This is a genomic window from Syntrophaceticus schinkii (assembly GCF_000946815.1).
GTDB lineage: Bacteria > Bacillota > DSM-12270 > Thermacetogeniales > Thermacetogeniaceae > Syntrophaceticus > Syntrophaceticus schinkii.
The window spans coordinates 1-44498 of sequence record NZ_CDRZ01000002.1 but is presented as its reverse complement, the minus strand read 5'-3'; the positions used below and the strand labels follow the sequence as shown (position 1 = coordinate 44498).

The 44498-nt window shown below is 45.6% G+C and carries 47 protein-coding genes and 5 pseudogenes; 50 read left to right on the top strand and 2 right to left on the bottom strand.

Annotated elements, in window-relative coordinates:
• The first annotated feature begins 223 nt into the window (after positions 1 to 223).
• The 43 genes and pseudogenes from SSCH_RS00425 (at position 224) to SSCH_RS00220 (ending at position 37508) form a co-directional block, all read left to right on the top strand.
• Positions 224 to 595, top strand: a complete 372-nt coding sequence (locus SSCH_RS00425; protein WP_052835143.1) for a transposase — start codon at positions 224 to 226, stop codon at positions 593 to 595.
• Between the two features lie 200 nt (positions 596 to 795).
• Positions 796 to 1713 carry a tyrosine recombinase XerC gene (gene xerC, locus SSCH_RS00420; RefSeq protein WP_044663741.1) on the top strand — a complete coding sequence of 306 codons (918 nt, stop codon included), beginning with the start codon at positions 796 to 798 and terminating at the stop codon, positions 1711 to 1713.
• A 10-nt stretch (positions 1714 to 1723) separates the two neighbouring features.
• A complete protein-coding gene (gene hslV, locus SSCH_RS00415) occupies positions 1724 to 2254 on the top strand; it encodes an ATP-dependent protease subunit HslV (RefSeq protein WP_044663740.1) in 531 nt (176 codons plus the stop codon).
• 14 nt (positions 2255 to 2268) lie between these two features.
• Positions 2269 to 3663 (top strand): ATP-dependent protease ATPase subunit HslU, encoded by a 1395-nt coding sequence (gene hslU, locus SSCH_RS00410; protein WP_044663739.1) that lies wholly within the window; start codon positions 2269 to 2271, stop codon positions 3661 to 3663.
• 24 nt (positions 3664 to 3687) lie between these two features.
• Positions 3688 to 4473, top strand: a complete 786-nt coding sequence (gene codY, locus SSCH_RS00405) for a GTP-sensing pleiotropic transcriptional regulator CodY (protein WP_044663738.1) — start codon at positions 3688 to 3690, stop codon at positions 4471 to 4473.
• A 524-nt stretch (positions 4474 to 4997) separates the two neighbouring features.
• Complete coding sequence (locus tag SSCH_RS00400; RefSeq protein WP_044663737.1) at positions 4998 to 5561, top strand: DUF6115 domain-containing protein; 564 nt, start codon at positions 4998 to 5000, stop codon at positions 5559 to 5561.
• A 200-nt stretch (positions 5562 to 5761) separates the two neighbouring features.
• Positions 5762 to 6475 carry a 30S ribosomal protein S2 gene (gene rpsB, locus SSCH_RS00395; protein WP_044663736.1) on the top strand — a complete coding sequence of 238 codons (714 nt, stop codon included), beginning with the start codon at positions 5762 to 5764 and terminating at the stop codon, positions 6473 to 6475.
• Positions 6476 to 6493: 18 nt separating this feature from the next.
• Positions 6494 to 7096, top strand: a pseudogene (gene tsf, locus SSCH_RS00390) (translation elongation factor Ts).
• A gap of 72 nt (positions 7097 to 7168) precedes the next feature.
• Positions 7169 to 7897, top strand: a complete 729-nt coding sequence (gene pyrH, locus SSCH_RS00385) for a UMP kinase (protein WP_156971994.1) — start codon at positions 7169 to 7171, stop codon at positions 7895 to 7897.
• Positions 7890 to 8444 (top strand): ribosome recycling factor, encoded by a 555-nt coding sequence (gene frr, locus SSCH_RS00380; protein WP_044663734.1) that lies wholly within the window; start codon positions 7890 to 7892, stop codon positions 8442 to 8444. Before pyrH ends, frr begins: the two co-directional genes overlap by 8 nt.
• Before the next feature lie 12 nt (positions 8445 to 8456).
• On the top strand, positions 8457 to 8696 hold the full coding sequence (locus SSCH_RS00375) for a hypothetical protein (RefSeq protein WP_044663733.1): 240 nt from the start codon (positions 8457 to 8459) through the stop codon (positions 8694 to 8696).
• On the top strand, positions 8686 to 8859 hold the full coding sequence (locus SSCH_RS00370; RefSeq protein WP_044663732.1) for a 4Fe-4S binding protein: 174 nt from the start codon (positions 8686 to 8688) through the stop codon (positions 8857 to 8859). Before SSCH_RS00375 ends, SSCH_RS00370 begins: the two co-directional genes overlap by 11 nt.
• Positions 8860 to 8928: 69 nt before the next feature.
• Positions 8929 to 9699 carry an isoprenyl transferase gene (locus SSCH_RS00365; RefSeq protein ID WP_156971993.1) on the top strand — a complete coding sequence of 257 codons (771 nt, stop codon included), beginning with the start codon at positions 8929 to 8931 and terminating at the stop codon, positions 9697 to 9699.
• A 1-nt stretch (position 9700) separates the two neighbouring features.
• Entirely contained in the window at positions 9701 to 10504 is an 804-nt protein-coding gene (locus tag SSCH_RS00360; RefSeq protein ID WP_044663731.1) for a phosphatidate cytidylyltransferase, read from the top strand.
• 13 nt (positions 10505 to 10517) lie between these two features.
• The gene (gene ytvI / locus SSCH_RS00355) at positions 10518 to 11618 is read left to right on the top strand and encodes a sporulation integral membrane protein YtvI (RefSeq protein WP_044663730.1); all 1101 of its coding nucleotides are present in this window, start codon (positions 10518 to 10520) and stop codon (positions 11616 to 11618) included.
• 13 nt (positions 11619 to 11631) lie between these two features.
• Positions 11632 to 12795 (top strand): 1-deoxy-D-xylulose-5-phosphate reductoisomerase, encoded by a 1164-nt coding sequence (locus SSCH_RS00350; protein ID WP_044663729.1) that lies wholly within the window; start codon positions 11632 to 11634, stop codon positions 12793 to 12795.
• Positions 12796 to 12850: 55 nt separating this feature from the next.
• Positions 12851 to 13549, top strand: a complete 699-nt coding sequence (locus SSCH_RS00345; RefSeq protein ID WP_052835142.1) for a M50 family metallopeptidase — start codon at positions 12851 to 12853, stop codon at positions 13547 to 13549.
• A complete protein-coding gene (locus SSCH_RS15900) occupies positions 13549 to 13887 on the top strand; it encodes a site-2 protease family protein (RefSeq protein ID WP_052835141.1) in 339 nt (112 codons plus the stop codon). Before SSCH_RS00345 ends, SSCH_RS15900 begins: the two co-directional genes overlap by 1 nt.
• A 5-nt stretch (positions 13888 to 13892) precedes the next feature.
• Entirely contained in the window at positions 13893 to 14969 is a 1077-nt protein-coding gene (ispG, locus tag SSCH_RS00340) for a flavodoxin-dependent (E)-4-hydroxy-3-methylbut-2-enyl-diphosphate synthase (RefSeq protein ID WP_044663728.1), read from the top strand.
• Positions 14966 to 16700 (top strand): annotated as a pseudogene (locus SSCH_RS00335) (proline--tRNA ligase). Before ispG ends, SSCH_RS00335 begins: the two are co-directional and overlap by 4 nt.
• A gap of 204 nt (positions 16701 to 16904) precedes the next feature.
• Positions 16905 to 17366: a ribosome maturation factor RimP gene (locus SSCH_RS00330; RefSeq protein WP_044663745.1), complete on the top strand. Its 462-nt coding sequence runs from the start codon at positions 16905 to 16907 to the stop codon at positions 17364 to 17366.
• 33 nt (positions 17367 to 17399) lie between these two features.
• Positions 17400 to 18501, top strand: a pseudogene (gene nusA / locus SSCH_RS00325) (transcription termination factor NusA).
• Positions 18494 to 18769: an RNase P modulator RnpM gene (rnpM, locus tag SSCH_RS00320; RefSeq protein ID WP_044663727.1), complete on the top strand. Its 276-nt coding sequence runs from the start codon at positions 18494 to 18496 to the stop codon at positions 18767 to 18769. The pseudogene nusA and the gene rnpM overlap by 8 nt, the downstream one beginning before the upstream one ends.
• Positions 18766 to 19092: a L7Ae/L30e/S12e/Gadd45 family ribosomal protein gene (locus tag SSCH_RS00315; RefSeq protein WP_052835140.1), complete on the top strand. Its 327-nt coding sequence runs from the start codon at positions 18766 to 18768 to the stop codon at positions 19090 to 19092. Before rnpM ends, SSCH_RS00315 begins: the two co-directional genes overlap by 4 nt.
• Positions 19093 to 21241 (top strand): annotated as a pseudogene (gene infB, locus SSCH_RS00310) (translation initiation factor IF-2).
• A gap of 13 nt (positions 21242 to 21254) precedes the next feature.
• Positions 21255 to 21620, top strand: coding sequence for a 30S ribosome-binding factor RbfA (gene rbfA / locus SSCH_RS00305; RefSeq protein ID WP_044663726.1), 366 nt, complete (start codon positions 21255 to 21257; stop codon positions 21618 to 21620).
• Positions 21613 to 22611 (top strand): DHH family phosphoesterase, encoded by a 999-nt coding sequence (locus tag SSCH_RS00300; RefSeq protein WP_044663725.1) that lies wholly within the window; start codon positions 21613 to 21615, stop codon positions 22609 to 22611. The genes rbfA and SSCH_RS00300 overlap by 8 nt, the downstream gene beginning before the upstream one ends.
• Positions 22608 to 23531: a tRNA pseudouridine(55) synthase TruB gene (truB, locus tag SSCH_RS00295; RefSeq protein ID WP_044663724.1), complete on the top strand. Its 924-nt coding sequence runs from the start codon at positions 22608 to 22610 to the stop codon at positions 23529 to 23531. Before SSCH_RS00300 ends, truB begins: the two co-directional genes overlap by 4 nt.
• A gap of 26 nt (positions 23532 to 23557) precedes the next feature.
• Positions 23558 to 24523, top strand: a complete 966-nt coding sequence (locus SSCH_RS00290; protein WP_044663723.1) for a bifunctional riboflavin kinase/FAD synthetase — start codon at positions 23558 to 23560, stop codon at positions 24521 to 24523.
• Between the two features lie 69 nt (positions 24524 to 24592).
• Positions 24593 to 24814, top strand: coding sequence for a hypothetical protein (locus SSCH_RS00285; protein ID WP_044663722.1), 222 nt, complete (start codon positions 24593 to 24595; stop codon positions 24812 to 24814).
• 63 nt (positions 24815 to 24877) lie between these two features.
• Positions 24878 to 25105, top strand: a complete 228-nt coding sequence (locus tag SSCH_RS00280) for a hypothetical protein (RefSeq protein WP_044663721.1) — start codon at positions 24878 to 24880, stop codon at positions 25103 to 25105.
• Between the two features lie 22 nt (positions 25106 to 25127).
• Entirely contained in the window at positions 25128 to 25397 is a 270-nt protein-coding gene (gene rpsO / locus SSCH_RS00275; protein ID WP_044663720.1) for a 30S ribosomal protein S15, read from the top strand.
• Between the two features lie 76 nt (positions 25398 to 25473).
• Positions 25474 to 27594 (top strand): polyribonucleotide nucleotidyltransferase, encoded by a 2121-nt coding sequence (locus tag SSCH_RS00270; protein WP_198142025.1) that lies wholly within the window; start codon positions 25474 to 25476, stop codon positions 27592 to 27594.
• Positions 27595 to 27661: 67 nt separating this feature from the next.
• Positions 27662 to 28360 (top strand): polysaccharide deacetylase family protein, encoded by a 699-nt coding sequence (locus SSCH_RS00265; protein ID WP_232294113.1) that lies wholly within the window; start codon positions 27662 to 27664, stop codon positions 28358 to 28360.
• Positions 28361 to 28394: 34 nt separating this feature from the next.
• Positions 28395 to 29510, top strand: coding sequence for a D-alanyl-D-alanine carboxypeptidase family protein (locus SSCH_RS00260; protein ID WP_044663718.1), 1116 nt, complete (start codon positions 28395 to 28397; stop codon positions 29508 to 29510).
• Between the two features lie 20 nt (positions 29511 to 29530).
• Complete coding sequence (locus tag SSCH_RS00255) at positions 29531 to 30799, top strand: M16 family metallopeptidase (RefSeq protein ID WP_044663717.1); 1269 nt, start codon at positions 29531 to 29533, stop codon at positions 30797 to 30799.
• Between the two features lie 89 nt (positions 30800 to 30888).
• Positions 30889 to 31155 carry a YlmC/YmxH family sporulation protein gene (locus tag SSCH_RS00250; protein ID WP_044663716.1) on the top strand — a complete coding sequence of 89 codons (267 nt, stop codon included), beginning with the start codon at positions 30889 to 30891 and terminating at the stop codon, positions 31153 to 31155.
• A 178-nt stretch (positions 31156 to 31333) separates the two neighbouring features.
• Positions 31334 to 32094 (top strand): annotated as a pseudogene (dapB, locus tag SSCH_RS00245) (4-hydroxy-tetrahydrodipicolinate reductase).
• A gap of 76 nt (positions 32095 to 32170) precedes the next feature.
• Positions 32171 to 33070 carry a dipicolinate synthase subunit DpsA gene (dpsA, locus tag SSCH_RS00240; protein ID WP_044663715.1) on the top strand — a complete coding sequence of 300 codons (900 nt, stop codon included), beginning with the start codon at positions 32171 to 32173 and terminating at the stop codon, positions 33068 to 33070.
• Between the two features lie 25 nt (positions 33071 to 33095).
• Positions 33096 to 33689 carry a dipicolinate synthase subunit B gene (locus tag SSCH_RS00235; protein WP_044663714.1) on the top strand — a complete coding sequence of 198 codons (594 nt, stop codon included), beginning with the start codon at positions 33096 to 33098 and terminating at the stop codon, positions 33687 to 33689.
• A gap of 77 nt (positions 33690 to 33766) precedes the next feature.
• Positions 33767 to 34783, top strand: coding sequence for an aspartate-semialdehyde dehydrogenase (locus SSCH_RS00230; protein ID WP_044663713.1), 1017 nt, complete (start codon positions 33767 to 33769; stop codon positions 34781 to 34783).
• Positions 34784 to 34803: 20 nt separating this feature from the next.
• A complete protein-coding gene (gene dapA, locus SSCH_RS00225) occupies positions 34804 to 35700 on the top strand; it encodes a 4-hydroxy-tetrahydrodipicolinate synthase (RefSeq protein WP_232294110.1) in 897 nt (298 codons plus the stop codon).
• 149 nt (positions 35701 to 35849) lie between these two features.
• Positions 35850 to 37508: a ribonuclease J gene (locus SSCH_RS00220; RefSeq protein WP_044663712.1), complete on the top strand. Its 1659-nt coding sequence runs from the start codon at positions 35850 to 35852 to the stop codon at positions 37506 to 37508.
• Between the two features lie 187 nt (positions 37509 to 37695).
• On the opposite strand, the gene SSCH_RS00215 is transcribed toward SSCH_RS00220, so the two are convergent.
• Positions 37696 to 37917: a YlzJ-like family protein gene (locus tag SSCH_RS00215; RefSeq protein ID WP_044663711.1), complete on the bottom strand. Its 222-nt coding sequence runs from the start codon at positions 37915 to 37917 to the stop codon at positions 37696 to 37698.
• Entirely contained in the window at positions 37914 to 38651 is a 738-nt protein-coding gene (locus SSCH_RS00210) for a ClpP family protease (protein WP_044663710.1), read from the bottom strand. The genes SSCH_RS00215 and SSCH_RS00210 overlap by 4 nt, the downstream gene beginning before the upstream one ends.
• Before the next feature lie 125 nt (positions 38652 to 38776).
• Between SSCH_RS00210 and SSCH_RS18560 the strand changes: the two genes are divergently transcribed.
• The 7 genes from SSCH_RS18560 (at position 38777) to SSCH_RS20595 (ending at position 44387) form a co-directional block, all read left to right on the top strand.
• Positions 38777 to 39415: a hypothetical protein gene (locus tag SSCH_RS18560; protein WP_044663709.1), complete on the top strand. Its 639-nt coding sequence runs from the start codon at positions 38777 to 38779 to the stop codon at positions 39413 to 39415.
• A 55-nt stretch (positions 39416 to 39470) separates the two neighbouring features.
• Positions 39471 to 39902, top strand: a complete 432-nt coding sequence (locus SSCH_RS22185) for a DNA translocase FtsK (RefSeq protein ID WP_232294109.1) — start codon at positions 39471 to 39473, stop codon at positions 39900 to 39902.
• Positions 39857 to 40990, top strand: a complete 1134-nt coding sequence (locus tag SSCH_RS15895) for a DNA translocase FtsK (RefSeq protein ID WP_232294108.1) — start codon at positions 39857 to 39859, stop codon at positions 40988 to 40990. The genes SSCH_RS22185 and SSCH_RS15895 overlap by 46 nt, the downstream gene beginning before the upstream one ends.
• Before the next feature lie 122 nt (positions 40991 to 41112).
• Positions 41113 to 42072 carry a PfkB family carbohydrate kinase gene (locus tag SSCH_RS00195; RefSeq protein WP_332306878.1) on the top strand — a complete coding sequence of 320 codons (960 nt, stop codon included), beginning with the start codon at positions 41113 to 41115 and terminating at the stop codon, positions 42070 to 42072.
• Between the two features lie 17 nt (positions 42073 to 42089).
• On the top strand, positions 42090 to 42785 hold the full coding sequence (locus SSCH_RS00190; RefSeq protein WP_044663707.1) for a helix-turn-helix domain-containing protein: 696 nt from the start codon (positions 42090 to 42092) through the stop codon (positions 42783 to 42785).
• Between the two features lie 72 nt (positions 42786 to 42857).
• Complete coding sequence (gene rimO / locus SSCH_RS00185; RefSeq protein WP_044663706.1) at positions 42858 to 44195, top strand: 30S ribosomal protein S12 methylthiotransferase RimO; 1338 nt, start codon at positions 42858 to 42860, stop codon at positions 44193 to 44195.
• Between the two features lie 57 nt (positions 44196 to 44252).
• Positions 44253 to 44387 (top strand): hypothetical protein, encoded by a 135-nt coding sequence (locus SSCH_RS20595; protein WP_269746075.1) that lies wholly within the window; start codon positions 44253 to 44255, stop codon positions 44385 to 44387.
• Positions 44388 to 44498 lie beyond the last annotated feature (111 nt).

Sequence of the window (44498 nt, the reverse complement as noted above, 5' to 3'; positions counted from 1 at the left end):
TTAAAACTGGTTTAAAAATGGGTCCAAAGGCAGCGTCTGGTTGAAATTCAACCCAAGTTCTACCTGATGGACTCTGCGTATGACTGTAATGACATTTAACGAAACCATAAAGAATAGACTTTCAACGCCCAGGTCAATCATAGCTCTTAATCTTAGAGGGACCAGGCAACCTAGAGCTGGCTTTGATTTTGATGGGACACCTATTTGTTCCGCAGGGTTTCGGATGGTTTACTGGGGCAGCGATAACGGAGTTAACAAGTTTCGTTGTCCCCACGTACTTGATAAAGCTGAATGCCCCTTTGGTACCGACTGGTGTTCAAGCTCCAACTATGGAATGGTGATAAAAACTAAAATTGAAGATGACTCAAGGCTGTTCTGCAGCCCCCACAGGGGGACCAAGAACTGGCAAAAGCTATATGATGAAAGAACAAGCGTTGAGCGCTATTTCGGCAGACAAAAGAAGCATCTAGGTTTAGAAAGCATTACAGTTCAGGGTACTAAAAAGGTAGAAACTCACGCCTACCTTTGTGCAATAGCGCTGATAGCTACAGTAACAGCCGTCAATACAGCTGAAAGAGAACAAAAAGCAGCTTAATTCTAATCAAGAAAGCACTTTAATTACCAAGGGGGTGGTGTCTGCCTTTTTGTAACTAGTAGCTATTATTTACCAGTAATGCTCCATGCGCTGCCGTTATTTGTTAATCAAAAGCGGTGGTCCAGTTGTTAATTTTTGTTTAAACTTTGATTTTTGAATTATGAAATTCTCTCATTATTGTGAAATGAGGTAATATTCTGATGGGAAGCTGGAAGGAGACTTGTGAAAATTTTATAAAATATCTAAAAACTCAGAAAAACCTCAGTGAGCATACTGCTCAAAGCTACAGATCTGATCTTAAGCATTTTCTTCAATACATCGAATCAGCTCAAATAAGTGAGCCAGCTGAGGTTAATTTAAAGATTATTCGGAATTATCTTTCACAATTATATGAAGCGGGTTATGCCCGCAGCACCATTTCACGCCGGTTGGCAACCCTGAGGTCACTATTCAGATATCTATGCCAGGTGGGAAAAATAGACAACAATCCCCTGGTGCTGGTACGAACCCCTAAACAGACCAAGTATTTGCCGCAGTTTCTTTATTCCACTGAGGTCAATGACCTTTTAGATAATCCGGCAGGCAAGGGGAAGCTGGAGATCAGGGATCATGCTTTATTAGAACTGCTTTATAGTTCAGGTATCAGGATCGGGGAAGCAGTGCAAATTGATGTCGGAGATGTAGATTTTGAACGTCGTTCCCTGCGAGTTAAGGGCAAGGGTCAAAAGGAGCGTATTGTTCCATTTGGCAATCATGCCAGTGCTGCATTGCAGTGGTATATGATGGAAGGCCGTCCACTGATCTGCGGAAAGAAAAATCCGTCAACAACAGAGCCGCTCTTTGTTAATTGGAGAGGGAAGCGGTTAACAACAAGAGGGGCTTACGGTATTATTAATAAATATCTTAAAAAGGTGGCTCCTGCCAGGAACCTTACACCGCACTCCCTGCGGCATACATTTGCCACACATCTCCTGGAGGGGGGAGCGGATCTTCGTTCTGTGCAGGAGCTATTGGGTCATTCCAGGATGTCAAGCACCCAGATTTACACACATGTAACCGGGGAAAGGATTAAGGCGGTCTACGAAAAGGCACACCCGCGAGCGAAAGAACGGAAATGAGGTGGTTTGGATGCTTACCGGGACCACAGTGATTTGTGTGAAGCGAGATGGACAGGTGGCTATAGGAGGAGATGGACAGGTCACATTCGGCAACAACACCATCATGAAGGCACATGCCTGTAAAATTCGGAAGCTGTATGAGGGGCGTATTTTAGCTGGTTTTGCGGGTTCTGTAGCCGATTCGTTGACCCTCTTTGACAAGTTTGAGCGCAAGCTTGAAGAATATCGGGGTAATTTAGAGCGGGCAGCAGTGGAACTTGCCCGGGACTGGCGTATGGACAGAGTTCTCCGACGCCTGGAGGCACTTCTGGTTGTAGCGGATCAAAAACACCTGCTCATTATTTCCGGAAGCGGTGAGGTTATTGAACCCGATGATGGCATTGCAGCGGTGGGTTCCGGTTCACCATATGCACTGGCTGCTGCCCGGGCACTGGTTAATCATACCTCATTGAAGGCTGAACAGGTGGTTCAATCCGCACTTGAGATAGCAGCCTCCATATGCATTTATACGAATGATCATATAACCATAGAAAAACTGTAAGAGGTGAAGACCAGGTGGAGGAATTAACCCCACGGCAGATTGTGGCTGAACTGGACCGGTATATTATCGGCCAGCAGGAGGCGAAAAAAGCAGTAGCTGTCGCCCTGCGCAATAGGTATCGCAGACACCGACTCCCGCCGGAACTCCAGGATGAGATTATACCGAAAAACATTATTATGATTGGTCCAACAGGTGTAGGAAAAACAGAGATCGCGCGGCGCCTGGCGAAACTCGTCAAAGCGCCTTTTGTGAAGGTAGAAGCAACAAAATTTACTGAAGTGGGTTATGTGGGCAAGGATGTCGAATCAATGGTGCGTGACCTGGTAGAGGTCGCCATCAGAATGGTCAAACAAGAAAAAATGGCTGAGGTCGGTGAGAAGGCAAACAAGCTTGCAGAAGAAAAAATCTTAGAGATACTGGTACCCTCACCAAAACGCCGCAAACCCATAAAAAATCCTATGGAACTATTGTTTGGGGAAATGAGTGAAGAGGATAGAGAGGAAGAAAGAGCAGAAGATCTGCAGAATAACCGGATGCTGCGGGATAGAGTTGCTGTAGAACTACAATCCGGTGCACTTGAAGACCGGCAGATAGAGATCGAAGTAGAAGAAAGCCACCAGAAAACCCTCGATGTATATACTCTCGGGGGCATGGAGGAAATGGGTATCAATCTCCAGGATATGTTAGGGAGCTTTCTTCCCAAAAAAAAGAAGAAGCGGCGGGTGACGATCCGGGAGGCAAGGCGCATTTTGGCTCAGGAAGAGGCTCAGAACTTAGTGGATATGGATGAAGTGAACTCTCTGGCAGTAGAGCGTGCAGAACAGTGTGGGATTATTTTCCTCGATGAAATCGACAAGATCGCCGGCAGGGAAAACACCTCAGGTCCCGATGTTTCACGTGGTGGAGTGCAGCGTGATATCTTACCGATTATTGAAGGCTCAACTGTGATGACGAAGTATGGGCCAGTAAAAACTGACTATGTTTTATTCATTGCTGCAGGTGCTTTTCATGTATCGAAACCCTCAGATCTGATTCCTGAACTGCAGGGGCGTTTCCCTATCCGGGTTGAATTGGAATCCCTGGAGAAGGACGATTTCTTGAAAATATTAACTGAGCCTGATAATTCTTTGATCCGCCAGTATACAGCACTTTTGCAGACCGAAGAGGTGGATGTGGAATTCACTGCGGATGCCTTGGAAGAGATCGCTGAAATGGCTGATCTGGTCAATGCACAGGCTGAAAATATCGGGGCAAGGCGTCTGCATACCATTTTAGAAAAAGTGTTGGAGGATCTCTCTTTTCAGGCCCCGGAATTTTATCAGCAGAGTGTGGTTATAGATAAAAATTATGTGGCTGAACGCATGGAGGGAATTGTTGCTGACGGCAATTTAAGCAGTTATATTCTTTAACCGGTTTTTTTGGGGGGGGTTGAAATGGAATCATTGATGGATAAGATGTATGCTCTTAAAAGCTATCACGAAGTTAACGAAGGCTCTCGAGATTTTGCTAAAATAGCGCAGATCATTGGCCAAAATATCAATGCCAATGCCAATGTTTACCTTGTAGGGCGTAGAGGGAAAATCCTTGGATACCATTTAACGGATGATAGTTCTTGCAGTAAAATGCATGAGGTTATTGATTTTAGCCAACGCTTTCCCGAAAGCTACAATCAGAAACTGCTTTTGGTTAAGGAAACAGAGAAGAATAGCATGGATGTAGGAAACTTCTGCTTTTTTTCACCGATCGAGTGTCCTCTCCAAGAACGCTGTGTCACTATCATTCCCATCTTCGCAGGGGGAGATCGTTTGGGGACTATGGTCTTTAGTAGTGCTATAAAGGGTTTGTCTGATCAGGACCTTGTTCTAGCGGAATTTGGGGCGATGGTGGCTGGAATAGAGATCATGTGTTTAATAACTGAGCGAGCAGAGTCAGATCACACAAGAAATAAGGCAACAGTCCAGATTGCATTGAGCACATTGTCATATTCAGAAATAAGTGCTGTGGGGCATATTTTCAGCGAATTGGGTGGCACAGAAGGCTTGGTTGTTGCCAGTCGAGTTGCCGACAGGGTAGGAATTACACGTTCAGTGATCGTCAACGCACTGCGGAAACTGGAAAGTGCTAATGTGATTCAGTCAAAATCCTTAGGTATGAAAGGCACCTATATACGTATCCTCAATGAAAACCTCCTGGATGAACTCAAAAAGTTGGGGCAGTAAATGCAACCAGGACTATAAAATTATCGATTTTATGGCAAAAGCGAATTTAAGCTGTTGCCATATTTTTTTGGGGGATGTTTTACGGCACCCAGAAAAATAAGATATATTGGCCTGTTCTCCTGGGACAGGCAGTGCTCATCCTTAAAGCTGAGGGATTAATTAGCAGCAAGGAAAAGTTAACAATCTAGATAAAAGAGCATAAAATCATACGCAGGGCAGGAAAAATGGGGTGAGAGGAGAAATCTAGATAAAGAGGGTACAGTGGTGAACAGCATAATTAAAGAGGTTTTATTAAATCAGGGGGTAATACCATAGTAAAGGAGGGGATTCTTGATCACCAAAGGGGTCAAATCATAACCCACCTCAGACCAGGGAGGACAGGGCCGGGGTTTTTAAAAGAATCAAGACAGGGGACTTCGAAAAAACAATGAACGAAGTCTGGAGCGTGACCAGGAGGTGTTAAATTATCTTTCAGGTCATCTCATTAATCTAAAAATTTAGCCCAGAGGTGTTATTGATAAGAGATGGAACCCATACTTATTATTTTATCGCTGCTGACAATAAGTATCATCACTCTGGTTTTCGTAGTTGTATGGCGAGACAGGCGTGATCTTAAACTGCGACAGATAACTGGGGAAATAGAGAAAGTAGAGGAACTCCTCAAGGAAATGGATCAGTATAAAAAGGAAATCAAAGAGATGTTGGCCACCGCTAAAAAGCAAACAGACCAGGCGGTATCGAGGGTTGATAATCAGGTCAAACAGGTGCGGGATTCTGTTGTTAAGCTGGAACAACACGTTCATTCCGGCAGTAAGGATTCCAGGGATTCTGGTCGAGATAAAGCAAGACAGCAGAAGTATTCCGGGAGAGGCAAGCCCCGTAATCCGAATAAGAAGGGGCAGACAACCCCGCCACCGCCAAGTAAGGGTGGTGAGCAGGACCAACGGATAAATGATGGAGAAAAATTTGCCAAAATGGTAAAAATGGCGGATGAGGGTTTAAACACTCAAGAGATCGCCAAAAGGCTTAATATAGGACGTAAAGAAGTAGAATTGGTTCTGCAATTAAAAAGAAAACAAATAAGTTAGAAGAAACAGGCACCTTTTCAAGTCTAAAGGTGCCTTTATTTTTCATATTTGGCTGTTATGCGTTGCTTGATGCCGGTTCGATGTGTTATACTATCGATTGGAAAAAACACACGCTGCTTTAAGGAGAGCTGGGCGGGGGTCCTGCGGGTCTGTCCGGTTATGAAGGCAGCGGAGGTAAAACCAAAGGAGGAGTTTTTATTATGGCAGTAGTGACCATGAAACAGTTGCTTGAGGCGGGGGTACATTTTGGACACCAGACAAGGCGCTGGAATCCTAAAATGGCACCCTATATTTTTACGGAGCGCAATGGCATTTACATCATTGATCTCCAAAAAACCGTTAAGATGATCGAAGAATCCTGCAATTTTATCAAAGAAGTAGTGAGTGAAGGAAAGAGTGTATTGTTTGTCGGCACAAAGAAACAGGCTCAGGACTCCGTAAGAGAAGAGGCCGAAAGATGTGGTATGTATTATGTCAATGTCAGATGGCTGGGAGGGATGTTGACAAATTTCCAGACCATCAGAAAGCGTGTAGAGAGACTGCGGGAATTGGAAAAAATGGAAGAGTCCGGGCATTTTGAACTGCTTACTAAAAAAGAAGTCACCAAACTTAAAACAGAAAAGGAAAAACTTTATAGGTTTTTGAGGGGCATTAAAGACATGAATGACCTTCCCGGGGCAATCTTTATCATTGACACCAGAAAAGAGCAGATTGCAGTGCGGGAAGCCCGTAAATTAGGGATACCTACTATAGGTATAGTAGATACAAACTGCGATCCTGACGAAATTGATTATGTGATACCGGGCAATGATGATGCCATCAGGGCTGTGCGTCTGCTTACCTCGAAGATGGCAGATGCCGTTTTAGAAGCAAAACAAGGAGAGCAAATAGAAGAAGAAGAACAACAAGAGTAAAATTCAGGAGGGATCCTTTTGATTAAGGCTGAATTAGTTAAGGAACTGCGGGAGCGGACAGGTTCAGGGATCATGGATTGCAAGAAAGCGCTTCAAGAAACAAAAGGGGATCTGGAAAAAGCCATTATCTACCTGAGAGAGCGGGGACTTGCTGCCGCTGCTAAAAAAGCTGGAAGAGCCACCAAGGACGGGTACATTGATGCATATATTCATGCCGGGGGCAAGCTTGGTGTCTTGATTGAAGTTAACTGTGAAACAGATTTTGTTGCTAAAACTGATGACTACAGGCATTTATGCCGGGAATTGGCTATGCAGGTAGCAGCTGCCAATCCACTCTATGTGGAACGCACTGATGTGCCCCAGGAGAGGATTGACACTGAAAAGAGTGTTTTAGAGACACAAGCCAAGAATGAAGGCAAACCGGACAAAGTTGTTGAAAAGATAGTCACGGGAAGGATGGAGAAATTTTATCAAGAGATATGTTTGATGGAGCAGCCATATATAAGAGAACCCGATAGAATCGTAAAAGATCTCGATCAATGAATACATCACCAAATTGGGCGAAAAATAATGTTAGTTGTACGCCGCTTCTGTCGCTTTCAACTAGGTGAAGAGGGTTAATATTTTCTACACCATAGAAAGGATTTTCAAGTTCAACGTAGAATGGAATTTGGGAGGACAGGAGGTTTTCCCGTGAAAAATCCTCAATATAAGAGGGTGGTTCTCAAGCTAAGTGGTGAGGCTCTGTCCGGTGAAAATGGTTATGGGATCGACCATAATATATTAAGAACAATTGCTCTGGAAGTCAAAGAGGTAAATGACAGAAATGTTGAAGTTGCCATTGTTGTAGGAGGCGGCAATATCTGGCGAGGGGTAGCAGGCAGCACTAAAGGTATGGACCGTGCTACAGCAGATTATATGGGAATGCTTGCTACTGTGATCAATTCTCTGGCACTGCAGGATGCCCTGGAAAAGGAGGGCGTTGATACCCGTGTACAGACAGCCATTGAGATGCGGGAGGTTGCAGAACCCTATATCAGGCGCAGGGCGATCCGCCATCTAGAGAAGGGTCGTGTGGTTATTTTTGCAGGAGGTACTGGGAATCCCTTCTTTTCGACCGATACCACTGCGGCACTGCGCGCCGCAGAGATAGAGGCGGATGTTATTTTAATGGCTAAGAATGTCGATGCGGTATACGATTCTGACCCCAGAATTAACCCCGCTGCTCAAAAATTCACAGAGTTGAAGTACATGGATCTTTTGAAAAATGGTCTGGGGGTTATGGATTCTACTGCTGCATCCCTGTGCATGGATAATCAAATTCCGATTATTGTTTTCGGAATCAGGGATACAGGTAATGTTTTGAAAGCAGTGATGGGTGAAAAGATCGGTACTGTAGTAGGGAGGGAATCAAATGAATGATGTGTTAAAACAGACGGAAAGTAAAATGAAGAGAACGGTTGACCTTCTAGTTAAAGATTACACAACAATGCGTGCCGGGAGGGCGACCCCTGCTCTTTTGGAAAAGGTATTTGCGGATTATTACGGCACACCCACACCTATTAATCAGATGGCAACTATTTCTGTTCCGGAATCTCGTCTTCTGGTGATCCAACCCTGGGATAGAAATATGGTGCCTCAGATAGAGAAAGCGATCTTAAAATCGGACCTGGGGATTACTCCTGTGAGTGACGGTAATGTGATCAGGCTGGCTATTCCGACACTGACCGAGGAAAAGCGGAAGGACCTGGTCAAGGTTGTCAACAAAAAAGCGGAAGAGGGACGTATTGCTATTCGCAATCTTAGAAGGGAAGCTAATGATCAGGTTAAAGATGCCGATAAAAAGGGAGATGTTTCCGAAGACGAAGCAAAACGCTACCTCAATGATATACAAGATTTAACTGATAAGTATATTAAAAATATTGACCAGGTTGCTGAAGCCAAAGAAAAAGAGATACTGGAGATTTAGGGTTGAGAGTAGATGACAGATAAGGAAGAGATTCCAGATGTAATCGGGTTTACCCCAGAAGAGGGGTGCCTGATACTGCAAAAGGGCGGTTATCGTGTAGATTTCAAATATACCTGTGGCCATTCAAATAAACGCAGCAGAATCGTACGCCAACGATTGCTGGAAACGGGATTAATTGAACTAATTATATGCAGCGAATACTACAATGACCCAGCTATTGAAGAAAAGGAGGTGAAAAAGAGTGGCTTATAAGATCATCGCTGATAAGTGTGAGGATTGCGGTACCTGTATTGATGAGTGCCCTAACGATGCAATTGTCGAAAATGATGGCGTCTATACAATCGACATGGAAAAGTGTGAAGATTGTGGAACATGCATAGATGTCTGCCCGAACGACGCAATTATAGAAGAATAAAAAAAACCGACAGATTTTTCCCCCTCCAGGAGGGGGTTTTTTCTAAGATTAAAAAACAGGGGCGACGGCATGGAAAATATCATCAAAAGTATATTCCCCAAAAACAAGCAAGATAATTCGCGGAATAATTTGGAGAGGTCACGTTTGCCGCACCATGTTGCCATTATAATGGATGGAAACGGACGCTGGGCCCAAGAAAAGGGCCTACCCAGGGGAGCGGGGCATCGTGCCGGTATGGAGTCACTGAGAGCGGCTGTAGAACTATGTCTTGATTTAGGGATTAACATTCTCAGCGTTTTTGCATTTTCCACGGAAAATTGGAAAAGACCTCAAGAAGAAGTCAGCATCTTGATGGGTTTGCTGTATGAGTATATTCATAAAGAACTGGATGAACTTCATAAAGAGCAGGTACAGGTAAGGGCTGTTGGCAGAATCAGTGACCTCCCTTCCATGGCACAGCGAGAAATTAAGCGTGCCCAGGATCTGACATCAAACAACAAGAAATTAATTTTAAATATTGCTTTGAACTACGGAGGAAGAACAGAGATAATAGATGCTGCCCGCAGTATTGCTCAGTTAGCGGTAGAGGGCAAACTGAGCCCGGACGAAATTACTGAAGAGGTTTTTCAAAAACACCTCTATACAGGTGATCTGCCGGATCCTGATCTGTTGATCAGGCCTGCAGGAGAACTGCGCATCAGCAATTACTTATTATGGCAAATAGCTTATACAGAGTTTTACAGTACCAGTGTCTATTGGCCGGATTTTCGCAAAGAGGAGTTTTTATTGGCTTTACTGTCATACCAGGGCAGAAAACGTCGTTTCGGAGGGCTTAAGTGATTTGTTTTGGAAAAGGATAATCAGTGCCTTAATTGGCATACCGGTTCTGGTTTTATTAATTTATTTAGGCGGCATCCCTCTGGTTGTTTTTGTTGTGCTTTTAGCTCTCGTCGGTTCATATGAATTAATGCGGATCTACCGGCGTATGCATTATCAGGTTTCCCAATTCCTTGTTTACGGGAGTGCCTTCCTTTTCCCCCTGTTGGCTTATTTTACACCTGACGGGAGAGAAGGCGGCTGTTTATTTACTGGAATGATCATTTTTTTAATACTGCACATGGTGCTGCTGGTTTTTGCTTTTCCCAGGTTTGACATAGGTGATATTGCGGCATCATACCTGGGGAGTTGTTATATCAGTGTTTTATTAAGCCACTTGATTTTGATCAGAAAGTTGACCCCATATGGATTACAATTGCTGCTTTTGGTGTTTCTTCTCACCTGGGCATGTGATATCGGTGCTTATTTTATCGGACGCCTCTTTGGACGCCGGGCTCTATGTCCAACCTTGAGCCCACGTAAAACCATCGGAGGCTCTATTGGAGGCATATTATTCTGTGTAGGCACTGCAGCCCTATTCCAGTTATTTTGCCCTATCCTATCTTATCCCAAGGTGCTGCTGCTTGGTGTTATAACAGGTTTTATTGTTCAAATAGGGGATCTTGTGGAATCAGCTATCAAAAGAATGGGAAAAATCAAGGATTCCGGGACACTGATACCCGGTCACGGTGGTGTTCTTGATCGCTTTGACAGCCTTCTTTTTAGCGCCCCTGTTGCATATTTTTTCATTAAACTGATTTTGTTCTAGAAGGAGTGAGATTTTGTCTCCATCACTGGAAAAAGCGTTAATGACGCTTTTGAAAACAGTAATTATTCTGCTGGCAGGTGCAGGAATTTACTTCTTTGTCCAATATTTTTGGCCGTTGTTGTCATCAATGATTTCGACAAGCCTCATAATTGCCCTCCCCTTGCTGTTTGCCTATTTGGTAGCAGTTTTACTCAATCCCGTAATTAACATATTTGAAAACAAACTGCATTTATCCAGAACACTGGGTACACTGATCTCACTTGTTCTTTTTCTGACCTTGATCGGAGGGGTAGTGTACCTATTGGTGTTCAATCTGATCAGTGAGATGGTAGATCTCTCCGTGACATTGAGCAATTATTCTGACGAATGGAATCACTGGAGTTTTAACAATGTGATAGATAAGTTCCAAGTTTTCTTGGAAAGGCTCCATATACCATCTCAGTTTGTTAAGGAAACAATGGAGGATTTCTGGAAGAGCCTGGATGTTGTCAGAGATGTTGTTGCTGTACTGTTAACACAGTTTTTTAACTTTATTAAAGCCCTGCCACAGTACTTTATTCTGCTGGTAGTAACGCTCATTGCCAGTTTCTTTTTTGCGCGTGATTATGAACAGATAAAAGCCAATGTTTCCGGATTGATTATACGGTGGATGCCTGACAAATGGGAAGCAGGGACGCGCAGGGTTGGCCAGGGTTTACAAAGGGCATTACACGGTTATATCAGAGCCATATTGATCCTGATCAGTATTACCGGTTTTCTGACCTTGATCGGGCTTTCTATTCTTGGCGTAAGATATGCTTTTATCCTGGCACTTTTAATGGCCTTGTTAGATCTTCTGCCTATCGTTGGGCCTGGTACAGTATTTGTTCCTTGGGCACTATTGATGTTCTTGACAGGGAGCCCCGGCTTAGGAATTGGGTTGCTCATCTTATATGGTATAATCGTCATTGTAAGGCAGATGTTGGAGCCTAAAGTAGTTGGTGAGCACATTGGCCTCCACCCACTGACAACATTGGTCTCTCTCTATTTAGGCTTTACAATCTTTGGTTTTTGGGGGCTTATCCTGGGGCCAGCTGTAGTAATTATTTATAAGGCTTTTGAAGAAAATAATTAAGGATGCTGAATAGATGAAAAAGAATATTGTGATCTTAGGTTCCACCGGTTCGATCGGAAGACAAGCCCTGGAGGTAGTGGGATGGCACAACTCTGATTTGCAGGTGCTGGGGATTGCTGCGCAGCGCAATATCGATTTATTGGAAGAACAGGCCAAAACCTTTGGAGTTCCTTATGTGGCCGTTGAAGATAAAGATGCAGCACTTGAATTAGAACACAGGTTACAGGGCTCTAACACCCGCTGTCTGGCAGGCACCGATGGAATACTGGAGCTTGTACGGATCCCCGATGTTGATTTAATTCTTATAGCTGTCAGTGGTTTGGGGGGACTGCTTCCCACTCTGGAGGCAATAACCCACAATAAGCAGATCGCCCTGGCCAATAAAGAAACACTGGTAGCAGGTGGTAGTTTGGTTACAGAGGCAGCCTTAAAGAAAGGGATCCGGATCATACCTGTGGATAGTGAGCATTCAGCTATTTTTCAGTGCCTGGAGGATACTGCAGATGTAGAAAAATTGCTCATTACCGCTTCCGGGGGGCCCTTCAGGGAGATGCCTGTTGATCAACTTAAAAAAATTACTCCTGAAATGGCCCTGCGCCATCCGACCTGGCAGATGGGTGACAAGATCACCATTGATTCTGCTACTCTGATGAACAAGGGCCTTGAAATAATTGAAGCCAGATGGCTGTTTGGGATCGACTACGACCGCATCGAAGCGGTGATTCACCCCCAGAGTATTATCCACAGTCTTGTGGCTTACAAAGATGGTGCTGTTCTTGCCCAGTTAGGCTGGCCGGATATGAGAGTTCCCATACAGTACGCCTTTTTTTATCCGGAACGAAAAAGAAATAACCTTCATCCTCTAGATCTCGTTCAGGTTGGCCAGTTGAGCTTTGAAACCCCGGATTTAGGTCGCTTCCCCTGCTTGAGATTAGCCAGAGAAGCTGGTAAAATCGGAGGGACGATGACGGCGGTGCTTAATGCGGCCAATGAAGTGGCGGTCCAGGCGTTTCTAGGGCATAAGATTGCTTTTAATGCAATATCCGAACTGGTCGATGAAGTGATGAATTTACATAACCTGAAGACCGGGAAGCTGGATCTGGATGATATTTTGGAAGCAGACAGATGGGCCAGGGAATGCACCAGACAGTTGATCAATCAACAATCTAAGAAATGAGTTTAAATTCCTGTTTATGCGTTTCCCATTAATAACCTGACAGGGGTGGTTAAAAGTGGTTATCATTGCAATCCTGGTTTTAGGTTTTCTCATCTTTGTCCATGAACTGGGGCACTTTATGGTTGCTAAAATGGTAGGCATTCAGGTGCTTGAGTTCAGCATTGGCTTTGGCCCAAAGTTCCTTGGGTTTCAAAAGAGTGAGGATACCACTATGTATTCCCTGCGGATACTGCCTTTGGGTGGTTTTGTGAGAATGGCCGGCATGGATCCAGAGGAGGAGGATGATCATGTTAACGGTTATAATAGCAAGCCGCTGAAAAGCCGTTTTGCGGTGATTTCCGCCGGTTCTGTCATGAATTTTCTCGTGGCTATCCTGCTCTTTGTGATCACTTTTGGATTAATTGGGCAGCCTGCTGCATCCAATTCCAATCTGATCGGAGAAGTTCTCGCGGAAAGCCCGGCGATGACAGCGGGTCTTAGAGCAGGGGATAGAATTGTGTCTATCAATGGAGTACCTACTCGGAATTGGGAAGAGGTGGCCGGAAGCATACGGGAAAGCGGAGAGCGCGACCTCAATCTTGTTGTGGAACGCCAGGAGCAGAAGCTTAGCTATACAGTAACACCACGTTATGATCCCCAGTACGAGATATACCAGATCGGTATTACTCAGCAGGTAATATGGCAAAAACAAGGCTTTATTTCAGCAATAAAGCTGGGATTGATCAAGCATTTGAATTTGCCAGGCTTGTTCTAGTGGGACTTGTCGGATTGATCGGAGGTACGATTTCCACCAATGAGGTCGCCGGTCCTGTGGGCATTACAGTTGCCATCGGTGAAGCTGCTGCAGGAGGAGCAGGGTATTTGATGATCTTTACTGCAATACTGGGCATCAACCTCGCCCTTATCAACATTCTCCCTATCCCGGCACTCGATGGCAGCAAATTAATATTCTTAATGATTGAAGGACTGAGAGGCAAACCTGTGGCACCTGAAAAAGAGAACTTTATTCACCTGATCGGTTTTGCTCTGCTCATGGTGCTCTTTGTGTTGATTACTTATAATGATATTGCCCGTATCTTTACGGGGGGTTAGCATCAATGATCTATAAACGCAAAAAAACAAGACAGGTAAGGGTTGGCAATGCACTGGTAGGTGGTGATGCCCCTATTACAGTGCAGACCATGACGAAAACAGATACCAGGGATGCTGCAGTAACAATCTCACAGATCAAGGAACTGGAGAGTATCGGCTGTGAGATTATACGAGTAGCTGTACCGGATCAAGAGGCCGCAGAGTCATTAAAGAAAATCAAAAAAGAAATCTCCATCCCTATTGTGGCAGATATTCATTTTGATTATCGCCTGGCCCTGGTAGCTATAAAAAGTGGTGTCGATGGTTTGCGGATCAATCCCGGCAATATCGGGGGGCCAAAACGTGTTCATGAGCTTGTCAGGGCAGCTGCAGGAAAAGATATTCCCATCCGCATCGGGGTAAATATGGGTTCTCTTGACCCCGAGATCGCCGAAAGGTACGGCAGGACCGCTAAAGGGTTGGTGGAGAGTGCTCTTACTCATGTTTCTCTCTTGGAGAGTGAGAGCTATTACAATATCGTGATTTCCGTGAAAGCAACTTCTGTGCCGGTCACTATTGAAGCCTACCGCTTGCTCTCTGAAAAAGTTGATTACCCCTTACATCTGGGTGTGACAGAGGCAGGGGGTGCACGGGTAGGAACAATTAAATCAGCCATTGGCATTGGAAGCTTGCTGGCTGACGGGATCGGTGATACGATCAGGGTGTCTTTGACGGATCACCCCTCTGAAGAGATACGCGTTGGTTTACAGATCCTCAAATCTCTCGGCCTCAGGACAGGAGGTATTGAACTTATTTCCTGTCCCACCTGTGGACGCTGCCAGATCGATCTCTTTAAGGTGTTAAATGAGGTGGAGAAACACCTTCCGGTTACAGATGAGGATCTAAAAGTGGCTATCATGGGGTGTGTGGTTAATGGGCCCGGGGAGGCCAAAGATGCGGATGTAGGTATTGCAGGAGGTAAAGGGTGTGCTATCCTGTTCAAGCACGGTAAGTTAGTAAAAAAGGTCCCTGAAGATGAGCTGATGGAAACTCTGATTTCAGAGATCGAGCAAATACTGGAGGAAAGGAAGCAGGTCAGATGAAGGTAACAAATATGCTGATTCCTACCCTGCGGGAAGTCCCCGCTGAAGCAGATACAATCAGCCATCAACTTCTTTTACGTTCTGGAATGGTAAGAAGGGTGGCTGCTGGGATTTACACACTTCTGCCTTTGGGAAACAGGGTTGTTAAAAAAATAAGAAAATATCGTCAGGGAAGAGATGAATCGTGCCGGGGGAGTAGAACTGCAGCTTCCGATTATCCAACCCGCAGAACTCTGGCAAGAGTCTGGCCGCTGGGATGTTTATGGACCGGAGATGTATCGTTTGCGGGATCGCCATGGGCGGGACTTTTGCCTGGGGCCAACCCACGAAGAATTAATTACTGACTTATTCAGTCAGGAGGTCAACTCATACCGTCAATTACCACTGCTGCTCTATCAGATACATAACAAATACAGGGATGAACGACGGCCTCGCTTTGGATTGCTGCGGGGGCGAGAGTTTATTATGAAGGACTTATACTCTTTTGATATGGATGAAGACGGCCTGGAAATAAGTTACCGGAAAATGTATGATGCCTACAATAAGATCTTCAGCAGGTGCAGCCTTGACTTCAGGGCTGTGGAAGCGGATTCCGGAGCCATCGGAGGGGATGTTTCCCATGAATTCATGGTGATGGCAGATACCGGAGAGGATCAAATAACTTTTTGCTCAGCATGTGATTACGCAGCGAATATGGAAAAAACGCCATGTCATTTGACCGGTGAGGCAAAATCATCAGAGGAAGAAAGGCCATTGGAATTAGCAGCCACACCTGAAGCGTGTACTGTGCAGGATGTGGCCTCCTATCTGCAAGTAAATACAGATCAAATTTTAAAATCGCTTTTTTATAATGTTGATGGGAAAATAGTAGTTGTTCTGGTGCGGGGAGACCGTTCAGTAAATGAAACAAAAGTGCTTAATTATTTAGGGGCTAATATGCTGGATACTGCCGATCCCCATGAAATGTTAAATAATTATGGCATTCCTATGGGATTTGCCGGCCCTGTTGGTTTGCGTGAAAAAACAAAGGTGACGATTCTTGGAGATTTAGAGGTCGAGCATTTATATAATACAGTTGCCGGGGCCAATAAACCCGGCTATCATTACATCAACGTCAATCCGCGGCGCGATTATCATGTTGACCATTACGGCGATTTCAGGACTGCTATAGAGGGTGATCCCTGCCCCCACTGTGGTGCGCCCTTACAAGTGCAGCATGGCATAGAAGTAGGGCATATTTTTAAGTTGGGAACCAAGTACAGTGAAGCTATGAGTGCTACAATACTCAATGAAAACGGGAAAGAGATACCTGTGGTTATGGGTTGTTATGGGATCGGGGTTACCAGGACCATGGCCGCGGCTGTGGAACAAAGTCATGATCAGGACGGTATTATCTGGCCGGCAGCTATATCTCCTTTTGATGTTGTCATCATGGCAGTCAATCAGCGTGATCAAGCTCAGGCAGGGTTTGCACTGGATCTTTATCAACAATTAGAGACAGCGGGAATCGATGTGCTCTATGATGACCGGCAGGAACGGCCGGGTGTTAAATTTAAGGATGCCGACTTGATCGGCTACCCGTGTCGCGTTGTTATCGGCAAGAAGGCGATTGCTGAGGGCCTTGTGGAAATCAAGTGGCGAGCCACAGGGGAATTGGTCTTCAAGGAAAAGGATAGAGTTACAGCCTATCTTCAGGAAAAGCTGGCAGCGATGAAATGCTCCAAACAGTAAACCACATTGTTCATAATGGAAACCATCGATGCTAACGACCAAAAACATTGCAGGTTAAGGTAGCTTTTGTTATAATAAATACATTGATGCGGGGGGGTTAAAACCGCTTCCAAGAAGCGAGTATTTTTCAGGAGGTAAGTAAGAGTGGGTTTGCGCCCACTCTTTCATATTATTTCTAGATTGGCAAAAACGGAGGGAAATCCTTTGAAGAAACAGCCAGTTAGTGTCAGGGTTGAGGAAATAATTAGCCCCTTTATCTTACAGAAAGAACTTGAGTTGGTGGATATAGAGTACAAAAAGGAGGGGGCGAACTGGTTTCTGCGCATTTTCATAGATAAAGCTGGTGGGGTGTGTCATGAGGATTGTGAGAAAGTCAGCAGTTTTGTCAGTGCTGAACTGGAGAGGTTAGATGTTATTCCTCACCACTATTTTTTAGAGGTTTCTTCTCCGGGGGTGGAGCGACCATTAAAAAAACCGGAAGATTTTGTGCGTTTTCGTGGTTCTGCAATAAAATTACGCACAATGAGTAAAATTGAAGGAAGCAGGAATTTTCAAGGCATGCTTGTGGATTTTGTGGAAGATCAGGTTGTTCTGGAACTTGAAGATGGCCGTCAGATGAAAATACCCTATCAATTAATTGGACAGGCAAGGTTGAAAATATATTAAATAAATCTGTGATGATGGGGAGGTGAATGAAAAATGAACCTTGATTTTATCAACGCTTTGAAGGATATTGAAAAGGAAAAAGGGATCAGCAGTGAAGTTCTTCTGCAGGCAATAGAGCATGCCCTGCATACCGCATATAGAAAAAAATTTCGGATCCGCTCAGAATGCTCGCATTGAGATAGCAAGAGAAACAGGTGAAATTAAAGTTTTCTCAAGGAAAACAGCTGTTTCTGAGGTGACTGATCCAGCTCTGGAGATCTCTTTGGATGAGGCGGTGCAGATCGATCCGGAAGCCAAAGAGGGCGAAATAATAGAGATGGAGGTTACTCCAAGCAATTTTGGGCGAATTGCCGCACAGGCAGCAAAACAGGTTGTTGTTCAACAGATCCGTGAGGCTGAACGCGGTCTGATTTATGAGGAATTTTTAAGCCGTGAGGGGGATATTGTTACTGGGATTGTCAGGCGCCAGGAAGCAAAAAATGTTTATATTGACCTGGGCAGAACTGAAGCTGTACTATTGCCATCTGAGCAGATCATAACCGAAAGGTATGAGCATGGGGATCGGATTAAGACATATATCACAGAGGTAAAGAAAACCACCAAGGGTCCACAGATTTTGGTCTCCCGGACGCATCCAGGTCTGCTGAAGAGGCTTTTTGAATTAGAGGTACCTGAAATATTTGAGGGAATTGTTGAAATAAAGGCTGTTGCCCGGGAGCCGGGGATGCGCTCCAAGATAGCTGTTTATTCCAGAAGTGAAAATGTTGACTCCATCGGGGCTTGTGTGGGGCCGAAAGGAATGCGCGTCCAGGCAATTGTTCAAGAGCTAAAGGGAGAAAAAATTGATATAGTAAAATGGGACACTGAGTTGAAGGAGTTTATCGCTAATGCCCTCAGCCCGGCTAAAGTTGTTTCAGTTGTGATCGATGAGGATCAAAAAGCTGCCCGGGTGATTGTTCCGAATCATCAGCTTTCTCTGGCTATCGGTAAAGAAGGGCAAAATGCCAGACTGGCTGCGCGCCTGACGGGATGGAAAATAGATATCAAAGATGAATCACAGTTGGATGTGGCTGAGGAGCAGTCCCTGGATGAAGTTGATCAATCTGAGGAACAAGGGGTGAACTCTGATGGCTAGAGTGAGAAAGGTTCCTCAAAGGATCTGTGTTGGCTGCGGACAGACCAGGGGGAAGAAGGAGCTGATCCGCATAGTAAGGAGTCCGGATTACGAGATAAAAATTGACACTACAGGTAAGTTATCGGGAAGGGGTGCTTACCTCTGCCGCAGAATGGAGTGTCTGTCAGCTGCACTTGCCGGTAAACAGCTGGAACGAGCACTGCGGATGGAACTGCCTCAGGAAGTCATTGCAGCTTTAAAGAAAACCATATCAGGTGATAGCTTTTGACATTTTATACTCTGTTGGGATTTGCCAAAAAATCTAACAAGCTGGTATCTGGAATGACGAACTGCCTTTATGCCATCCGTAAAAAGAAGGCGCGGTTGGTCATAATTACTGAGGATGCGGGGATAAACCGCAAGAAAGTGGTAAGGGAATGCCAGTCCCAGGACATTCCTTTTGTTGAGTTCGGTAACAGGGACGAATATCTCAAATTTTTGGGACAAAACCCGGCGTGCTATTGGGCGGTTCTCTCCCAGGAAATAGCAGAAGGCCTTATTAGAGAGCTTGGAAAAGAAAAGGTACGGGCTAAACAATACGGGGGTGATTGAATGGCAAAAGTTAGGATTCATGAATTGGCTAAAGAACTGAAAATGAACAGCAAAGACCTGGTAGTCCGCTTGCGTCAGATGGGCTATACAGTTAAAAACCATATGAGCACTATCGAAGAAAAAGACATAATCGCTATTAGGAAAAGGTTAAGACCCGATGGCAGAAAGGATAAAAAGGGGAAAAATGCGGCCCCTCAGCAACCCGCCGAGGATGCTGAGGCCAAAGAAAAGGATTTTCGCAAGCGGGCTCAACAGCGCAAAGAGGAATTGCGCCAGAAAAAAGAGCAGAACAAGCGTAAGATCATGGCAAAAGTGGATACTCCTTTCCGCAGCCGCACCAAAAGAAAACGAAAGGACTATCAACGCACAGTACTAGAAGATACAGAACCGAAAAAAATTATCATTGAGGACAAAATCACTGTACAGGAACTGGCCAATTACCTGCATGTCAATGGGAGTGAGGTTATCAAAAAGCTGATCGATTTGGGAGTAATGGCTTCCTTAAACCAGGTAATTGACAGCGAAACAGCAACACTGGTAGCGTCAGAATTCGGGGTTGATGTTGAGGTCCAGGATGAGATTGTGGAGCTGGAAGCGGCCTTGGATGATGAACCTGATCGCCCGGAAAACATGAGATCCAGACCGCCTGTGATCACTGTTATGGGACATGTTGACCACGGCAAAACATCTCTGCTGGATTATATTCGCCATACAGATGTTACGGCAACAGAGGCAGGGGGTATTACCCAGCATATCGGTGCTTACCAGATAGAGGTAAAGGGCAAGAAGATAACTTTCCTGGATACTCCCGGCCATGAAGCTTTTACGACCATGCGAGCCCGTGGTGCACAGGCGACAGATATCGCAGTACTTGTTGTGGCAGCTGATGATGGGGTAATGCCTCAGACTGTTGAAGCGATCAACCACGCCAAAGCTGCCGGTGTGCCAATAGTGGTAGCCATTAATAAGATGGATAAACCGGGAGCCAATCCAGACATTGTGAAACAACAGCTTACTGAATATGGTCTGGTTGCCGAGGAGTGGGGTGGAACGACCATTTGTGTCCCTGTTTCTGCAAAAAAAGGAACAGGTATTGATCAACTGCTGGAGATGTTATTGCTGGTTGCTGAGATGGAGGAGTTGAAAGCGAATCCTAAGAGTCTGGCCAGGGGTATTGTGATTGAGGCAGAACTGGATAAAGGAAGGGGCCCTGTGGCCACAGTTCTGATTCAAAAGGGCACACTGCAGATAGGTGACCAGATTTTAGTAGGCACATCCTCGGGCAAGGTAAGGGCGATGCATGATTTTAAGGGACGCCGGATCGATCAAGCCCTCCCCGGGGTACCTGTAGAGATCCTGGGACTGTCACAAGTCCCTGCTGCCGGTGATTTTCTTTATGCTGTTTATGAAGAAAAATTAGCCCGTCAGATTGCAGAAAAACGCTATGAGAAAAAACGGCAGATTGAAAATGTTATTCCCGAGAAAGTGACACTGGAAGAGCTTTTTAAGCAGATCAAAGAAGGTAAAGTAAAAGAGCTCAACCTGGTTGTTAAGGCTGATGTTCGGGGCTCAGTAGAGGCATTGATTCAGGCCCTGGAAAAAATGGGAGATCAGGAAGTAAGGATCAATATTATACATTCAGGGGTTGGTGCCATAACAGAGACCGATGTTATGCTTGCCAGCGCATCCAATGCCCTGGTCATCGGCTTCAATGTGAGGCCTGATGTCAATGCTAAAAAGGCTGCGGAAATCCCAAAAAGTTGAGATCAGGCTCTACCGTGTAATCTATGAGGCTCTCGAAGACATTAGAGCAGCACTTGAGGGGCTCTTGGAACCCATTTACAAAGAGGTGAGTGTGGGCAGGGCCGAGGTGCGAAATCTCTTCCATATTCCAAAAGTGGGAATGATCGCCGGCTGCAATATTCTCGAAGGGAAGGCTGTTAGAAACAGCAAAGCAAGGGTTATCCGTGATGGGGTTGTGATCTATGAGGGAGTTATAGATTCCCTAAAAAGGTTCAAGGATGACGTACGGGAAGTTGCACAGGGGCATGATTGCGGAATAGGGCTTGACAAATTCCAGGACATAAAAGCCGGGGATATTCTGGAGATCTATCAGATAGAAGCGATCAAAAGAGAGCTAAAGTCTTAAGAGGTGATTGAAAGTGAGCTACCGTGCCAACCGCCTGGCCGGTGAAATACAACGTGTTGTAACAGACCTATTGCAGACAGGGTTGAAGGACCCACGCATCAACAGACTCACAAGTATAACAGCTGTCGATGTTTCCAAAGATCGTCGCTACGCAAAAATATATGTCAGTGTCCTGGGCTCAGAGGATGAACAGCAAAAAACCCTTGAGGGTTTACAGAGTGCCAGCGGATTTATCAGATCGGAATTGGGAAAACAGATCAGGTTGCGCTACCATCCGGAGATATTATTTGTACTGGATAAATCAATTCAGCAAAGCTTTAAGATCGACAAGATGCTTCGGGACCTGCTGCCGGAAGAGAATGGGAGGACTGATGGATAATCTAGAGGAAGCAGCCACAGCTATCAAGATGCATGATAATTTTGTGTTAACAACACATATAAATCCTGATGGTGATGCCCTGGGCTCCTTGATGGGGCTTGGTCTGGCATTATTAAATGCAGGTAAAAATGCGGTTATGATCATGCCTCATCCGATACCGGTCGCCTTTCAATTTATGCCGGGGTCGCGGCAGGTACAAAAAACATCAGATGTGCTGGCGAGGTTTGATCTAGGCATTACACTTGACTGCACTGACATAACACGTGCTGGGGAAGAAGCCCAGAAGGTTTTGCAGAGGGCAGGGAAACTGCTCAATATAGACCACCACATCAGCAACCAGTATTTTGGGGACCTGAATGTGGTGGATCCGCAGGCGGCGGCAACCGGGGAAATAATCTATGACCTCCTGCTTAAAGCAAAAATGCCCGTTACCTCAGAGATCGCCACTAATCTTTATACAGCGATAATTACTGATACCGGCTCATTCCAGCACCAAAACACCACTGCGAAATGCCTCCGCACAGCCGCTTTATTGCTTGACTGCGGGGCGGCACACAGAGTTGTTCAGCAGCACCTTTATGAGCAAAGGTCCCTGGAGAGCTTGCGATTACTGGCCAGGGGATTAGAATCCCTTTCCCTTAATGAAGAGGGTACAGTTGCCTGGATGACGATTTCACGAGATTCATTGTATTCCAGCGGTGCTGCTGTAGATGACAGCGAGGGATTGATCGATTACGTGAAATCATTGAAGGGTGTAGAAGTAGGGATTGTTTTTAAAGAGGTCAACCCCAGCGAAATCAAGGTCAGCTTTCGCTCGAATAACTATTTGGATGTTAACAAACTGGCGGCTCATTTTGGAGGGGGCGGACACGAGCGGGCTGCGGGGTGTACGATTAACGGTGAGCTAGGGGATATTGAGCAACTTGTGATCCGTAAAACAGAGGAACAACTTTTTGCTATGAACGAAAACAGTGGAGGACCGCGAAAGTGAACGGCTTGATTAATGTTCTTAAACATCCTGGTTTAACATCCCATGAGGTTGTGGTTGCTCTGCGGCGGATGTTCAACATCAAAAGAATAGGACATACCGGAACACTGGATCCCGGGGCGGCGGGTGTTCTCCCTATCTGTGTGGGACAGGGTACCCGGGTGGTGGAATACCTGATCAATAAGCCGAAGGAATACAGGGCTGAATTCACCTTTGGCATCAGAACAGATACCTGTGATGCGGGTGGTAAAATATTGGATAAATCAGCGGGGTTCAAACTGGATCCCCTCATCTTAAATGAGGTTTTAGATGAATTCAGGGGTGAAATAAAACAGGTTCCCCCTATGGTTTCCGCTGTCCGTCACCAGGGTAAAAGGTTATATCAACTGGCACGTGAAGGCAAAGAAATCGAACGCAAAGCAAGGCGCATTTATATCTATGAACTCAACATTCTCCGGTTACAAAGAGGTTTGGCATATCCGCGTCTTTTATGTGACATCAAGTGTTCTAAAGGAACCTATGTGCGCAGTATCTGTGCGGATCTTGGTGAAAAATTGGGATGTGGTGCCTTCATGTCTTTTCTAGTGCGTACTGCCAGTGGTCCTTTTCTGCTGGAAAACGCCCTTACTCTTGAGGAAATAAAAGAGATGTGGATGCGAAAAGATTTATCATTTATGCTTCCTATTGATTATGCCTTGCGTGACATACCCGCTTTAACCGTTAAAGAAAAAGCGGTGCCACATATATTGAATGGTCAGCCCCTGGCCCCTTCAGGTATTTTGGGTGGTATAGGTAAGAACAAAATGCCCGAGTTCGTTCGCCTTTATTCGCCTGGGGGAAAGCTGTTGTCTTTGGGTAACTACTGCAGTACAGATGAAGGGGAATGGCATTACAAACCCAAAAAGGTTTTTGCAAGCTTATAATAATAACAGGATAAGAGGTAAGTTCGATGGTCATTTTTGGAGGAATGGAGAAGATGCCGGTTCAGGAAAGACAGCTTGTAGTTGCTTTGGGTAATTTTGACGGGGTACACCGCGGACACCAGCAGCTTCTCCGGCAAATGACAGCATATGCTCAGAAAAATAATGCCCTTGCTGCTGTCATTCTTTTTCAGCCCCATCCTCAACAAGTATTAAATCCCAGCAAGTGTCCCAAGCTTCTTCTGGACACCGATAAGAAAATCGAATTATTGGAAAAGCAAGGAGTTCAGGGCATCTTTATCGTTCCTTTTGACATAGATTTTGCCTCCCTGGCACCTGAGGAGTTCATAGATAAAATACTGGTGGGCAAGCTGCAGGTTACTGGGGTATTTGTAGGTTACGATTACCGTTTCGGCCGTACAGCTGAGGGGACACCGGAGTTGCTCAGGGAACTCGGTAAACAAAAGGGCTTTTACGTAGAGGTCGTTCCACCGGTTCTCTCCATGGAAACTCCCATCAGCAGCACTTTGGTTCGCAAAGCACTGTCTACCGGAGATATTAGATGGGCAAAGGAGCTGCTGGGATACTGGCCTGTTCTCAGGGGTAAGATTATGACAGGTGATCAGCGGGGACGGAAATTAGGGTTTCCTACAGCTAATATCCATGTTTCAGATGAACTTTTGGTTCCGCAGAATGGGGTATATGCCGGAGAAGCACTAATTCAGGGAAAGCATTACTTGACTGTGACAAACATCGGGGTACATCCAACCTTCGGTTCCAGCCGTCAAGAGTTAATAGAAGCACATCTGCTGGATTTTCAGGGAGATATTTATCATGAAGATATTGAAATCAGTCTCTTTGAAAGGATGAGGGATGAGCGAAAGTTTGAGAGCCCAGATCTTTTAATTAAGCAAATCCGTAAAGACATTGAGATTGCCATAAAGATTTATGATGATCATGAAAACAACAGCATTAAACGTGATGTACAGGCTTAAACCGAAAGATTTACAACAAGGATAAACTATGGTAAGATCAAAAAAAAGTTCTGATAAGGAGGAATATACTTGGGACTTCCGGTGATCCATGAGTATCACCACAACCTGAAGAAAGTCGTCCAGCAGATCTCGCAGATTTGTCTCAGCGAGGAATTTATTACTTTAACAAAAGAATTGGAAGAGCTCTATGCCAGAACCCAGGCTGAACGGGCTGCCATAACTGCTTTCCAAGATGCGCTCTATACCCTGATCGCCCAGGAAGAGATCGAATTACGCAACCCGGGTGCGTGATAGCCATTGTCAATATACGGTCCTCCGGCATCAGACTTCTATTTTCAGGGTAAGGAGTAAAAGATGAAGGTTATTATTACAGAACATGCAAAAAAAAGATTGAATAACCTTCGCCAGGACAAAATAACTATTGATGACATCATACGCGCAGCTCAGGAAATACCGGCCCATATCCCAAGTGCAGCCAGATTCCGCGGATTTTTTGCCAGATCAGGCAGGGTATTCGACCTTGTTGTCAAGGATATACCCGCGGGAAGGCTTGTAATCACAATAATTGGCAAGAAAAGCTAAACAAAGTAAGGGAGGTTTCACAGTGACTTTTAATTCTGCAGCGAAGAAAGAAATTATTGAAAAATACCAGATCCATGAACGAGATACAGGTTCTCCGGAAGTTCAGATCGCACTGCTTACAGAAAGAATCAACTACTTGACGGAGCATCTCAAGGTGCACAAAAAGGATCACCACTCCAGAAGAGGACTCTTAAAGATGGTCGGTCAAAGACGCGGTTTTCTCAATTACCTGCGGGAGAGTGATCCATCTCGTTACCGTTATATTGTAGAAAAATTAGGGTTGCGGCGTTAAGAAAACACCGATTTAAGGCGAGGGAGAGCGGTTAGCCGCTCTTTCTGATTATTATTTTGTTTTTAAAGGGAGGTTTATCATGCCAGAAACATTTCAAATGATGCTTGGTGAAAGACCCTTGATTTTTGAATTTGACAAAGTAGCCAAGCAGGCTAATGGCGCTGTTTTAGTACACTATGGCGATACTGTAGTTTTGGTTACTGCCACCATTTCTAAAGAACCGCGGGAGGGGATCGATTTCTTCCCTCTTCTTGTCGATTACGAGGAGCGCCTCTATGCTGTAGGAAAGATTCCAGGTGGTTTTATTAAAAGAGAAGGGAGACCTACAGAAAAGGCTATCCTTTCAGCAAGACTGATCGATAGGCCGATTCGACCGCTTTTTCCAGAGGGTTTTCGCAATGATGTCCAGATAGTTGCTACTATTCTATCTGTTGACCAGGACTGCTCTCCCAACATTACAGCCATGATCGGTGCCTCAGCGGCACTCTCAGTTTCAGATATACCGTTTGCGGGCCCTATAGCCGGTGTTATTGTTGGCCGGATAGATGGGGAGTATGTGCTTAATCCGACTGTAGAGCAGGAAAAAGAGAGTGATATACATCTTATCGTAGCCGGCACCGAACAGGCAGTGTTGATGGTTGAAGCGGGTGCTCAGGAAACAAGTGAAGAAGTGATCATCAAAGGGATTGAATTTGGACACCAGGCGATCAAGGAGATCGTCAAGTTTCAAAAAGAAGTTGTTGAAAAAATCGGTAAAGAGAAGCTGGCTGTTCCCTTATCTGAGCCTGATCCTCAAATAGTGGCTGATGTAACCGCATATGCCCATGAAAAAATTGCTGTTGCAGTGAAAAATTCTGATAAGCTGGCCAGGCAGAGTGCTCTGGAAGAGCTGGAAAAGGAAACTGTAGAGCACTTCAGCGAGATATACCCTGAACAGGAGAAAGCCGTACAGGCGATCTTCTTAAATAAGCTTAAAGAGATTGTCCGCACAATGATCCTTGAGGATGGTCTGCGCCCTGATGGAAGAGGGACTGATGAGATCAGGAAGGTTACCTGTGAGGTGGGAATACTGCCGCGTGCTCATGGGAGCGGTCTGTTTACCAGGGGCCAAACCCAGGTGATGACTGTGGCAACACTGGGTACAATTCGCGAGGAACAGATCCTGGACGATTTGGGCCTTGATGAATCCAAGCGCTACCTGCATCATTACAATTTCCCGGCGTATTGTGTCGGTGAAACCAGGCCTATCAGGGGGCCAGGGCGCAGGGAGATCGGGCATGGGGCATTGGCGGAAAGGGCACTACTGCCTGTTCTGCCAGATGAAGACAAGTTTCCATATACCATCAGACTTGTTTCAGAGGTATTAGAATCAAACGGGTCATCATCTATGGCCAGTGTCTGCGGCAGCACCCTGGCTCTGATGGATGCCGGTGTTCCTGTTTCTGCTCCTGTTGCAGGCATTGCTATGGGCCTGGTTAGCGGTGAAAATGGATATGCAATTTTAAGTGATATCCAGGGAATGGAGGATGCCCTGGGTGATATGGACTTTAAAGTTGCCGGAACCGCCAGGGGTATTACAGCCCTGCAGTTAGATATCAAAGTTCAGGGCCTTGGAACAGACGTCTTAAGACAGGCTCTTGATCAAGCAAGAGAAGGCAGGATGTTTATCCTGGGGAAAATGACCGAGACCATTGAGAAACCGCGACCTGATCTATCACCTCATGCACCGCGCATTATTACCATGACCATCAATACAGAAAAAATCCGCGATGTAATCGGTCCCCAGGGCAAGGTTATCAGAAGAATCATCGAAGAGACCGGGACACAGATCGACATCGAGGATGACGGACGTGTTTTTATCTCAGCCATCAGTGAGGAAGCCGGGAAACAGGCGGTTAGTATCATTGAAAGCCTGACAAAGGATGTTGAGGTTGGGAAAATATATTTAGGCAAGGTCGTCAGGTTGATGGACTTTGGTGCCTTTGTGGAAATTATTCCAGGAGTGATGGGCAGTTCAGGCAAGGAGGGACTCGTTCATATCTCCCAGTTAGATGAACGAAGGGTCAACCGAGTCAGGGATGTTGTCAAAGAAGGTGACGAAATCATCGTCAAGGTCACAGATATTGATAGACAGGGACGTGTAAATCTTTCTCGCAAAGAGGCTGTAAGAGCCCTGAGACAAAAATCGGAAAAATAAGGTAAGCACTTTACAAATATCTTCCCATCCCCAGGAATACAATTTTATTCAGGGGGTGCGGAAGTGTTTGTTTTTTTCTGGAGGAAAAAAAAGGCTTTTCTTGATTGCTGCTCTTATACTGCTGGTCATCTGTATCTATACAGCCGCTTTTGCCTCAGAACAGGTTGTACAAAGAAAGAAACCCATCTACCAGGGGGTCCCCGCTAAAAAGCAGGTATCAATAACAGTAAATGTGGATTGGGGAGAAGAACACCTTCCCGCCATGCTGGAGGTACTACAAAAAAGCCGCGTCAAGGCAACGTTTTTTATGACCGGAAGATGGGCCGGAGAGCATCCGGAACTTGTCAATAAGGTCGCCCGCCTTGGACATGAAATCGGTAATCACGGATATTCCCACCCGCATGTAAATGATCTTCCTCTTGAGCAAAACATAGAAGAGATAAAAAAGACGTCAGATGTGATCTATCGGGCTGCACAACAGAAAACACGTTACTTTGCTCCACCATACGGAGAATTCAACGACACAGTCATCGAGGCTGCCTCTCAAACGGGACACCGGATCATACTCTGGACAGTAGATACAGTGGATTGGCAAAAGCCGCCACCGGCAGAGATTACATCGCGGGTGCTCGACGGCATCCAAAACGGTGGGATTATTCTCATGCATCCCACAGAACAAACAACCCAGGCCCTGCCTGAGATGATCAAGAGGCTGCGAGAAAAGGGTTATCAAATTGTGCCTTTGGAAAAACTAATAGCTGGTTAACAGCATATTGCTTTGAAGGGGGAACCAATATCAGATGAGGGAAAGTCTGCGCTGTCTCGTGCCGGCAATATTGCTGATCTTATTAATCACTCCGTATGTCAGAGCCTGTTCAGCAGGCGAACTCTCGCTCACAGCTGATGCTGCAGTACTGATTGATTATCAGACAGGTGCTGTCCTGTACAGTTGCAATGCCACTGAACCCCTTCCCCCGGCCAGTACAACCAAAATATTGGCAGCTATTTTAAGTCTGGAAATGGGAGAGATGAAGGAACCGGTGGTTATTGATCATTATTCTGCATCAATTGAAGGGACAAGCCTTTATCTTAAAGCAGGACAAATCTTCAGCCTTTATGATATTACAAAAGGTGCTTTGATCAACTCCGGAAATGATGCGGCGGCTGCAATTGCTGTCCATATGGCCGGAAGCGAGGAGCAGTTCGCAGCCTTGATGAATTATAAAGCTAAAACTGTTGGCTGCCGGCAGAACTGTTTTTGTAATCCCCATGGGCTTCCTCAGGATGGACATGCTGTCAGTGCCTGTGACCTCGCTAGAATTACCCGCTATGCCTTGAATAATAAAGACTTCCGGCGAATAGTGGGAACTAAGAGTGACCGGATCAAAGAATTATCCGGAAAGAGTGTTATCGATTTATATAATACCAACAGGCTATTAGGGCATCGGGATGGTGATCTTGAGGTTATCGGTGTGAAAACGGGAACAACCAGTGAGGCCGGACAATGCCTGGTGGCGGCCGCCAAGCATAAAAATCATCTCCTGATCAGTGTGGTGCTTGGAAGTGGTGACCGCTATGCGGATACTCTTCTGCTCTTTGAATATGGGGCCAGTAACTGTCACTATACTGCAGTCAAAGGCAAAACACCCTTATTCCAGGTGCCGGTAAAAAGGGGAACTTGCAAAGCGGTTGCAGTGGGTACTGAAAAAGATGTTACCTTGATGATTTCACCGCGGCAATTGCCACTTTTGGATAAAAGGGTTTACCTAAAACCAAACATTAAAGCCCCTTGCAGGAAAGGAGAAGCTGCTGGGAGAATAGAGATCAGGTTGGAGAACAACCTTATTTGCACTGCGGATCTGGTGACACTTCAAGATGTCCCTGGACGTTCATTCTGGTGGAATAAGGGAATATAAGAAAGATGGGGGGCACATCAATGTATCATAAAGACGTACTGGACAACGGAGTTACTATTGTTAGTGAAGAAGTGCCCAGTGTGCATTCAGTTGCTGTTGGTTTTTGGGTGAAAACAGGTTCTCGTTTCGAAGAACCCGAGGAGGCAGGCCTTTCCCACCTGATCGAACACCTCCTGTTTAAGGGAACAGCCAAGAGGGACGCCAAACAGATCGCCGAAGCCATCGAAGAGGTCGGTGGCCAGCTCAATGCCTTTACAAGCAAGGAATACACATGCTATTATGCGAGGGTTCTGGCAGAGCATCTTCCCCTGGCAGTGGATGTGCTCAGCGATATGCTGTTTAAATCATTGTTTCGCGAGGAGGATCTGGAGCGGGAGAAGAGGGTTGTTGCAGAAGAAATCAATATGTATGAGGACACCCCGGATGATATTATTCATGACTACTTTTCTCAGACCATTTGGGATGGGCATCCCCTGGGGCGTCCGATCATCGGGACGATGGAATCTTTGTCCGGAATCGATAGGGACCGGCTCCTTTCCTTCTATAAGCATCATTACAGTCCATCAAACCTGGTGGTGGCCCTGGCCGGCAAGTTCCAATACAGAGAAGCACTTGATCTGTTTGAGTCAGCTTTAGCATCACTGTCTGCGGGAAAGGTGGAAAACCGAATAGCTCCCCCCACAGCGAGAGCAGCAGTAAAGAGTTACTACCGTGACTTAGAACAGGTACAGATCTGTATGGGGGTACCAGGGGTATCACTGTATGACGAAAATATTTATTGCCTGCAGATTATCAATAACATTTTGGGTGGAGGAGCGAGCTCACGCCTTTTTCAAAGCGTCCGCGAGGAGCGTGCCCTTGTTTATGCGATCTACAGCTACTACCTCTCTTTTCTGGACAGCGGCTTATTCACCATCTATGCCGGAACAAACCCGGCTAACTGCCAGGAGGTTTTAGATTTAAGCTGGAATGAGATCCGCTCTATAACAGAAGCCGGTATTTCGAAAAAGGAACTGAATAGGGCAAAAACTCAGATAAAAGGAAGCCTTCTGCTGGCTCAAGAAAGTGTTCTTCAGCGCATGCACCGTTTAGGGAAATCGGAGCTGGTTTATCACAGGCTGATTACCAGCGAAGAAATTTTAGAGAAGATAGCCGTACTGACTGAAGATGATGTGCAATCTTTTGCCCGGGAAATCTTTAATCCCGACCGCGCAACAATTACCGTCTTAGGACCACTCGCCGGAGACAAGATTCGAATCCCGGAGCCGTTTTTTACGAAACTTGAATAAAAAGCCCTACTAAATGGTGCCAGGCACCCAAGAATAATTCCAGTATTTGATTCATAAATACAAAGCAAAGGGAAAAGGGGGGAGGGAAATTGCGGCTCAGCGATCTGGCAGGTAAGGAGATCATTAATATTTTTGATGGGGTGCGCCTGGGCACTATAGGGGATTCCGATATGATCATTGATCCTGAAAGCGGGGAAGTGGTATCGATTATTCTTCCCGGGCGTTCTAATTTTTTGAACCTCTGGATGGATAGGCAGGAAATAGAGATACCCTGGTCATCGGTTAAAAAGGTAGGCAGTGAAGTGATTATTGTTGACTTAGATGAAACTTATTCACAGTATAAAAGATATCTTTAGAAAGTTTTAGAAAAGAACCCGGTTTATCCCGGGTTTTTTTGTTTTTCGGAAAAAGGAAGCCTTTATTGACAGGAAGCGTCATCTATATGAGAATAAAGGGAAGATCGTTTACAAGAAATGAGGCAGATTCAAAGTGAGTAACGAGATTCGTGTAGTGATTACCGGAGTCGCGGGAAAAATGGGTAAAGAAACAGCAAAAGCAGTTCTTAATGGAGCACCTGGACTGAGGCTTGTGGGGGCAGTGGACCCCAGAGAAGCCGGAGTTGATTTAGGGGAGATCATCGGGGTTCCGGGGTGTGAGGTCAAGGTCAGTGAACACCTGGGGGAGGTTTTTGCATCTACTAAGGCTGATGTCCTGGTTGACTTTACAAACCCTCAGGCTGTTCTCCATAATGCTAAAACAGCTCTGGAAAACGGGACAGCACCGGTAATTGGTACAACAGGATTAGATGTGGTAGGAATTGCTGAATTAGAAAAGCTGGCCGCCAGGTCAGATAAAGCAGTTTTGATTGTACCCAATTTCGCCCTGGGAGCGGTATTGATGATGGATTTTGCCAGGCGTGCAGCCCGTTATTTCAAGAATGTAGAAATAATTGAAATGCATCACGATCAAAAGATCGATGCCCCTTCCGGTACTGCAATCAAAACCGCACAGATGATCCAACAGCAAAGAGAGTCTATGAGGCAGGGTCACCCGGACGAATATGAAAAATTAACCGGAGCAAGGGGCGGAGAATGGGAAGGAATCAGGATTCACAGTGTGCGCTTACCAGGCTGGTTGCTCACCAGGAGGTGATCTTCGGCCTATCAGGGGAAACGCTCACCATCAGGCATGATTCCCTGCACCGGGAGTCCTTTATGCCCGGTGTGATCATGGCTATTCGTCGGATCGGTGATCTCAAGGGAGTAGTAGTCGGTTTGGAGAAGATTCTCGACTGAAGGCAAGGCACCTTCTTCTTTTTCTCCTCATATACTGTTACCGCCAGCAATATGAGGGGAAGGAGGGGAATGAAGAATGGGCTTGGATTTGAGGGGAATAAAAATAGCCGTCATCGGAGGCGACCGGCGGGACATCTATTTGATGCAGGATCTTATTGAGCTGGGTGCAAGTGTGTCAGCAATAGGGTTTTCTCCTTGTCCCGAATTGAGTCAGGTTCGTCTGCTGGATAGATTGGAAACTGCTATACACAAGACCCAGGTTTTGATCCTTCCGATGGGAGGTACAGACCTGGAGGGGAACATTAAAACCCTTGACGAGGATATTACTCTTCGGCTGTCCCCTGAAATTGCCGCCGCCATCCCTGAAGGGGTTCTTGTGATTATCGGTTTTGCACGTGATTTTGTGAAGGAATGGGCACATAAATACAGGTGGAAGATGATCGAAATTGCGGAGATGGATACTGTTGCTGTGTTGAATTCCATTCCTTCCGCTGAGGGTGCCCTGCAGCTAGCTATGGAGAAGCTTCAGATCACTATCCATGGAAGTAATTCCTTTGTCCTAGGGTTTGGAAGGCTGGGGAAAACCCTTGCAAGGATGCTTCAGGGTATCGGGGCCAGAACAACTATTGTTGCCAGGAAACGCTCAGATCTCTCCCGGGCCATTGAAATGGGTTACCGTCCTTTGCACTGCAGCCAACTGCACCAATCGATTTCCGTAGCTGATGTGATCTTCAACACAATACCGGCGATGATACTGGACGAAAAACTGCTATCTCTTCTCAACAAGGATACCCTGATCATCGATATTGCTTCTTCTCCTGGGGGAACTGATTTTTCGGTGGCAAAACGGTTGGGAATTCAGGCTATATTGACTCCGAGCTTACCGGGAATGGTAGCACCGAAAACAAGCGGCAAGATCCTGGCTCAGGTTATTCCCCAACTTATTCTCAGAGAAGTGCCTCATGAGTATTATTAGAGAATAGGTATGGGAGGTGCCTGGGATGCGTCTTAAAGGTATTCGTGTGGGATTTGTGGTAACAGGTTCCCACTGTACACTTGCACAAATTATTTCACAAATAGAGAAACTTATTTCTGAGGGAGCAGAAGTCTTTCCTGTTGTTTCTAATGCTGTGAGCACCACTGATACAAGGTTCGGGAAGTCAACTGAATGGTGCAGCAAACTACAGGAGTTGACAAAAAAGCCTCTGATCAAAACAGTTGTAGAAGCTGAGCCCATCGGCCCCGGTAAACTATTTGATATTTTGATTGCAGCACCTTGTACAGGTAACACCCTGGCAAAACTGGCTAACGGGATTACCGATACCACTGCACTGATGGCGATCAAGGCCCATCTGCGCAATCAGCGGCCTGTTGTGATCGCTATTTCTACAAATGATGGACTTGGTTTAAATGCCAAAAATATTGCTGCCTTACTTAACACAAAAAGTATATACCTGGTACCCTTCGGGCAGGATAATCCGGCAGTAAAACCGAATTCCTTAGTAGCCCAGATGGATAAGATCATAGATACCATTTGCCATGCACTGGAGGGCAAGCAGGTTCAGCCTCTTTTAGTGGAATATAAAGTTAATTAACAAAACCAGGAGGACATTTTGATTCAATGTCTAATTTAATTCTTTAATGACCAGACACAGTAGGGGGTTTATTTTGAATGTCTAAAGGTTTTCATGTCGCGATTGTTGGAGCTACAGGTGCTGTTGGTCAGGAACTGATGATTGTTTTTCAGGAAAGAAATTTCCCCATATCAGAGCTCACACTGCTTGCCAGTGCCAGGTCACATGGAAAGAAGTTAAAATATTGTGGTGATCAACTGACGATTTTTGAAGCCAAACCCGATTCTTTTCAGGGTGTTGATCTTGCTTTTTTTGCTGGGGGGCCTGTCAGCAAAGAGCTTGTTCCTGAAGCTGTTAAAAGGGGTGCTGTAGCCATTGATAACAGCAGTGCATTCAGGTTGCATCCGGATGTACCCCTGGTAGTTCCTGAAGTGAACCCTGATGATGTGGAAAACCATAAGGGTATTATCTCTAATCCAAACTGTTCCACAACTATCTTTGTTGTGCCTTTGAAGCCAATTCATCAGGCTGCCCGTGTGAAAAGAGTTGTTGTTACTACAATGCAGGCGGTATCAGGTGCGGGAAGAGCAGCGGTGGATGAACTGCTGCAGCAGACGAGTCAAGTGCTTGCCGGAGAAGAGGTGGATCAACCCAGGGTCTTCGATCACCAGATTGCCTTTAATCTGATCCCGCATATCGATGTCTTCGGTGAAAACAGCTATTCCAGAGAAGAGATGAAGCTGGTTAATGAAACCCGAAAGATCCTTCATGATCCAAATATTCAGATTACCGCCACAACAGTCCGTGTTCCGGTGCTGCGCAGCCATTCCGAATCTGTAAATATAGAGACCGAAAGGGAGTTGACAGCACAGGAAGCCAAGGAAATCTTAAAGGATGCCCCTGGGGTTGTTGTGCAGGACGATCCGGATAACCTTGAGTACCCGATGCCTTTATTTACCTCGGGCCGTGATGAAGTATTTGTGGGCAGGATCAGAAAAGATATTTCACAGAAGCAGGGGCTTAATCTCTGGTTTGTTTCCGACCAACTGCGCAAGGGTGCGGCGACTAATGCTGTGCAAATTGCCGAACTTCTTTGCAGCAGAAACCTTTTATAAACGGATATTTATAATGAGGAGTGACAAAGGTGAAGGGTTTTGGGCGTATTCTAACAGCAATGGTTACCCCGATGAAGGAAAACGGTGAAGTGAACTATGAAGAGGCGGGGAAACTGGCTTGCCACCTGGTAGAAACGGGGTCAGAGGGGGTTGTGGTTTCGGGGACCACCGGTGAATCTCCTGTGCTTACAGTTGAGGAAAAATGCCAGCTGTTTAAAGTGGTAAGAGAAGCAGTGACGGGCAAGGCAGCTGTAATTGCAGGGACAGGTTCCTATAATACAGCAGATTCCATTGAATTGACCAAACAAGCAGAAAAAATAGGCTGTGATGGAATTATGCTGGTGACACCATATTACAATAAACCGAGCCAGGAGGGTTTATACCGGCATTTTAAAGCTGTTGCTTCGCAAACCGGATTACCGGTGATTCTGTATAATGTTCCAGGTCGTACAGCATTGAATATGCTGCCGGAAACTGTTGCCAGATTAGCAGCAATAGAGAATATCATAGCTGTTAAGGAGGCTAGTGGTAGCCTGGACCAGGTGGCAGAGATCAAAAGGATGACACCTGGTGATTTCCTGGTTTACAGTGGAGACGATTCCATGACACTTCCGATACTGTCTGTAGGCGGATATGGCGTGATCAGTGTTGCTTCTCACCTGGCGGGAAAAATGATTCAGGAGATGGTTACTTCATTTGTAACCGGTAAGGTGAAAACAGCACGCGAACTGCATTTGAAGCTTTTCCCGCTGTATAAGGTTCTGTTTATAACGACAAACCCTGTTCCGGTGAAGGCAGCAGTAGAGTTTATCGGTATCAAGGCAGGTGCACCGCGCTTACCCCTTGTCAGGGCAACTGAGCAGGAGGTCAATGCCATCAAACAGGTTATGGGAGAGTTAGGTCTGCTTCTTCCTTAGTTCTCTTGTCTTTTCCGGTGTTAAGCATTATAATAGGATAATGAAAGGGAACGGCTGTTTTGTCGAATAGTAACCTACCTTTCGAGGCGTCTAGAAGGTAGGTTTTTTATTTATAATAACAAATAATGATAGCAGTCAGGAGGTGAATTATGAAGGGTTGTTTAAAAATTATACCACTGGGCGGCCTCGGTGAAATCGGGAAAAACATTATGGCCTTGCGATACAAGGACGATATGATCGTTATTGACAGTGGCCTTATGTTTCCTGATGATGAAATGCTGGGCATTGACCTGGTAATCCCTGATGTAACCTATCTTGTGGAAAACAGGAAGCACATCAGGGGTATTGTTCTCACACATGGTCACGAAGATCACATTGGCGCACTCCCATATATACTGCGGGAGATCAATGTGCCCATTTATGGCACCAAACTGACACTGGGTCTTTTAGACGCTAAACTGAAGGAGAGCAGTTATGTTAATAATGTGAAGAAACACTGCATCTGTGCCGGGGATACGATTAAACTGGGTGCATTTAATATCGAGTTTATTCATGTCAGCCATAGTATTGCCGATGTGGTGGCTTTAGGAATTAGAACCCCTGTGGGAACCATCGTCCATACAGGTGACTTTAAGTTCGATCAGACACCTGTGAATAACAAACCACCAGATTATCATAAGTTTGCTGAACTCGGCAAAGAGGGTGTCCTGGTGTTAATGTCAGACAGCACCAATGCAGAAAGACCGGGGTATACATTATCTGAGCGGGTTGTTGCAGATACTTTTGATGAAACCTTCCGCAATGCCAGGGAGCGAATCATTATTGCCAGTTTTGCATCCAATATTCATCGCATTCAACTGGCAATAACAACAGCTGCCAGATACAAAAGAAAGGTAGCGGTTGCCGGGCGCAGCATGGTTAATGTGGTGAATATCGCCAGAGAACTGGGCTATCTGGAAGTTCCCGCAGGAACTCTGATAGAACTCGATGATGTTACTAATTATCCCAAAAACAGAGTTGTTGTCCTGACTACAGGGAGCCAGGGTGAGCCGATGTCTGCCCTGACCAGGATGGCTATGTGTGACCATAAGAGAATTGAGATCATACCGGGTGATACAGTGGTTATTTCTGCAAGCCCTATTCCTGGTAATGAAAAAATGGTGCACAGAACCATCGATAACCTTTTCCGACAGGGGGCAGAGGTGATCTATGAATCAGTTTCCGGTGTCCATGTCTCAGGCCACGCCAGCCAGGAAGAACTTAAACTGATGTTAAATCTCGTAAAGCCTAAGTTCTTTATTCCGGTTCACGGAGAATACAGGCACCTGATCAAACATGCCCAACTGGCTCAGGATGTAGGGGTTTCTCCGGAGAACATCTTTGTTGTAGAAAATGGACAGGTATTAGAGTTTACTCGTGATCGGGGTTCAGTAGCAGGGAGAGTAACCTCAGGAAGAGTTCTGGTGGATGGCCTGGGTGTAGGAGATGTAGGAAATATTGTTCTCCGTGACCGAAGGCAGCTTTCTCAAGATGGCCTTGTCATTATTGTTGTGACCATGAATCAGGAGAATGGTGAAGTGGTAGCTGGACCGGATATTATTTCCCGTGGGTTTGTTTATGTAAGGGAATCTGAGGAGTTGATCGAAGAAGCCAAAGAAAAAGTGCGATCAATTCTCAAAACATGCGAAGTCCAGCAGATCACAGAATGGGCAGCAATAAAATCATGTGTCAGGGAAACAGCAGGCAAGTTTTTCTATGAGCGGACAAGAAGAAGACCGATGATCCTGCCGATCATCATGGATGTCTGAAATACGGAAGTCTGATGCCAGAAGTCGGAGGTCAGAAGCCAGACAACAGAGGTGAGGCTGGAATTGGATGTTCAAGGCCGGAAGTTAGGTTTTTTAGTGGTACTCACTGACTCCGGCCTTGTTTTTTTCTGTTAGAACCGCCATGGCAGCCGTAGGGTTATTGATAAAGTTGTCTTTGATGTCAGTTCTAGGAGCGGAAGTGAGAAAGGGAGATCTGTTGTCCCGGTTGGAACTCCGGCCTTAGATAGACACTGGGATCAGTGCTCCTGATCTGGACGATTTTACCCATTCCGGCAACAGTGGGCTCAACCACCAGGGTTACCCCGTCAAGCTCAACATCCTGGTAGGGGGATGTGTTGTCATCAACCGACATCACCAGTTCCAGCGGCAGCGGGGTGTATAAAATCAATGGAGAACTCCCTCCTTTTCTTTTTGTTCTTTAATCAAATCCTGTAACTTCTTGAGGGCTTCTCCGATTCCCCCTGCAGCATCAATGAGACCCACATCTACCGCATCTTTGCCTACCAGAACTGTACCGATGTCACGGGCGAGTTCACCTGTTTGAAACATCAGCTCTCTGAATTTCTGCTGGGAAATGCGGGAGTGTTCTTCCACAAAGCGAATCACTCTGTCCTGCATTTTATCCAGGTACTCGTAAGTCTGTGGAACACCGATCACAAGACCGGACAGCCTGATGGGGTGGATGGTCATAGTGGCTGTTTCAGCTATAAAGGAAAAACGAGAGCTTACAGCAACCGGGACTCCGATAGAGTGACCGCCTCCCAGGACCAGGGAAACGGTTGGCTTGGACATGCCGACAATTATCTCTGCAATGGCAAGTCCTGCCTCGACATCTCCTCCCACAGTGTTTAAAATGATAAGGAGTCCTTCAATATCAGGGTTTTGTTCAATGGCAACTAACTGCGGGATGATGTGTTCATATTTTGTTGTTTTGTTTTGGGGTGGCAGAATCAAATGTCCCTCAATTTGTCCTATAATGGTAAGACAGTGGATATTTGTTTTAGCAGTTGGCACATCCGTCTGGCCGAATTCTTTAATGGAATCGATTTTTTTTACCCCTTGTGTTGTTTTTCTTTGTTTCGGTGGAACGGGTGACGGGGTTGGTTGTTGCTTATCCTGCATGAAACCATCCCTTCAAAAATATGTTTGCTATTATTATTAGCGATTGCTGCTGAATAATGCGGTTTTCCTTACGATCAGGGAGTGTTATAATTTGGGAGGAAGAGGAGAGGGGAAGGGATCAGAAAATGTCTGCAAAAGTTAAGAAACGCCGTGCCGGACAGGATAATCTAAAATATGAAATTATCGGGGTACTGCTTTTTACTGCAGCTATTTTTATCACTGTAAGTCTTTTTACATCCACCGGGATCATAGGCAATTCTTTGATCTACCTATTGACAATCCTTACCGGTAAAACGGGTTGTTTTCTTGTTGCCGGCATGTTAGTCTATTTTTCCTGCAGCTGTTGTTGGCTTCGCCGGCCTTTTTGGGGAAACTCCCGCAATAAAGGAGTTATCTTGTTATTCTTTATTGCTTTGGTTATCTTGCACCTGCGTTTTTTACCGGCGGGAGGAATACCGCGAGATATTGCCATAGCATTGCTGTGGGATAACGGACTGATCGGTGCTGGGGGTGGAGTTCTTGGTGCTGTTTTAAGTATATCCTCACTTTACCTCCTGGCACGTACAGGTACTCTTATTCTTACTGCTGCTTTATCCATCATCAGCCTGACCCTGTTAACCGGTATCCCGTTAAGTAAATTTATGAAGCGCACAGGTAACTTTTTTATCAATGCGGGGCGTTCCATGAAAGCAGGGCTTGAACGCTTTCTCTTTGTAGAGGAAGATACTTTTGCGGAAACAGTGAAAAATAGAAACAAAACGTGAAGAGAAGAAAGAGGATACTCCGGTAATTATTGATTACAACGCTCACCCATCAGCGATGGAAGAGGAGCCGGAGGAGGAAAGCCTGGAGGAAGAAGAAGGGGAAAAAACGTCATTTTCTCAAGTGGAGGAACAACCAGGGATATCCCACAGTAATTACAATCTGCCGCCACTGGAGCTATTAAGAAAACCACTCAAGGTTAAAAGCAGTCGCCTGAATAAAGAACTGATCGAAAATGTGCGCATTCTTGAAGAAACCCTGGAGAGTTTCGGTATTAAGATCTGTGTCAGTGAGGTCCATAAGGGGCCTGCGATCACACGCTATGAGATCCAGCCCGCACCTGGTGTTAAAGTGAGCAGGATTATGAGACTGGCTGATGATATTGCCCTCAGCCTGGCTGCTATTGCTGTGCGTATCGAGCACCGATCCCGGGAAAAGCTGCCATGGGCATTGAGGTTCCCAATAAAGAGATCGCTACCGTCTGTTTGAGAGAAATCCTGGAAACAAATGAATTCCAGGATGCGGCATCTCCCCTGACCATCGCTTTAGGAAAAGATATTGCTGGAAACCCCATCATAACTGATCTGTCAAAAATGCCGCATCTGTTGATCGCTGGAGCAACCGGTTCGGGAAAAAGCGTCTGCCTGAACACAATTATCTGCAGCATTCTTTACAAAACTGCTCCAAGTGAAGTTAAGCTGCTAATGATTGACCCTAAAATGGTAGAAATGATTACCTATAATGGGATTCCGCATCTGGTGGCACCTGTTGTTACAGAACCGAAAAAGGCTTCTTCCGCCCTGAGGTGGGCGGTCAAAGAGATGGAGAATCGCTATGAACTCTTTGCTTCACTGGGTGTGAGGGACATCATAAGGTACAACCAGCAGATCAGGGAACAAAAACAGTCACATCAAAAGCCGCTGCCGTATATTGTTGTTATCATCGATGAGTTATCTGATCTGATGATTATCTCTCCTGTTGATGTTGAGGATGCTATCTGCAGGCTTGCCCAGATGGCCCGTGCTGCAGGGATTCACCTGGTGATTGCCACACAGCGCCCCTCTGTTGATGTGATCACAGGAGTGATCAAAGCAAACATTCCTTCACGCATTGCTTTTGCTGTATCCTCACAGACAGATTCTCGAACGATCCTTGATCTGGGTGGTGCTGAAAAACTCCTGGGGAGGGGGGATATGCTCTTTATCCCGGTAGGGGCCATTAAACCTCTGCGTATCCAGGGAGCCCTTGTCACAGAAAAGGAGGTTGAGGAAACAGTTGATTACCTTGTTAAACAGGGGGACCCAACATACCTTGCCGAGTTTCCGGTTCAACAAGAAGATACATCAGAAGAGATCGATTATGGGGATGTCCTTTTTTTCGATGCCGCAAAGCTGGTGATCGAGACAGGGCATGCCTCTGCTTCTTTACTGCAAAGGCGTCTGCGCGTTGGGTATACTCGAGCAGCCAGATTAATTGATATCCTGGAGGCGAAGGGTATCGTGGGACCCTTTGAGGGTTCTAAACCCAGGGATGTTTTAATGACATCTGATCAGTTTTACAGGTATTTTGGAAGATAAGAAGGATTGCAATCGAAGGAGGAGTTCGGTTATTATATTATTAGCAAACCTTAATATATTTAAAGCTTATGTTTAGATAAAGGTGATCCCCATGGCCCACCTGACAAAAAGGAGAAAAAGAAATCCTGACCCAGTTAAAGAAAGACCCTACCATCTCTCAAGAGGAACTGGCTGATCGGATGAAGATAACCCGTTCTGCCGCAGCTGTACACATCTCTAATCTGATGCGCAAAGGGGCTATCCTGGGCCGCGGCTATATCCTTGATGAAAGGACAGGAATACTGGTGGTCGGAAGGACCTGGTTGGAGATAGCTGCACAGGTTGATAACCCCAAAATCGATATCTCATATGGTGGTATGGGGTATATGATGTCCTTGGAATTGATCAAGCAGCAGCTGACACCTACACTGTTTACTGTGCTGGGGCAGGATGATATCGGTGATCAAATCTACCAGCGGCTTTTACAGAGTGGAGTCAATGTACAGCATCTTGTGCGTTCAAACAGTTATCCAACCCCAAAGAAACTGCTTGTCAGGAACGGGGATACTGACCTCTGCCAGATAACAGAGGTCAAAAATGGTTATCAACTGACCAAAGAGGCACAAAAAACCAGGTGTAATCTATTGAGATCAGCAAAAGTTCTGCTTCTCGACGGTTCTTTGGCTGAACCGGAAATCGATGGTTTGTGTGCTCAAATTAAAGAGTATGAGGTGCTTACCACGATCACCGGATCTTCCCTTAAATGGTGTCAACAAAAAGAGTTACTCCGGTGCTCCCATCTCTTTCTGGTTTGCCATGATCATGAACTGATGAATTTTTCAGGGGGTTTTCAGGCGGGTGTACCCGAAAGCTGTTTTTCTATCTGCGGTGAAATTGTCAGCAATGGTTTGGCTGCACTCATAGTTATTTTTGGTCAACAGGGACTTGTACTGGCAACAAAGAAAGAAATTGCATTTCTTCCTGCATCCCCCCTCAAGGGGACAGGAACAGAAATCAGCATTACCGCTGGAGTTGTCGGCGGACTGGCAGCAGGTCACGGATTCCGTCTTGCGGCACGCCGTGCTCTTGGAAAAAGCGAATAGTGTTGAGGGGGGTAATTATGAAGATCGGAGAAATTCTGAGAACAGAGCGGGAGAGCAGGGGACTTTCACTTATTGATGTTGAAGAAGAAACGAAAATCAGGGCAAAATACCTGCAAGCTCTGGAAGAAGAGAATTATGACGAAATACCTGGGGAAGCTTACTGTATGGGTTTTCTGCGTAATTATGCCCGCTTTTTGGAAATTGATCCTGATCCCCTTATTTATCAGTATCGGTGTCAGGCTAAAAAAGTTGATCAATCCCCACCGCCCATAGTTTCTGAGCAACCCCCTGTCCGCTCATCCACCGGAAGAATATGGGCTTTTTTAGGTTTAGCTGTTTTTGTTATTCTTGTTTTCTCTATTTCTTTTGTTTATTTCAATAACAAAGAGCGTACTGTGCCTCCACCGAAGCCCCCTGTCTCCCAGGAACAGGACAATAACAAGCAACAGACTACACCGGCACCCGTAGAAGAAAACATAACCATGCAGTTGGTCGGCAATCAGAAATGCTGGACACGGGTGACTGTTGACGGAAATCTGGAGTTCGAGGGAATCCTTAATTCCGGAGAAACAAAAGATTTCGAAGCAAAGGATTCGATCCATTTGAGACTGGGAAATGCCGGAGGGGTTGATGTGATCTACAATGGAGAGAAACAACCCCCTTTAGGAGCATCCGGTCAGGTGGCTGAGAAAGAGTATACCAAATCTGGCTAAACATTGAGGTTCATCTTTAGATACCCTTCATGGTTGTCAGAGATCTATTTACGAAAGGCAGTCTAATCTAATATGAAACTTATCAGCATGATCAGTTTGGGGTGTCCTAAAAATCTCGTTGACAGTGAAACGATTCTCGGTATTCTTGCAAGCGGGGGTTATGTAGTGACACCTTCGCCAGAAGATGCCGAGATTATTTTGATCAATACCTGTGGTTTTATTGAACCTGCGGTCAGGGAAGCTGTTGATACAATACTTCACTGCTTGCAGTTTAAAGCAAAAGGGTACTGCAGCTGTGTGATTGTTCTCGGCTGTCTTGTGTCGAGGTATGGAGAAAAGCAGTTATCTCAGCTGCTCCCTGAGGTTGACGGTTGGCTTGGGGTGGATGCGGCACCTTTTGTGCTGCAATATCTGGAAAGGATTCAGGCTGGAGAAAAGCCCCTTTTTGCGGAGCATGGAAAACCCGGGCAGTACCCCAGAATGCTGTCTACCCCTTCTTATACAGCCTATCTCAAGATTGCTGAGGGTTGTTCTCATGCCTGTTCCTTCTGCCTGATACCGCGCATCCGGGGTCGCCTGCAGAGCAGGACACCGGACGAAATTTACCGTGAAGCAGAGCAGTTGGCTGCAGGTGGGGTGAAGGAACTTATATTGGTAGCCCAGGATACTGGAGCATATGGAGGTGACCTGCCGGGTAAACCCACACTGGCAGGGATATTAAAAGAACTCGTCAAGATCGATGGCCTCCGATGGGTGAGGTTTTTATATCTGAATCCCCATTCCCTGACTGCTGAACTGATTACAACCATGCAAGAGGAGCCAAAGCTGTGTCACTATCTTGATCTCCCTGTTCAGCACGTTAACAAAGATATCCTGAAAAAGATGGGGAGAAGGGGAGATATCAATTTTTACCTGAAACTGATCAATGATTTAAAAACAGCCTTACCTGATCTCGCTTTGCGCACAACCCTCATGGTAGGCTATCCAGGGGAGGATAGAAAGTCCTTCCAGGAACTCCATGACTTTGTATCTCTTGCAGAGTTCGACCGTTTAGGAGTTTTTCCGTATTATCATGAACAAGGGGCAAGATCATTTAGGTATCCTGAGACAGTTTCCTATATTGAAAAGCGCAAGAGGGCAAGAGAAATTATGCGGTTGCAGCGGAAAATATCCCGTCGCAAGAATCAAGAGTTGGTAGGCAGGAATTTGGAAGTTTTGATCGAAAACAGTCTGGGTAAGGATGTTTGGTGGGGGCGCAGCTACCGGGATAGTCCTGACATTGATCCTCGGGTGATCGTCAAAGGACGAGATTTAAACCCCGGTACTTTTGCACAGGTACAGGTGACACGAGCTGCAACATACGATTTAATCGGCATACATACCGGAAACAGAAGTTCCAGGGATTACTAAGGGAGAAGGGACAACTGTATGTTATAATCTTGGATAATAGGGAGAGGAGGGGCATTTTTGAACCAGATCAGGTTCACAACAGTAGCTATTGCACTTGTAGTAACTCTTTTCATCCTGCTGGGCGGCTACTTTCTTTATGATAAGTACTACATCAAAAATGGGCTAGAAGGAAAAAATCAACCAGATAGTTGAAAACTGAAAGAAATAAAGAATCGCCAAAACAGGAAAATCCTCCAACAGTTTATAATTCGCTCCTCAGAAATAAAAGATCTCCAGACTGCTCATCGAAAAACTGCTGAAATT

What these genes read in the sequence shown, in the direction of transcription:
- SSCH_RS00425 (WP_052835143.1), top strand. Translation starts at nt 224, where the DNA reads ATGGTTTACTGGGGCAGCGATAACGGAGTTAACAAGTTTCGTTGTCCC.
- xerC (WP_044663741.1), top strand. Translation starts at nt 796, where the DNA reads ATGGGAAGCTGGAAGGAGACTTGTGAAAATTTTATAAAATATCTAAAA.
- hslV (WP_044663740.1), top strand. Translation starts at nt 1,724, where the DNA reads ATGCTTACCGGGACCACAGTGATTTGTGTGAAGCGAGATGGACAGGTG.
- codY (WP_044663738.1), top strand. Translation starts at nt 3,688, where the DNA reads ATGGAATCATTGATGGATAAGATGTATGCTCTTAAAAGCTATCACGAA.
- SSCH_RS00400 (WP_044663737.1), top strand. Translation starts at nt 4,998, where the DNA reads ATGGAACCCATACTTATTATTTTATCGCTGCTGACAATAAGTATCATC.
- rpsB (WP_044663736.1), top strand. Translation starts at nt 5,762, where the DNA reads ATGGCAGTAGTGACCATGAAACAGTTGCTTGAGGCGGGGGTACATTTT.
- frr (WP_044663734.1), top strand. Translation starts at nt 7,890, where the DNA reads ATGAATGATGTGTTAAAACAGACGGAAAGTAAAATGAAGAGAACGGTT.
- SSCH_RS00375 (WP_044663733.1), top strand. Translation starts at nt 8,457, where the DNA reads ATGACAGATAAGGAAGAGATTCCAGATGTAATCGGGTTTACCCCAGAA.
- SSCH_RS00365 (WP_156971993.1), top strand. Translation starts at nt 8,929, where the DNA reads ATGGAAAATATCATCAAAAGTATATTCCCCAAAAACAAGCAAGATAAT.
- SSCH_RS00350 (WP_044663729.1), top strand. Translation starts at nt 11,632, where the DNA reads ATGAAAAAGAATATTGTGATCTTAGGTTCCACCGGTTCGATCGGAAGA.
- ispG (WP_044663728.1), top strand. Translation starts at nt 13,893, where the DNA reads ATGATCTATAAACGCAAAAAAACAAGACAGGTAAGGGTTGGCAATGCA.
- rnpM (WP_044663727.1), top strand. Translation starts at nt 18,494, where the DNA reads ATGGCTAGAGTGAGAAAGGTTCCTCAAAGGATCTGTGTTGGCTGCGGA.
- SSCH_RS00300 (WP_044663725.1), top strand. Translation starts at nt 21,613, where the DNA reads ATGGATAATCTAGAGGAAGCAGCCACAGCTATCAAGATGCATGATAAT.
- SSCH_RS00290 (WP_044663723.1), top strand. Translation starts at nt 23,558, where the DNA reads ATGGTCATTTTTGGAGGAATGGAGAAGATGCCGGTTCAGGAAAGACAG.
- SSCH_RS00280 (WP_044663721.1), top strand. Translation starts at nt 24,878, where the DNA reads ATGAAGGTTATTATTACAGAACATGCAAAAAAAAGATTGAATAACCTT.
- SSCH_RS00260 (WP_044663718.1), top strand. Translation starts at nt 28,395, where the DNA reads ATGAGGGAAAGTCTGCGCTGTCTCGTGCCGGCAATATTGCTGATCTTA.
- SSCH_RS00255 (WP_044663717.1), top strand. Translation starts at nt 29,531, where the DNA reads ATGTATCATAAAGACGTACTGGACAACGGAGTTACTATTGTTAGTGAA.
- dpsA (WP_044663715.1), top strand. Translation starts at nt 32,171, where the DNA reads ATGGGCTTGGATTTGAGGGGAATAAAAATAGCCGTCATCGGAGGCGAC.
- SSCH_RS00235 (WP_044663714.1), top strand. Translation starts at nt 33,096, where the DNA reads ATGCGTCTTAAAGGTATTCGTGTGGGATTTGTGGTAACAGGTTCCCAC.
- SSCH_RS00230 (WP_044663713.1), top strand. Translation starts at nt 33,767, where the DNA reads ATGTCTAAAGGTTTTCATGTCGCGATTGTTGGAGCTACAGGTGCTGTT.
- SSCH_RS00220 (WP_044663712.1), top strand. Translation starts at nt 35,850, where the DNA reads ATGAAGGGTTGTTTAAAAATTATACCACTGGGCGGCCTCGGTGAAATC.
- SSCH_RS00210 (WP_044663710.1), bottom strand. Translation starts at nt 38,651, where the DNA reads ATGCAGGATAAGCAACAACCAACCCCGTCACCCGTTCCACCGAAACAA.
- SSCH_RS18560 (WP_044663709.1), top strand. Translation starts at nt 38,777, where the DNA reads ATGTCTGCAAAAGTTAAGAAACGCCGTGCCGGACAGGATAATCTAAAA.
- SSCH_RS22185 (WP_232294109.1), top strand. Translation starts at nt 39,471, where the DNA reads ATGGAAGAGGAGCCGGAGGAGGAAAGCCTGGAGGAAGAAGAAGGGGAA.
- SSCH_RS15895 (WP_232294108.1), top strand. Translation starts at nt 39,857, where the DNA reads ATGGGCATTGAGGTTCCCAATAAAGAGATCGCTACCGTCTGTTTGAGA.
- SSCH_RS00190 (WP_044663707.1), top strand. Translation starts at nt 42,090, where the DNA reads ATGAAGATCGGAGAAATTCTGAGAACAGAGCGGGAGAGCAGGGGACTT.
- rimO (WP_044663706.1), top strand. Translation starts at nt 42,858, where the DNA reads ATGAAACTTATCAGCATGATCAGTTTGGGGTGTCCTAAAAATCTCGTT.